We start from the raw sequence: 57671 nt of genomic DNA, 5'->3' as shown, positions 1-57671 counted from the left end.
CAGGTTGCAATAAGTGCCGCTTTAAATCGCTGGCAGCTGCTCCAGTGGCCAGCGTGGCGTGACACCAATCGATAAATCCTGTTGTTGCCCGGCTTTTAAACGCTGGTAGCCAGCAAAGGCAATCATGGCGCCGTTATCGGTGCAAAATTCCTTACGTGGATAAAACACCTCCCCTTTCAGGCTTTGCATTAATGCCGCCAGTTGCTGGCGTAATGATTCATTGGCACTAACACCTCCGGCAATCACCAGCCGCTTGTAGCCGGTTTGCTCGAGAGCACGGCGGCATTTAATCAGCAAGGTATCCACCACTGCCTGCTGAAAGGAGGCGGCGATATCAGCCTGCACCTGTGCCGAGTTGCCTTCTTTTTGAATCACCATCGAGGCCGCGGTTTTTAAGCCACTAAAGCTAAAATCCAGCCCGGGACGATCGGTCATCGGCCGCGGAAAGCTGTACTTTTTCGCATCGCCCTGCGTGGCAAGTTTCGCCAGTAAAGGCCCGCCTGGATAATCCAGCCCCATCAGCTTGGCCGTTTTATCAAAGGCTTCACCGGCGGCATCATCTATCGACTCCCCCAATAACTGATACTGACCGATACCTTTCACCGCCACCAGCTGGGTATGGCCGCCTGAGACCAGCAACGCCAGAAACGGAAACTGTGGCGATTTTTCTTCCAGCATCGGCGCCAACAAATGGCCTTCCATATGATGTACCGCCAGTGCCGGCTTTTGCCAGGCAAAGGCTAAACTACGACCTAAAGTTGCCCCGACCAGTAACGCACCCGCCAGGCCGGGGCCGGCAGTGTAGGCGACGCCATCGATATCGGCGGCGGTTAAACCGGCTTCGCTGAGCGCCTGCTTGATCAGTGGCAGGGTTTTACGGACATGATCGCGAGACGCCAGTTCAGGCACCACGCCACCATAATCGGCATGCAGCGGGATTTGGCTATACAATACATGGCTAAGCAGGCCGCGCTCACCATCGTAGATGGCAATGCCGGTTTCATCGCAGGACGTTTCTATTCCCAGTACTCGCATGTATTAAACCTCAATTTCGGGCGTTAAAGCGGGAAAAAGATCGCTAAGTGCAGCACACTTCGCTATACTCCTCGCCCTTAAAAACGTGCATTGTAGCGGCTTGGCGCCGTGGTCGCCAGAGGATCTGATTTAAGATCGCACAAGCGCTTTACTTTAGTGGTGCTTTTTGCGTAGAATACCGCACCATTTTTAATCGTATTGGTTAACGAAAACCAGTTTTGGCCTGAGGTGAGAATTTAATGCCTGTAGTTAAAGTAAAAGAGAACGAACCGTTTGACGTAGCCCTGCGTCGTTTCAAGCGCTCATGTGAAAAAGCCGGCGTTTTAGCTGACGTACGTGCAAAAGAGTTCTACGAAAAACCAACGTGGATCCGCAAGCGCAAGAAAGCTGCTGCTGTTAAGCGTCACGCGAAGAAAATGTCTCGCGAAAACGCACGTCGTATCCGCCTGTACTAAGTTACAGCTGCCGGATAACGGTGCAGGGCTCACCAGCCCTGGTTTAAATGCTTTATCTGCACACCGTGTTCTTCGAACACGGTTTGTCTTTTTCTAAGACCCGAATAAAAAGGACAACAGTGGCAGGACAAATTCCCCGTCAATTTATCGATGAGCTACTGGCCCGTACGGACATAGTAGAACTGATTGATAAGCGCGTACCGCTTAAAAAAGCCGGTAGCCGCAATTACACGGCCTGCTGCCCTTTTCATAACGAAAAATCTCCGTCTTTTACGGTCAGTCCGGATAAGCAGTTTTACCATTGCTTTGGCTGCGGCGCACATGGCAATGCCATCAGCTTTATGATGGAATTTGAGCAGCTGGAATTTGTTGAAGCCATCGAAGAGCTGGCCAAAGATCTGCATCTGGAAGTGCCACGCGAAAAAGGCCAATTTAATAACAGACCACAAGCTCAGGCTGATGACTACACGCTAATGCAACAAGCGGCCAGTTATTATCAGCAGCAGCTGCAACAACATCAGAAAGCCGCAGAGGTTCAGGCCTATCTGACCAGACGTGGCCTGAGTGCGCAGAGTATTGCCGACTACCAGCTGGGTTATGCGCCAGAGAGCTGGGATGGGCTGCTGAAGCATTTTAACGCCAACAGTAAAGCCAAACGCGACCAGCTCTACGATTTAAAACTGATTAGCCGCAACGATAACGGCCGCGAGTTTGATTTTTTCCGTGACCGCCTGATGTTCCCCATTCGCGATAAGCGCGGCCGGGTGATTGCTTTTGGTGGTCGGGTACTGGGTGATGGCCAGCCTAAATACCTGAACTCACCGGAAACCCGGCTATTTCACAAGGGTCGTGAGCTATATGGCCTGTATGAAGCGCGGCAGCAACCGGGGCATCTGGAACGGTTACTGGTGGTCGAAGGCTATATGGATGTAGTGGCACTAGCGGAACACGATATCCGCTTTGCGGTGGCCTGCTTGGGCACCGCCACGACCTCAGATCATTTCCATACGCTGTTTCGCTATACCAGCCAGGTGATTTGCTGCTATGACGGTGACCGCGCCGGCCGTGATGCCGCCTGGCGCGCGCTGCAAAATGCCCTGCCACAGCTAAAAGACGGTGTGGAGCTAAAATTTGTATTTTTACCCGATGGTGAAGACCCGGATTCGCTGGTGCAAAAAGAAGGCAAAGCCGCATTTTTAGAGCGACTGGGGCAAGCTAAACCACTGAGTCAATATTTATTTGAGCATTTACTGGCTGAGAGCGATCCCAGCTCCGATGCCGGTAAAACCGCGCTGGCGGCCAAGGCCACTGAGCTGATCCGGCTGGTACCGGGCACCTACTATCAGGAACAGCTGAGCAGCAAGCTGGATAATTTACTCGGCCGCCAAAGTGCCCGCACAGCCAAAGCTCCGGCCAAAGCCCGGCCAACAGCGCCATCGACCACGCTAAAAATTACGCCAATGCGCCGGGCTATTGCCCTGTTGCTGCAAAATCCGGGCTTAGTGCAGGTCATGCCGGATGCCCCCGAGCTGGCCGATGCAGCCTTGCCCGGCATCAATTTATTGTTGAGCCTGCAACAGCATATTCTGGCGAAACCCGGGGTTACCACAGCGCAATTACTGGAATACTGGAGAGATCTGCCAGAGCATACCATACTGTTAAAGTTAGCAAGTTGGGAACATCAAATCGCGCCCGAGCAGCTGACGCAGGACTTCCTCGATACCTTTCATTCGATTGAGGATTTATATCTGCAACAACGGCTGGAAGCGCTGGAACGAAAAGACAAGTTACAACAACTGACAAAAACCGAGTGGCAGGAATATCATTTGCTGCTGCAAGCGCTGAAAAGCAAAAAACCGCGTCCGGTGAGTTAACGGCGGCTGGCTAGAAAAGCCCCGCTTTGTTATAATCGCTAGTTCGCATTTTTAGATTAACAACTTTGGTGGAAGATAAGTCTCTATGGAGCAAAGTCCTCAGTCGCAGTTAAAACTCCTGATCCTGAAAGGTAAAGAGCAAGGGTATCTGACCTTTGCCGAAGTGAACGATCACCTTCCACAAGACATTATCGACTCTGATCAGATCGAAGATATTATTCGCATGATCAACGATATGGGCATTCAGGTATTTGAAAGTGCCCCAGACGCTGATGATCTGATTATGTCTGATGCCACCGCCGATGAAGACGCGGTAGAAGAAGCCGCTCAGGCCCTGGTTAGCGTAGACAAAGAGCTGGGTCGTACTACCGATCCGGTACGGATGTATATGCGGGAAATGGGTACCGTGGAACTGCTGACCCGCGAAGGCGAGATTGATATCGCCAAGCGGATCGAAGACGGTATCAACCAGGTGCAAACCTCAGTCGCCGAATATCCGGAAGCCATTACTTACCTGCTGGAACAGTGGGACAAGTACGAAGCAGAAGAAATCCGCTTAAGCGATATCGTGTCTGCTTTCGTTGATCCGAATGAAGTGGACGATGCCCCGGTCATGGGCAGCAATATCGGTTCGGATCTGCCGGAAGAGCATCAGGAAGATGCTGACATCAGTGACGATGACAGCGATGAAGAAAGCGACGGCGATAGCGATGACGGTGATAGCGGTCCGGATCCGGAGCTGGCAAAACAGAAGTTTGCCGAGCTGCGTGCCCAGTACGAAGTGACCCGTAACTCTATCGTGCAGAATGGCCGCGAGCACGCCACCACTAAAACCGAAATTGAAAAGCTGAGCGAAGTATTCCGCTGCTTCCGCCTGGTACCTAAACAATTCGACCGCCTGGTTAAAAACATGCGTGAGATGATGGACCGGGTGCGGGTGCAGGAACGGCTGGTAATGAAACACGCCGTTGAATACGCCAAGATGCCGAAGAAAAACTTCGTTAAAGCCTTTACCGGCCACGAAACTTCGACGGCCTGGGTTGATGCAGAAATCAGCGGTAATAAACCTTATTCAGCAAAACTGGCGGAAGCCAAAGACGAATTAATTCGCTGCATTGAAAAGCTGAAGAAGATCGAAGAAGAAACTGGCCTTAGTATCTTTAAAATTAAAGATATCAACCGCCGGATGTCGATTGGTGAAGCCAAAGCCCGCCGTGCGAAAAAAGAGATGGTTGAGGCGAACTTACGTCTGGTGATCTCGATTGCCAAGAAGTACACCAACCGCGGCTTGCAGTTCCTGGACTTAATTCAGGAAGGCAATATCGGCTTGATGAAAGCGGTAGATAAATTCGAATACCGCCGTGGCTATAAGTTCTCAACCTATGCAACCTGGTGGATCCGGCAGGCCATTACCCGCTCTATCGCTGATCAGGCGCGGACCATCCGTATCCCGGTGCATATGATTGAAACCATCAACAAGCTGAACCGTATTTCACGGCAAATGCTGCAGGAGATGGGTCGTGAGCCGTCACCAGAGGAATTATCAGAACGGATGCAAATGCCGGAAGATAAGATCCGCAAGGTGCTGAAGATCGCCAAAGAGCCGATTTCAATGGAAACGCCGATTGGTGATGATGAAGATTCGCATCTGGGCGACTTTATCGAAGATTCCAGCGGTGAATCACCACTGGACTCTGCGACCATGGAAAGCCTGAAAAACGCCACTAACGAAGTACTGGCAGGCTTAACCGCACGCGAGGCCAAGGTACTGCGGATGCGTTTTGGTATCGATATGAATACCGACCATACCCTGGAAGAAGTGGGCAAACAGTTTGACGTAACGCGTGAGCGGATCCGGCAAATTGAAGCCAAGGCCCTGCGTAAGCTGCGCCACCCTTCACGCTCTGAAGTACTAAAAAGCTTCCTGGACGAGTAATTACAATTACTGTTCGCTAGAAACCAAAGGCGCTATTTAGCGCCTTTGGTGTTTTAAGCGTTTTCAGCGTAAAAAAGCAGCAACCAACTGAAGTTAGTGTCAGAAGCCGGATGACAAAGTTAGTAAAAGTTTTTATACTTCCTCGCGTTTGCATGGCCCCATAGCTTAGGCGAAAGGCGGTCACCGTAGGTGATGAGAAGTGACTTAACGTCACTTCGAAAGACTTGAGCGTGAGGCCGTGGATGGCCGAGCTGAGTGCCGATCATCAGGGATGTGTTAGCACATAAGTCAAAAGTTTAGTTTGTACGGCCCCATAGCTCAGTTGGTTAGAGCACTCGACTCATAATCGATCGGTCGCTGGTTCGAGTCCAGCTGGGGCCACCATCTCTCCTGATTTACTCCATCAAAATCAATAGTGTAAAAGATTTATAAATTTGCTATCACGCCCTTTGTCATGGCTTTACAGGCTAACGTATACTCACATTGAGGTCTAGCAGTGCTTTTATTACCGTTATCACGTCGATGTGACCGCTAAATTCACCTTCATCAGGATTCTGGCAACAGGCAATTCGCTATCAGTTTTAGTCGACTTATCGAAGCAAATTAAAAATACAGATAGAAAAACGCAAAACTTATACATAACGCAATCTAAATGTATAAAAAATAGAAGAAGCTATACATAAATTTCGATAGCAACGGCTTCAAGCATATTGCTCCCTCACATAGCCTCGCTTAACTCCGAAAGCACCTGGTCCAGCGAGCTTACGCACAAAAAACCACTTGGCGAATCTCAAACCTAATTTTTACTCTACAACCGCTGCACACCAAACCGAACCTGCACCCCAACCTGGCGATATAAGCCTGTTAAATACTGCTGCAATGACTGGGCTAAATCGTCCTGTGGGCAATCGCACCATAACAAAAAGTGCGGCGGCATAACGCTGCGCTCTTGTTGTGTTGGCGGGTTACAATCACTGCGGATCACAAAGTTAGCTGGTCCGGGTATAGTCAGCCGGCTTGGGATTATGCCGCGGACGGTGATCTGCCGGCTCAGATATTGGATCTGGGTACTTTCATCGGCCTGCCCGCTAAACTGCTCGGTAAAGTCATCGATCTGCATTGGCAAGCGTTGCTGTGGCAAGCCCAGCTGCTGCAGTAAGGTCGGGCTGAGCCAAAGATCATTATTGCCTGTTGGCCCCAACCATTCAGGCTGGAAAATAAAACTTTGCTGCTCAAAACAGTACTGCATTACCAACACCGGCTGCATACCAGTACCCTGTAATTGCAACAGCTGACTATCAAAGCTGGTGACTGCCCGATTACGGATATCGAGGCTGAGAAAGGCCTGTAATTGCTGCGCTGACGGTAACGGTGACGCGCTATCTTTCCCGGCGGCTACCGCAGTAGCCGTTTGTGGTGTTACCAGCCAGAGTTGCCCGGCAGCCATAGCCTGCGCGCCGTACAGCAAGGCACTGAACAGTAAATAAGCGATAAGGTTACGCATCAGAACTCTCCCGCGTTGAGCTGGCAACAGGTCCGCAAATATCAGCGAAACCGCTGCTAATTTGTACAGACAAGCAAAGCCTAGTCAGACAAGGGTGCCTTTGCCAGCATCCAGATCAAAGTTTCAGCATTTTTCTATAAAGTATTGAAAAGCTAAAACTGTCGTCTTACTGTCAGCTGACAGTAGGCGGACTGGCAGGCTATTGTCGTCACGCTTGTCAGGTACGGCACGCTGTAATAGGGGTAGACCAACCGAGGAGAAAGATGATGACTAACCAAACCGACGCTACCCTGAGTTTTTTTGACTATGGCGACCACACCATTAAAGTCATGTGCTCAATGAGCAATGGCAAAGAACAGGTTTATGTCGATGAACAGCTGGTATCGGAAAAACGCAGTTTTCGCTATCACTCAACTCACCAGTTTGAACTTGATGGCAAGAAAGCCGAGATCCGGGTTAAAGTCGCCAGCATTTTTAAAGGGCCCTACTACATCGAGTTTTCGGTCGATGGCAAAGCCGTTGATAGTGACGAATGGGATCTGGCCAGGATGCTGGCACACCTGAAACAGCTACGGCAACAGCAGCCGTTGTGGCAGCGCCTTGGCGTATATTTTATGTTCGGTTTACTGGGCGGTGCCTGCGGTGCACTGATTGGCTACAGCCTAGCGATCTGGTTTAAGGGGTAAGCTATGCAACTGAATCCACAGCTTATCCGGCAGCTTAGAATAGAAAAAGGCTGGACCCAGCAACAACTGGCCGAAATCTGTGCCCTAAGCCTCAGAACCATTCAGCGGGTGGAGGTGCATGGCATTGCTTCACTGGAAACCAGTAAAGCCCTGGCCGCCGCCTTTGCGTTAGACCGACAACAATTAACGCTGCAAACCAGCGCCGAGCCGGCAGCAGATGCCCGCGGCGGCGTACCACTCTGGGTGCCTGCCGTGACCTTTCTGGCCGGTGTTTTGTGTGGTGGTGTATTACTGTTGCAGTTTACACCCTAAGCCACTGACCTAGCGCAGGGCGCCCGCCCTGCGATGGTCCTGAAATTTATGAGCTTTGCCGGATTTTTAGTGGCAGAGCGCGCCGGAACAGGTAAGGTACAGGCAACTATCATTGCTATTGAGGTTCTATGAAACTGTTCCCCCTGGCCAGTCTGGTGACGGCCCTTAGCATCATTCCTGCCCTGGCAGTTAGCCCAGCCGCCGCCAATACCAGTAACAATGCAGCGACTTCAGCGCTCACGCCACTGCAGGCCGAAGATATTTTCCGTCTGGCTGGTGCCAGCGATGTGCAGATTTCCGCCGATGGTAAACGGATTGTCTATGTGCGCCAGCAGAATAATATTATGACTGACCGCACTGAAAGCAGCTTATGGCTACTGGATCTGGCAACCGGTGCCCATTACCCGTTGTTTGCCGACAAGTTCAACTATAGCCAGCCACGCTGGGCACCGGATAATAACCGTATTGCCTTTGTGTCAGACCGTGATGGCAGCAGCCAGATCCAGGTACACTGGTTAAACGAACAAAAAACTGCGGCGATCAGCCAGCTACAAGTTCGGCCCAGTCAGCTCAGCTGGTCGCCGGACGGACAGCAACTGGCGTTTTTGGCTGAGGTGGCCGCACCGGCAACCGACTTTGCCAAAAGCGTCTATCAACCGCGCAAGCCGGCTAACGCAAACTGGTCAGCCAGCCCAATAGTGGTTGAACGTACCTACTATCAGGCCGATGGCCGCGGCGTAATGCGCTCAGCTTATGCACAAGTCTTTGTGGTTCCGGCGTCAGGCGGTGTCGAACAGCAACTGACCAGCGGCCCTTACCAGCATAATGGGCCACTGGCCTGGACGGCAGACAGCAAAGCGCTGATTTTCCCGGCCAACCGCCACCCGGATTGGGAGCTGCAAAGCCGGCAAGCCGATCTGTATCAGGTAGATGTGCAAAGCCGGCAGCTTAATCAGTTAACCCGTTTAGATGGGGAAGAAGCTGAGCCGAGCCTGTCACCCGATGGCAAAACGCTGGCCTTTACCTATACCCGTCCGGATGCGGTCTCTTATGTAAATAGCAAACTGAAGTTGCTGGATCTGCGCTCAGGCGAGATCCGGATGCTGGCAGCGGAACTGGATCGCAGCGTCGAAAGCCCAAGCTGGGTGAATAATTCGACGCTGACCTTTCAGTACACCGATCGTGGTCAAACCAAGGTTGCGCAAATTAGCACCCGCGATCGGATGACCGATCTGGTGGCCGATTTAGGCGGCACCAGTTGGGGCCGGCCTTATCTGAGCGGCATGTATAGTGTCGCCGCAAACGGCACTGTCGCCTATACCCAGGGTAGCAGCCAGCGCCCGGCAGAAGTCGCAGTTTTTAGCAATGGCCGCAGCCGCACGCTAACAGACCTAAATGGCGGTTTATTATCGCAGCGTAAGCTGGGCCAGGTACAAGAACTGCGTTATACCTCTGCTGCTGGCAATGAAGAAATTCAGGCCTGGTATATTACGCCGCCTGATTTCGATCCCAGCAAAAAATATCCGCTGATCCTGGAAATTCATGGTGGACCACATCTGGCCTATGGTCCGCAGTTTGCGGCTGAACTGCAACGCTATGCCGCAGCAGGCTATGTGGTGCTGTATAACAACTACCGTGGTAGCACCAGCTATGGTGAGCGTTTTGCCATGTTACTGCACTACAACTACGCGTCAGAGCATGATTTTCAGGATCATATGTCGGGGGTTGATGCCATGCTGGCCAAAGGCTTTATTGACGAAAATAACCTCTTTATTGCCGGTGGCTCTGCCGGAGGGATCGGCACCCTTTACGCGGTAGGCCTGACCAACCGCTTTAATGCCGCGGCAGCGACAAACCCGGTGGTGAACTGGACGTCGAAGGTGCTATCCGCCGACAGCTATGTCGGTCAGATCCGCAATCAGTTCCCCGGTATGCCCTGGGAGCAGCAGGCGCACTACTGGCAACGCTCGCCGTTATCGCTGGTTGCCAATGTCAGTACGCCGGTACTGCTCTTTACCGGTGAGCAAGACCGCCGTACGCCAATGGCCGATACCGAACAGTACTATCAGGCGTTACGGCTGCGACAAATCGATAGTGTGATGGTGCGGGTACCGGATGCCAGCCATGGCGTGACTAACCGGCCATCCTGGATGATTGCCAAAATTGAGCATGCACTGGCCTGGTTTAAGCGCTATCGCAAAGACTAGCCTAGCTTAACAGCTGCGGCGCTGGCATTGCCCGGCGCCGCTGCTTATCCTGATACATCGCCACATCGGCTAGACTAAGCAGCAAATCCAGATCCTGGCTATCACCACTATGCCAGCTTACCGCTCCCAGACTGGGGCCATGATACAGTAGCTTAAAGTCACCCAGCGAAAATACCCCACTGCAACATTGCCGGATCCGATTAATAATCAGCTCACTTTGCTCGGTTGAAATCTCCGGTGCCTGACACAGCAACACAAACTCATCGCCTCCCTGACGGGCGACAAAATCCCCTTTGCGCAGAACCTGCTCTAAACGCTGGGCAATTTGCCGTAAGAACTCATCCCCGGTTTCATGACCAAACTGGTCGTTAATCAGCTTAAATTTATCCAAATCGACGAAGATCAGATAAAAACCCAGTTGTTGCCGGACACCTCTGGCGATCAGCCGTTCCAACTCTTCCAGTAGATAGCGACGGTTCGGTAAACCCGTTAAGGCATCATGCCGGGCGTGGTAAGTAAGTTGCTGGTTTGCATCCAGTAACATGCTGTGCTCATCCAATCGGGCGGCCAGCAGGGATAAAGAATTACTGATGCCGGAAAGAATTAATAATTGCTCAGAGCAGCCACTATCCGCCAGTTGTAAGGCCAGCAAACCGGCAACCGGCTGTTGCCCAACAAAGATATTAATCAGATAAGCCGGTGCATCTAACAGTTCAGGCGGGCGAAACTCCGGGTTGAGGGGAACAACATTGCGGCAACGATCCTCTGCGCTCAGCGTAGCAAGCCACTGCGCCAGCGCTTGCTGCAGTGCTTGTTGTGCCGGATCTAACAGCACTAACTGTTGCTGAGGCGTTTCAAAGGGCAGCAATTGCTGCCACTCTCCACTTCGCTGCATCACCTGGGCAACTTGCATCACCGCCAGGCTAAGGGATTGTGCAGCAACGCAAATTTCGCTAACGGCAGCCAGCAGGCGTAATTTACCAAGCTCGCGCTCAGCAGCACTGGCCCGGGCCAAAGCGGCGTGCTGTAACTTATCGCGGGTCCATTGCACACTCACCAGTTCGGCACACAGTTGCAGCACCTGCAACACGTCATCCGGGTTGTCCAGCTGAACCTGCTTCGAACTGGCACCACATAGGGTTCCGCAAACCTCGCCGCGGGTATCCAGTACCGGCACGCTGAGGTAAGTTTGCAATCCTAATGCTTTGGCCGCAGCAGAGTCCGGCCAGGTGTTGGCGACATCACTGGTAAGAAAACGGCCACTTTGCAGCGCTCTTTTACAGAGTGTATCGTGCCAGGGCACCTCCAGACCTTCGGTCAGCTGTAGCTGACCCGCATTTAAAACATATTCAACACGCTGCATACCAGCATCAACATTAATACTGGTCAGGTAGGTCGACTCCAGGCCAGTTAACTGCTGAATAAGCCGTAATATCGGCCGGGTTAACTCTTCAACGGTATTAGCGCTGGCAACAAAGCCGGCTAACTGCTTTAACTGTGCGTCCATTGACACCCCATGTCGCTACTAATCGGGTTAGTTATTAGTGTAGTAGAGCGCCACGCCCTTGTAATAACTTAAATCAAACCGCCCAAATAGACATATTTTAACTGGGTATAGTCATCGAGCCCGTAACGCGAGCCCTCACGGCCATAACCCGATTGTTTGATACCGCCAAAAGGCGCGGCAGCATTAGAAATAATGCCTTCGTTCACACCCAGCATGCCAACTTGCAATGCCTGCGCCAGCCGGAATACCTGACCCAGCTGTTGGCTATAGATATAGCCGGCCAGACCATAATCGCTGGCATTAGCTAAGGCTAAGGCTTGCTGTTCAGTATTAAAGCTCGTGATGGCCAGCACCGGACCAAAAATCTCCTGCTGAAATAGCTGCATCTGCGGCGTAACGCCGGTTAGCAGTGTTGGTTCGAAAAACAAGGGGCCGGCCGGATGCGGCTTGCCACCATGCAGCAAGGTCGCGCCCTGGTCGAGGGCGTCATCCAGCAGCTGCTGTACCTTAGCCACGGCTTTGGCCTCGATTAAGGGTCCGATAGCGCTACCTGGCTCGGTACCCGCCGCCACTTTCAGGGTTTGCACCTTAGGTAACAGGATCTGCATAAACCGCTCGAGTACCGTCTCTTCAACCAATACCCTGTTGGCGCAAACACAGGTTTGGCCGGCATTACGAAACTTGGCGGCAATTAACCCCTCGGCGGCGGCTTCCAGATCGGCACTGGCAAACACGATAAACGGAGCATTACCACCCAGCTCCATACTGACCCGTTTTACGCCCTCTGCACATTGCTTTAACAAGGTTTTACCGACAGCAGTAGAGCCGGTAAAACTAAATTTATTAACCAGTGGGTGGGTGGTGAGCACCTCGCCCAGTTGCTGGGCGTTAGTGCCAACCAAGACATTAAAAATTCCGGCCGGTACGCCAGCCCGCTGCGCCAGCTCGGCGCAGGCTAATGCTGAGAGTGGCGTTTGTGCTGCTGGTTTTACCACAAAGCTGCAACCCGCAGCTAACGCCGCGGCCGCTTTGCGCATTAACATGGCATTGGGGAAATTCCAGGGGGTAATGGCCGTGACGACTCCCACGGCCTGCCGTAGCACCAGGATCTGTTTATCGGAGGCAGGCGCCGGAATAATATCGCCATAGAGCCGTTTCGCCTCTTCGGCAAACCAGCCCAGGTAAGAGGCGCCGTAACGAATTTCTGCCCGCGCCTCAGCCAGCGGTTTCCCCTGCTCTAACGTCAGCAATAATGCCAGATCGGCCTCATGCTGCAACAACAGTTGCTGCCATTCTATCAACACTGCGGCGCGTTCTGCCGCGGCCAGTGCGGCCCAGCCCGGTTGCGCAGCCGCCGCTGCCTCAACTGCCATAGTGGCATCAGCCAGGGTCGCTTCGTCAACCTGCGCCAACGTTTTACCATTTGCCGGGTTTACCACAGCAAAGCGATGGGGGCCTGCTGCTTGCCACTGGCCATTGATAAAAGAGCGGGTTTTAACTAACGCCGGATCGGTGAGAGCTAACATAGGCGGCACTCCTGCTTAGCAAGGGAATTGCCGCTATTAAAACATGCTCTTAAGACAGATAAAACCTAACTTTGTTATCAGGTTAGCGTTTATATTGGGTAGGACAATAAGCGCGGGTAATCTCCGGGCTGCGCAACTTCAGATGCTTGGTTTTGCGGCCACTGACTCTGGCGCGCCATAGCCGGAAACTACTCGCCTTTAACTCCGCACGCATAAAACGGATCAGCGCACTCTCATTCAGGCCATATAGGTTTTCAATCGCTTCAAAGGGGGTACGATCTTCCCACGCCATTTCGATAATGCGCGAGCGCTGCTCATCATTAAAGGTCATTGGCATCCTCCATTACCGCATAACGCTGATATAGCTCCAACGGTGCAAACTCCAGCGCCCGTTGATGACACGCAGACAATTTTAACAGTGGTGCCACCCCAGCCTGCTCGGCGGCTAACCAGCGCAGTGCGCACAAACACCAGAAGTCACCAGGTACTAACCCCGGAAAATCCCACTCTGGTCTGGGTGTGCTTAAATCATTGCCTTGGCTCAGCGTAAAAGCTAAAAATTCAGCGGTCACCTGAGCGCACAGCACATGGCTGCCCAAATCGGCCTGATTAGTACGGCAAAAGCCATCGCGAAAAAAACCGGTGCGCGGTGCAAAGCAGCACGCTGCAAGCTCTTGTCCAAAAATATTGAATGCCATCATCGTTAGTCAAAAAACCATAATGGTGATTAAACGTATAAACTGAGCTAACCGATTGCCTGGCAGGAAAATTTTTATGCGTTTTTATTGGCTGTTATTGTTATTACTCGCGGGCTGTACCAGTGTGCCGGAAAAGGTGACGCCGGTCAGCCCTTTTGAGTTGGAGCGCTATCTGGGTACCTGGCATGAAATCGCCCGCCTCGATCACCGTTTTGAACGCGGCCTAACTCAGGTAACGGCCGAATATAGCCTGCGCCAGGACGGCGGTGTGACAGTGCTAAACCGTGGCTTTGATGCCGCTAATCAACGTTGGAAAAGTGCAACCGGCAAAGCCTACTTTGTTGCTGACAGCAATACCGGTCGCTTAAAGGTATCATTCTTTGGGCCTTTTTACGGCGGCTATAATATTGCCAAGTTGGATCCAGATTACCAGATAGCCCTGGTGGTCGGTCCGAATCTCGATTACGCCTGGCTTTTGGCCCGCAAGCTGCAGTTATCCGCTGCAGAATGTGCGCCCTATCTGGCCGAAGCCGAACGCATTGGCATTGCCCTTGATCAGCTGATCTGGCTGGCGCCTTGTCGCTAGCGCAAAAAAACGCCGGCACTGCGCTTTGCATATGCCGGCGTATTGTTACTGTAAAAATGAAATTAAGCTTTCGCCGGGATCCGCTCTAAAACCGCCAGCAGCAACTGCCAGTACTGACCGACAGTTTCGATATTGACCATCTCATCCGGACCATGTGGGTAGCGGATAGTTGGACCAATCGACACCATATCCATCTCTGGGTACGGTTTTTTAAACAAACCGCATTCCAAACCGGCATGGATCACCATAATCACCGGCTCTTTGTTATAGATTGCCTGATAGGTATCTTTAACAATCGCCATCACCGGCGAAGCTGGATCGGGCTTCCAACCCGGATAAGCACCACTGAACTTCACCGCAACACCAGTCAGGGCCGCTAATGATGCCAGGGTGCTCTCAACCTGCTCGCGGCCGGAGTCAATCAGCGAACGGATTAAACAAACCACCTGGACGGTATCGCCGGTGGTGGTAACGACCCCCAGGTTTAATGACGTTTCTACCACACCGGCAATATCGTCGCTCATCCGCACAACGCCGTTCGGGCAGGCATTAAGCAGGTGTAAAACCTTATGCTGGCTGGCATTATTCATCACCTGGGCCGGTAAAATGGTCTCAGCGACCGCAAACTTAATCGCCGGCTCTACCGCTGATAGCTCCTGACGGATCAGGGTTTCAAAGGCTGCCACCGCATTTTCCAGTAAGACTTTTTTATCTGCTGCAACGGTAATGGTCACGCCGGCCTCGCGCGGAATCGCATTACGCAATGAACCACCGCTGATTTCACTGACTTTCAGATCCAGTGCTGCCGCCTGCTCAACCAGAAAACGCGCCAGTAATTTATTCGCATTGCCGCGGCCTAAATGAATATTCACCCCGGAGTGGCCTCCTTTTAAACCACTCAGATTTAAGCGATAAGCCTGATGCCCAGCCGGTACCGGTTGCCATTGCATGGGGATACTAAACTCGGCATCGACACCGCCGGCGCAGCCCATATAGATTTCGCCTTCCTGCTCCGAGTCGGTATTAATCAGGATCTCGGCGTCCAGCAGGCCGGCTTCAAGGCCAAAAGCACCGGTCATACCGGCTTCTTCGTCGATCGTTAACAGCACTTCCAACGGACCATGTTTAATGTCGTCACTACCTAAAATCGCCAGCGCCGACGCCATACCAATACCGTTATCTGCACCCAGCGTGGTACCCCGGGCAGTAACCCATTCGCCATCGACATAGGCATCAATAGGATCTTTAGTAAAGTCGTGTACCTTATCGGCATTTTTTTGCGGCACCATATCCAGATGCGCCTGGATCACCACGGTTTTACGGTTTTCCATCCCCGCTGTGGCCGGCTTTTTAATGATCAGGTTGCCAACCTTGTCTTCCACGACGGTTAAACCTTTATCGCGGGCCCAGGCCTGAATATGCCGGCTAAGCGCCTGCTCGTGTTTGGACGGATGTGGAATAGCACAGATTTGGGCGAACCATTGCCATAGCGGCTGCGGGTATAAACTGGAAATCGCGGTCACAACAACTCCTGATGTAGGGGCAGAGAAATTATCGTGATTTTATCACAACCTGTATCGCAGGCGCATAAGCCACCGGCTAATCGCCCGCGGGCTGCGATTAATAACGTAAAGCGGGATAGACAGTCGTCAGCTATTTCTTACAACTGACGGCTTTAACCCACTAGCATCCAGACAGCGACGCCAAACATCAGGCAGGCGCCAATGCGGTTTAAATACTGTAGCCGGTTGGTTTTCGTCAAAAACAGCGCCAGCGCCTTGCCGCCACTGGCATATAGCAGCATGGAGCCAAATTCCAGCAGCAAAATAATGGCCACCAACACCAGTAATTGCGGCCAAAACGCCAGCTTACTATCGATAAAGGGCGGTAATAACGCCATATGAAAGGCCCAGCCTTTGGGGTTAGACACGGCGGTAATAAAGCCCTGACTAAACAAGGTTCGCCGCGGTAGCAACACCGACGCTGTGCCCAGCTGCGGCACCGCCAGTTTGCCTTTGGCACGCCACATTTGGATGCCAACATAAGTTAGATAGGCGGCACCAAGCAGTTTAAACCACTGAAACAGGTCCGGAAACTTCAGCATCAGAGCGGCTACGCCCAATACCGCCGCCATGGCAACTAAACCCACGCCCAGCATCTCGCCCCACATCATCCAGAAGGTACGACGCACGCCCTGACTCATCCCCAAGGTCATGGCCAGCGTCATACACATGCCTGGCGTCACAGAAACAAATAAAAAGGTGGGAATAAAAGCGCCCAATAATGTCAGATTAACCATAAGTACCCCGGTAGACTCACCGCTTATTCTGGCGACTTCTACTTATTGCAGCAATAGCTAAACTAACTTTTAGATTATCCTGGTCAACCGCACGCCTCCTTTTGCAGTTAAAACAGCGCCAGAAAAGCAAAATCTAACCGGCAAGCGTCATCCAGCCCCAGACTGGCGCCCGCTTCCTGATCGCTGTTATGCTAGCGCTACTTTGACTGATGCAGATTGAAATCCCTGATGAAAATAGTGGTAAGAAGTTTATTAAAAGGCCTGGCGATTGTACTGCCGTTAATTATTACTATCGAGCTGCTGCGCTGGCTGCTGACCACGATCGAAAGTGCACTCGCTCCAGTGGTGCAACTGCTGATCCCGGCCACCTGGTATCTGCCTGGCACGGCAATACTGTGTTTTGTCATCGCCTGTGCGGTAATTGGTTTTAGCTCGCGCTGGGCAGGTGTGAACTGGCTCTGGCAGTTGCCGGGCAAAGTATTAATGAAACTGCCGGGCAGCAAACAAATTTACGGCATGCTGCAAGATTTAATTGATGTGATGGCCGGCAAAAACTTTAGTGATGGCTCGGTAGTGATGGTGAAACTGCCCTCATCTGAGATTGAACTGATTGGCATTGTTACCAAACAAGGCGGCCAGGCAGAAGACCGGATGTCGTCACTGATGCAGGAAGAACAACTGGCGGTGTTTATCCCGATGGCCTATAACGTCGGCGGCTACACCATTATAGTGCCACGCAGTTGCACCCGCAGCCTTGATATGAAGCCCGCCGAAGCCCTGCAACTGGTGCTTAGCGGTGGCTTGGGTAGCAGTAAAGCGCCGGGGAAATCATAAGCGCCGCTATCTAAGCCTGCCCCCGGCGTCGCTTGCTGTTATTCGAGATCCAGATTTAAAGTGCGCAGCTCTTTTAACGTCTGCGACTGCAACATCTCTAAGGTTTTATGGTGCGGCTCTGGCCGTTGCGTTTGCGCATCTACCCGCACAAAAACGATATCATCGGCAAAGCAGATGGTCTTTTTGGTGGCCTTGTTACGCACCAGACAGCTTACCGTAATAGAGGTTCGGCCCACCGCTTTGGTGGCCAAACCAAACTCGACCACATCACCCAGCTTGGCCGGGCTTTCAAAACTGATGGCGCCCATATGCTTGGTCACCAGGCTATTGGTTTCTAACTGACAAATGGCGTAAATCGCCGCTTCCTCGTCTATCCATTCTAATGCCCTGCCACCAAAGAGGGCATTGGCATAATTTAAATCACCTTGCATCACCAACCGACGGCTTAAAAAACGCATCTTCTCACCTGTAACATCATTGTTTGAACCTTAAGTATATCCCTGTTGGCGTATTGCACCAATCAGCCAATCCCCTGAAAATCAGATTAATAATTTTTCTTCGCTGACTACTGTTTTCAGTTTGCACAAGGCTTTATGATCGCAGCCCTATTATTGCCGTGCGCGATCACCTTCGATGCAAAATATCCTGCTGTATCTGATTACCGTCCTGATTTGGGGTTCGACCTGGTTTGCCATTGAGTTTCAGCTGGGCGAAGTGGCCATTGAAGTCTCGTTGTTGTATCGCTTTGCGCTGGCTGCGGCACTGATGTGGCTGTACTGCTGGTATCGCAAGCTGGATATGCGTTTTTCGCTGCGCCAGCATGGCTTTATTCTGCTGTTAGCCAGCCTGAATTTTGCGCTGAATTTCCTGTTTATCTATCAGGCGCAGCAGTATCTGACCTCTGCCATGACGGCGATTGCCTTTACAACGATGTTGCTGATGAACATTATTAACACCCGGCTGTTTTTCGGCAAACCGGTGGCCAAACGTATCTATTTTGGCGCTCTGCTCGGCATTGCCGGTATTGTCGTATTGTTCTGGCCGGATTTGGACGGTATCGATTTCACCAACACCAGTTTACTCGGCTTAATCCTGATCTTATCCGGCGCTCTGTCAGCGTCCTTTGGCAATATGGTCAGTGTGCGCAATTCGCGGGAGCAAATGCCGATTATGCAGGTCAATGCCTGGGGTATGCTGTATGGCAGCCTGGTGCTGCTGGCCGCCGCACTAATCAAGGGCCACAGCTTTACTTTTAGTACTGAGCCGGCCTATCTGCTGTCGCTGGTCTACCTGGCGGTATTTGGTTCGGTGATTGCTTTTGCCAGTTACTTTGCGCTACTAAAACAAATTGGTCCGGAAAAAGCCAGCTACACCATAGTACTGTTCCCGTTAGTAGCAGTGGTGCTAAGTACCCTGTTTGAAGATTTTCACTGGACCAGTTACACCTTTAGCGGCTTTGCGCTGGTGCTGCTGGGGAATGCCATAGTACTAACGCCTTTTGATCGCATTCGGGCCCTGCTTAACCGTGAGCAGCCAAAGCTAGCCAACTGAGGTGCGTAGCAGAGTTAAGTCGCTATGAAACCTATCGAGGTACCAGCGTAAAAACGATAGCAGCGTGGCTAGAACGCCTGTCGCTCCCGTAAAAATCGGGCAAAGCGCGGTATACCATTGCTGGTGTAACCATTATAACGATAAGTAATTTCGCTACCGATGGCCGGCGGTGTTTGCCGCAAGGCATCGGTTAAGCCGCTGCCAATAGCAAACTCCAGCCCTTCAGGTGTTCTGACAATAAGCGCCCCTACCATGCCCTGATATTTCCCCCTACCAGGCCGATAGCCAATCACTGTCGCTTCGGCATCCTGATAGGTTTTAAGTTTAAGCAAATCTGCGCTGCGGCCGGTTTTATAGTGCGCATCCTGATGATGCAGCATTAAACCCTCAGCGCCAGCCTGCTCCAGCTGTGCCAACGTTGCCAGTAAGGTTGCTCTGTCCGCAACGCGAAACTGCGGTACTAGCTGCAGATAAGGGCTATTTTGCTGCTGTACCAGCAGCTGCATCATCCTGATCCGTTCAGTGAAAGTCCCCTCTGCCTGCGGCAGTTCAAAAATATAATAGGCTAACTGCTGCCACTCACTATTTACTGGCTGCTGCTTGCTCACCGTACTTAAGATTTGTGCAAACTGCTGCCTGGCGAGCCACAGCTCACCATCGAGCGGCCGTGGTGGAAAGTCTGCGGTAAACCAGGCTGGCGCCTGAATAATATTGCCACCACGGGAAATCAGCTGTTTGCCATCCCAGTAAGCCCGCACACCATCCAGCTTTTCACTGACCCAATACTGCCTGACATCAATATTATCCTGATAATCCTGTGCCAACAGCAGATCAGGCTTTGTCACAGCCAAGAGTGGAAAACTACCGAGCACCAGCAAAAAAATTAACATTTTAAACATTATTTTGCTTCCTTTATGCAAAATAATGAGTGTAGCCGCTGAGCGCCTGAGCGCAACTTAGCTGGATACTGGCTAGACTGAAAACGGTGACAAAAGGCTAACGCGGGTTAATCCAGTACCGGTTTTAGATAGCCTGCGCCCAGTTGCCGCATCTGTTGTTCAACCCAACTGACGCGTTGCTGTAGGTAGGGTGTTAACTGATTCGGATCGCGCCGACGCGGGCTTGGCAACAGCACTGCTAATCTGGCAGCCTGATTGCGGCTTAATTGGCTGGCTGATTTACCAAAGTAATACTGACTGGCCGCTTCCACACCATAAATACCGGGTCCGAATTCGGCGATATTCAGGTATACCTCCAGAATACGCTTTTTGCCCCAAAGCCCTTCCAGACTTAGCGCTAAAGCTGCCTCCAACCCTTTTCGCAGCAAACTGCGGCCAGGCCATAACAACAGGTTTTTTGCGGTTTGCTGGGTGATGGTACTGGCGCCACGCAAACCGCCGCCATCGTCAAAGCGCTCCAACGCATTACGGATTTCATTGATATCGACACCAAAGTGCTGCGGGAAGCGCTGATCTTCTGACGCCACCAGCGCCAGCGGTACATGTGGCGGCAATTGTGCTATGTTGATCCACTGCTGCTGCACCGGATACGGGCTTTGCAGCATAAAGGCTGTGGTAGGCGGCGGCACAAAACGTAAGATCAGAAGTAAAATTAAGACCAACGCTAACAATAGCAGTGCCAGCTGCAAGGTACGCCAACATAGCAACCCCAGCCAACCGAATACACCGCGCTTCTGCTCTGTCATCTTGCCTCTTTAGTCACTTGCAACCGTCAATTGTTAGTACCCGTTTGCTCATTCGGCGGCGAGTCGATGATAAGCTCCCGATGCACACATACCGCAACATTTTTCGGCCGGATAGGCTTACCTCGCCCTTCCAGATGGGCACGGGTAAAGGCCGCGCCAAACAACAAAATCATCGAAGAATAATTCACCCATAGCAGTAATAATGCCAAAGAACCGGCAGCGCCGTAAGCCGAGGCTGTCGCGGTATAGGCCAGATAAACAGAGATAAAAGAACGACCGATAGTAAATAACAAGGCGGTAATAAAGGCCCCTAATAGCACGTCACGCCAGGCCAGCAGTACGTCGGGCAAAATTTTAAACATGGCGGCAAATAGCAAGGTGATCACCAGTAAGGATAGGCCCCATTCCATACCCACCATCGCCCAGCCTGGCACGGGCAACCATTCCTCCGCAAACGCCATTACACTGCGTAGTGCCACCGACAGCAGTAATGACACCATCATAATAAAACCAATTGCCAGAATAATGGTTAACGATAACAAGCGGCTTTTCAGCAGCGCCCAAAGATTGTTACGCTTTGGCCGCGGTGCTACACCCCAGATCTGATTCAGAGATTGCTGCATCTGTGCAAACACTGTGGTAGCACCAATAATGGTGGCAACAATACCGACTAACGCCGGGATAAAGCCACTTTGATCAATTTGCGAATTAACCACGGCAGTCTGTATCACTCCAGCCGCTTCTGACCCTAAAGTTTCTTCGAGCTGGGTAAATAACTCCCCTTGCACCGCCCGCTCACCAATAACCAGCCCGACCAGTGCCACCACGACCACTAAAATAGGCGCAATCGAAAACACCGTAAAAAATGCCAGCGCGGCAGCATAAATAAAGGCCTGGCTATCAAGCCAATGCCGAAAGGCTGCCGCCAGAATACTCAGCCAGTGCCGCACTGTGTTGGGAAGTTTATTGAAGATATTACTCAGCATGCCCGATATTACCTTTGCCGCGACGCGCGCTTTATTTCTGTTTGTATCAGTGGTCTATGATAGCAAGAAAGTGTCAGCACAAAAGTCAGTTTAGCCATTACCATGGAGGTTATCGCTAAGCTTGCCTGTTAAGACACTAAATCACAATCACTTACGTCAAGCCTAGTGCCCCAGAGCTGACCATTTGCCCTACTCTAGAGCAAGGGTTACACTGCGTTTATCAGCTAACCATCTGCAACGCGGGGCCCGGTTTGAATTTCTTACCAATACTGCAGTTACTACAACAACGGTTGCCAAATTTAATGGCAGTTTACGCCTTTGGCAGCCAGGTAACAGGCACCGCCGATAAAAACAGTGACTTAGATTTAGCTGTGCTGGTAGCAGGCTATGCTGATGTGATTGAACTGTGGGATATTAGCAGTGACCTGGCTGAGCTGGCGAACTGCGAAGTCGATCTACTCGACTTTCGCGCCGCCACTACCGTTATGCAGTATCAAATCCTCACCACCGGTAAATGCCTGTACGCTATCGACAGCAGCGTCGGTATATACGAAGCCATGGTGTTATCACAAATGACGGCACTAAACGAGGCCCGCGCTGGTTTATTGCAGGATATCAGAGAACAGGGAGCAGTGTATGGCCGTAACTAAGCTACCGGATGATGTATTACTGAATAAAGCTGCGACTATCGAGCGCTGTGTTAAGCGAGCACGGGATGAATATCAGCAAGATCCGGTTGCTCAGCAAAGATGAGGCTTTTACATCCTCACCATAAGACCTGTTGACCTAAACCAACTGGCGACGGGCATTAATCAGCTTTAGCAGCTCCGCCGTGGCCGTGGCATCTGCCAGGGCGCGGTGGTGGTTATTAAGTTTAATCTCAAACTCCTCGCATAACTTACCCAGGCTATAGGATTGCAGTCCCGGGTAATAGCGGCGCATATTCACTACCGTGCAGAGCTGCGGCATATCGAATGTGATATCACAGCGGGCAAACTCGCTACGGATAAAGCCGTAATCGAACTTAGCGTTATGGGCAACAAAGACTGCGCCTCGTAAAAACTCGGCAAGCTTGTCGGCAATATCAGCAAAGGTAGGCGCATCGGCCACCATGGCGTTGCTGATACCGGTTAAACGGCTGATAAAAGACGGGATAGTGCGGCCAGGATTAAGCAGGGTGCTAAAGGTGTCTAACACCTCGCCAGCCTGGACTTTTACCGCGCCAATTTCAATCACCCTGTCGGTGCCAGCTTTGCCGCCGGTAGTTTCGACATCCAGCACCACATAGAGCCGATTGGGGTCGACTATCCACTGCAGTTTTTCAATCCGGGCGTTAAAACCGGCGTTATTCAGGGCTAGCAGCCGGGCGAGCTGATGGCGCTGAATTTTATCGCCGGGCGCTTTAACTTCGATAAACTGCAGCTGCTGATCTTTAATCAGCAATAAATCCGGGTAGCCACTGCTATGGCGGTTAAAGTCCTGCGCCATGGCACGGAGTATTGGCGCAAGAGCACTCTCAGCCGGTTCGCCGCTTTTGTCATTTTCACCATTTTTCTGATGGCTGCGCGGCGCGTATTGCAGCAAAGGTAATAGCTGTTCAGCGAGATCGCTATGCCAGTAAAAAAGGCTATTGGCTTTGCCATAATGCGCGGTTAACGCGCTTAGCAGGATGGTTGCGGCATTAGGCGCGGCTAGCAGTGTTAATTTATGCTCGATGGTTGTTTGAAATTGCTCATAAAAGCCACCCGCACTTAAATTACGTGGCCGCCGCTCGAACGGGTTATGCAGCGCACTGTCCTGATGTTCGAATAACTCATGCCAGAACCAGAGGCCAAACAACGCCAGCCACAGGTTATTTTCACTATGAAACGCCCGATAACCGAGCGCCTGATAATGCGCAATCAGCCCGGCTTCTGCTTTCCCCAGATAGAGCTCGTCTACGCCAATTTGCGGGGCGGCGTGCAGCAGCTGCGTCAGCTGCGAGCGGCGCTGACTCTGGCTACCGGCAGTAAACTTACGCTGATAAAAATCTTCAGCAAATAGCCATTCTTCATCACAGCTGGGATCTTCTAACAGTTGTTGCAGGTGCTGTTGGCACTGAATAGTATCACCTTGCTGCCAGTACAGCCGCACCAGACGCTCGCTGGCCGGAAAGCCATTGCTTTGATGGTAAAAGGCCTGCGCCAATGGTAGCAGTTTCTGCTGCTCAGCCAATTTGCCAAGCTGATAGCAGCGTTCGCTGCGTTTGGTCACGAGCTCCGGAGTAGTGCCAGACGGCCACTGCTGTACTTGCTCCAGCCATGGACTTAACAGCGATTCGGCATCAGCCGGCTGTTGTTTTAGCTGTTTACTTAAATCGGCCAGTGCCCGTTTGGCTTGCGCTAATTGAAAGGCCAGCTCAGCGGTCGCCAGCTCGGTAAAGCGCGGGCTAAATTGCTGCTTAAACTGACCGGTTTGCCGGATCCCGAGATCGCGCAGGGTAAACAGTGAAAGGTTAGGCTCGACCCGTCCAAAATAAAGAAAATACAGATAATTAAGCGCATCCAACCGTTGCAATGCCACATACTGTTGCGGCAACTGTGCGATCAAACCCAGCCAATCGACCGGCAACGTCAAGGCCGCGCGCAGCAGCTCGGGCTTGCTGTGGCTTTTTTTTGCATTTAAGGGGGATGTCAACTGCGGCGCGGCCAGTTGTAACAACTGCCACAGCGTCGCTTTAGTGAGCCGCAGCCAAAAATCAGGGAGTTCGGCTGCACTAAGCATTGCGATAAAACCAGCCTGTTGTAGCTCTGCTAATAGCGGCGCTACCGGGCCAATTTCGGCATAGTACAGCTCACTGTCGGCAAACACCCGGCCTTTGCGGTTAAGCATCCGCACCAGCAGCTGTTGCGCTGGCATGCTGAGTTGTTCGAAATCGGCAAGCCAGGTGCTGGCAGAGGGGGTTAGACAAGGGCCATAATGCGTTTTTACAAACTGCAGCAACTCCTGAAAGTGCTGCAGATAGTAACGGGCATCTAGCTCTGGTCTAACCGTCATAGGCTTAGCTAATCACCGTACTAATCAGATAACCGGTATAACCGATAAAGACCAGCAGCAACAGCGCGCCTTCCAGCCGGTTGATCCGCCCTTGCTTTTTATAGCCATAGCCCATCACAAACAGCGCTGCGGTTAGCACGGCCATTAGCGTCCAATCACGGGTCAGGACTACCGCTTCCACCGCCATAGGCTCAATCGCCGCCGCGATACCGACCACGGCCAGCGTATTAAACAGGTTGGAGCCAATTACGTTACCCAGCGCAATATCATGCTCGCCCTTTTTAATCGCAATCAGCGACGAGGCCAGTTCTGGTAAAGACGTACCAACTGCGACCACTGTTAAGCCGATTATCAGATCACTGACGCCCAGGCTTTGTGCGATAAACACCGCGCCGTACACCAGTAACCGCGAGGCCAGGATCAGTAACGTCAGGCCAACCAGCAGCCAGATAATGGCCTGCTTTAGCGTCATTTGCTCGGCACTGGCCAGCTCGTCGCCCATTTCCACTGCCATCGCATCCTGGGGATTACGCATGCCCTGCCATACCGACCAGCCCATTAACACAAAAAATACCGCCAGCAAGCACCAGGCATCAAAGCTGCTAAGTTGATGATCGAACAACTGCCAACCGGCGAACAGGGTAATTAACATTAAAATGGGCAGTTCTTTACGCAGCACCTGAGAATGCACAGCGATAGGACTTAACAGCGCTACCAAACCGAGGATCAGCGCAATATTGGTAATATTGGAGCCGTAGGCATTACCCAGTGCCAGTGCCGGATTACCATCAGCCGCAGCCATGGCAGAGACCACCATTTCCGGTGCTGAGGTACCAAAACCGACAATCAACATACCGATTAACAGCGGCGGCATACCGGCATACTTTGCTGTCGCCGCAGCACCATCGACAAATTTATCTGCGCTCCAGACTAACAGCGCCAAACCCGAAATCAGAGCTAACACGGCCCACAACATAGCTTACTTCTCCTGAAGGTGAACTGCGTTTAGTGTAGCATGGCGCCAAAATGGCTAATAGCTGGCCAGCACAGCTTTTTTTGCAGCCCTAACCGCGAGCTGCTAAGCTGCTTAAAAAGCCCGAAGGAGCTGAGGTATCCCCAGAAATTTTGTAGTTATAATAAAAATTTAGGTGATTAGGGAACATTCATGGCGGTTCCCGATCTGATCATTCGCCAAAAATCCCACACCGCGGATGCTCGCCATGAATGTTAAAACTATGCTCGCTGATTTCCTCCGATTTGTCACCCCAAAAACCATGCATAAAGCCAGATTTTCTGTCTTGTTAGATGCGGTTACTGCTCTTGCTAAAGACGCTCGTTGCACCGTTACAGCAATTGGTCGCGCTATGCCAGGGCCCTCAGACAAAATCAGCATCAAGCGAGCCGACAGATTACTCAATAATGCCAATCTGCAACGAGAGCTACCATTGATTTATGCCGCGTTGACTGCTTCTGTTGTAACCCCCCATTCCCATCCAACGATTTTAGTCGATTGGAGTAATGCGGATACCGCCAAGCGTCACTTTATTTTACGAGCGAGTATTGCTGCGGACGGCAGAGCATTAACGTTGTTGCAAAAAATCGCTGCTGAAGAAGAGTACACCAGCCCCCGTTTGCATCAGGCATTCTTAGAACAACTTAAAGCTATGTTACCAGAAGGCTGCAAGCCAATTATCGTGACAGACGCCGGATTTAAAGTGCCTTGGTTAAAACAAGTACGCGAATTCGGCTGGCATTATGTCGCCAGAGTCAGAGGGAATGTGAAGCTGAAAGTGGCAGAGCAGGAAGAGTTTATCACTGTTAACCAATTTTATCGTAAGGCCAAAGCCAAGCCCAAGCATGTCGGCAACATCTTACTCACCCAATCTCAGAGCTATGAAACACAAGCTGTTTTGGTTGGAAAAGGTTACAAGTTATTGAAAAGAGATAAAAACAGGCAATACAAAGAGCCTTGGCTATTAGTTTCCTCTTTACCAGAAAGTCATGGATATGCCGAGAAAATTGCCAAATGCTATAGCTGCCGAATGCAGATAGAAGAAAGCTTCCGGGATCAAAAAAGTCACCGTTACGGGTTAGGTAGCGATCTACATGGTACTCGCAAGAAATCACGCTTGGAGATCTTACTGCTCTTGGCAGCCCTGGCTAACTGGTTTCATTACCTGCTTGGCAGTGCGGGTGAGAAGGCTGGCTTACAACGACGTTATCAGGCTAATACCGTTAAGCATAGACGAGTGCTCGCTCTTTGTTCCCTTGGGATACTGCTCTGTAAAGAGCAAAAGCTTAATATAAGTAGGCGATATTATCAGCAAGGGCTAAAGCAAATTTTGCAGTGGATAGCTCAGTGGTGCTGGACACCGGACGATCTGATAGAGTGTGGATAATATGGGGGAGCAATTTGTGGGGATCCCTCAGCCGAAGGAGAGGTTGATGGCGTTAATTGGTATCTTAGCAGTGTTATTTTTGGTGCTGTTTTTACTACTGCCCTTACTGGAAAAATATGGTAGCAAGGGTGAGCAAGCCGAACAGGACTATCGTAAATATGGCCGCTGGATCTTGCCACTGGTCGCTATTTTGTTACTGGCGCAATTAATTAAGATGCTGCTTGGTTAGGGCACTAAATAATTTAAAAAATAATAGTTTAAAAATTCAACACCAGCATACTTTTAGACTATTTGATGCTGTAGTGCTAATTATTGCCAGCTCAGTGGATTTAAGCGATAAAATCGGCTAAGTAACTGATATAAAGCCGGATGTTCGGTATTAAGCTCAGCCGGCTTTTCAAAGAATACTTCAGTCAAGACCGCAAAAAACTCCGCCGGGTTGGTGGCACCATAGGGATCAAGCAATACAGGTAACCCCAGCGCCAGCCGCTGCTGCAAGTCGTCATACGCTTGCTGCATTACGCTTGACCACTGCTGATAATCACTACTACGACTTAGCACCGGCGCGCCCTGGGTCGGCCCCTGCTCCTGATCCAGTTGATGGGCAAACTCATGGATCACCACATTATGGCCATCGTGCGGATCGGCAGCACCCGAGAGCGTGTCCTGCCAACTTAGAATGACCTTGCCCTGGCCCCAGGACTCACCGCTGAGCACCCGTTGTTCCTGCCGCACCAAGCCCGCAGCATCGGTTTGTGCTGTGTCAACAATAAAAGCAGAGGGGTAGATCAGAATACTGCGTAATGCCGGGTAATAGTGATTTGGGCGGTTAAGTAATAGCAGGCAGGCCTGAGCGGCGATGGTCACCCGCATTTCATCGGTTACCGTCAGGCCATCGCAACCAATAAAGGCTTTTTCGGCGATAAAAATCTGCATATGCTTTTTTAACTGCAATTGCAGATCGGCTGGTAAGGCGCGGAAATAAGGCATCCGCTGTTTCAGAATTTTACGCCAGGCTTCAGGAAAGGGCCTGGCAGCAATGCGCTGGCGCTGCCAACGCCGGTAATAAGGTTGCCCCAGCACTAAACCAATAATCAACAGCGTCAGTACAGCTAAAATAAGTAGCGGCAAAAGGGTGCTCCGGCACGATCAGTCGAACTCTTTCAGTGGGGTAAAGTCTGATAAAATTCAAGCTGTGTCAGGTTGTGTGCACGCCCTATGCAGAGGAGTTTCGCCTTGTTTAATTTTCTGAAAAACCTGCTGGAAAAAGCCGCTGAAGGCTTACCCGGTGCAGCCGCCAGCCATCAACCCTGGCAGGCAGCCGGCCTCAGTGAGCCACAATTTATGGCAGTGGTGCTGTTGCTGCAGCTAAGCCATGCCGATTTCGACAGTACCGAGCAGGAACAACAACTGGTCCTGCATTATATTGAACGGGAATATGCGCTGGCCAGGCCACAAGCACAGCAGGTATTGGCGCAGGCCAATCAGCTGGCCGCTGATGCCACCTGTTTGCATGCCTATACGTCGAAGTTGAAAGTATTAACAGAGCCAGAGCGGCTGGCGTTATTGAACCAGCTATGGCAACTGGCCTGGGCCGATGGCAGTGTCGACCCGAATGAAGAAATGATGCTGCGCAAGGTAGCGGATTTACTCTTTATCCGACACAGCGACTTTATCAAAGCCAAACTGGCCAACCAACCAGCTGAAGGCTAACGCGGCTCAGATTCGTCTTTACGCAGCACCTCACCTTCGATCACTGTGCCTTGTTGCTGCCGCTGCCCGGCGTAAGGATTGGCGCCATCTTGCTGGGCTTGCTGATAACGAGCCGCCTGCTCACGGAATTGCCGCATCCGTTGCCGGTGCCGGAATAGCAAAATCGGGATCAGGATCCAACTGAGCAGCAATGCAAACAGCAGAAAGACCGCACCCACCAGCAACATCACGCCCAATACCAGCCATGCCAGTAGGCGCTGCAAAAAACTGCCCTGGCTACGTAGCTGAAACTGCCGTTGCCACGCCGAAGCTTGTTGGCGAAAAGAAGGATCGATCATAGGTTTCCTTTAAAGTTGCCGCCGGTAGCAACCTCAGCTACCGGCAGGCATTATAGCCATTTTGGCTGAGTTTAGGCTGAATAGTTCATCAATCAGCCTTGTTACTGAGCGCCCAGCGCATAATATCTCCCCAGCTTGGCTCCTTGCCATACATCTGCATGCCACGTAAAAATATCCGGCCTGCTACCCGGCGCAGCCAGTACAGGGTGGCAAGCAACAGCATTAACGACAGCAACGGCTGCCACCAGGGCAATTCAACCAGCGCCATCCTGACCGGCATCGCCGCAAAGGAGGTGAGCGGCAGCCAACTTAATAACGTCATGGCCCAGCCGGTGGGGCTATCGATCACCAAATAAGTAAATAACAGCGGTAGCCAGGTGATCATCATCACCGCGCCCTTACCACTGGTATTGGGATCGTCAATCGAGGCAGCAATAGCGGCCATAAAGGTCGCACACAACACTACGCCAAGCAGGGCAAAGGGCAGTAACCAGGCTAAGACCCCAAGATTCAGCCAGTCCAGCTGCAGCGGTTTATTGGCAAACACCAGTACCGCCACCAGAAAACCCAGTAACATCATCAGCGTGGTGGTAAACATGGCTTTTAACGCACTCAGGCTATGACCCAGTACCTTGCCATCGATCCATTGCTGCGGTGTTACTATGGCAAATAACTGCTCTGTTACCCGATGCTGCTTTTCGCCGGTAATGCTCATTAACAGTTGACCAAAGGCAGTGGTAAGCCCCATCAACAGCATAAACAGCACCGCCAGGGCGATCAGTTTTTCCGGCCGATCTTTTCCCTTATAGTTGTCATCGAGGTAACGCATTTCAAGGCTGACAGGCTGCTGTAATGCCGCCAACTGCTCTGCCGACCAACCCTGCGCGGCGGCATACTGCTGCCGGTAGTGCTCCAGCAGCACGCTTTGTAACTGCTGTTGCCACTTTTTACCGGCCTTGGTATGGATCAGCACCTGCTCATCGCCTGGCTCCAGCACCGCATGCCAGGTTTCGTCCTGCTGCAGCTGTCGCAACTGCTCTTCCAGGCTGACCGTCGGCTGCTGAAACTGAAACTGGGCGCTACTTTCCAGACTAAAGCCGGCCGGTACTGCGATCCGATATTGCTGGCGGCCTTCATCCACAAAGTAACTCCAGGCAAAAATCGCTCCCATTACCCCCAACATCAGCAAATACGAGATCAGCTGTTGCTTCCATTTAAAAAACCGTAAAAATTCCCATTTGGCGACGACCAGACTTTGCCGCGAAATCATACTGCTTGCTCCTGTTGCTGATGTTGGGTCATCGCATTCAGATATAACTGATGCAAGTCCGGATTTTGCATTGAGATATTTTTCAACGCACAGTAAGGCAGCAGCTGCTGTAAACAGGCCGACAGCTGTTGGGTTTCATTAAGTCGCACCAACAGCCGCTGCGGTGTCTGTAGCAGCCAGCTGTATCCGGCTAGCCAGCGGTCGAGCTGCTCACTGCTAATCGGCTGCTCGGTTTCAATCACGACTTCCGGTTGTGGCTGAGCCTGGCTGCGGATCTGCGCCAGAGTACCGGCCAGTACTGCCTGCCCTTTCGCCATCAACAGCATATGATCTGCCAGTTTTTCCACCATCGCCATCTGATGGGCGCTTAAAATCACTGTCATGCCATCGGCACGCAGTTGTTGTAAAAACTGCACCACTTTTTCCTGATTCAGCGGATCCAGACCAGAAAAAGGCTCATCCAGAATCACCAGTGCCGGACGGTGGATCACCGCAGCAATCAGCTGAACTTTTTGCTGATTGCCCTTGGACAACTGCTTTAAATCCTCTTTCCGCCGATCCGTTAATTCAAAAACATTGAGCCAATGTGTCAGTTGCTGCTCGGTTTCTGCGGCAGATAAACCATGCAACTGCGCCAGAAAGCGCAGATTTTTTTCGACACTCTTGTCAGCATAAAGTCCACGGTCTTCCGGCAAGTAGCCGAGATAACGGCGGGGCACATGGTCAAATTCGCCCCCATCATGCTGTACCAGAATATGGCCGGCATCGGGACGGGTCATACCGACCAGCATCCGGATAATCGATGACTTACCGGCGCCATTGGGTCCGAGCAGCGCAAAAATCTCGCCTGGCTGGATCTGGAAACTAACACCGCGCACTGCCTGTACTGTGGCATAGTGTTTTTCAATCTGTGTCACTGTAATTTGCATTGTTACTTAATCCTTTGCTGCACTCGCCCCACTTTACCATTATGGCCTGTTGAACTTAACCGCTTTTCTTAGCATAAATGTAACAAAAAGTATGTTTATGCAGCAGTTAAACCGGCTGTTCGACGATAGTCTTAGTAATATCAGCTGCATTAGCCCCTTAGCTATGCTAAAACAGCTTTTTCTGAAACGGCGCCAGGAACTCTAAAGCCTATGCGTTACCAAATCGTATTTGCCGATGCCGCTACTCTGGGCGATGCCGATTTATCGGCTTTGCACCTTGCTAACTGTCAGCTTCAGGTCTATGCCCACAGCAGTGCCGACGAACTGCCGGCACGGCTGCAAGATGCCGACATTGCTATCGTCAATAAATGCAGCCTAGATGCGGCGCTGCTTGCCAAACTGCCACGCCTGAAAGCCATCATGGTAGCGGCAACAGGTATGGATAATATTGATCTACAGGCGACCAGAGCAGCAGGAATTCAGGTGTTTAATGTTACCGATTATGCCGGCACGGCCGTGCCGCAACATGTCTTTGCCTTGCTGCTGGCACTGAGTAATCAGCTTTTCAGTTACAGCGCAGCGGTACAACGTGGCGACTGGAGTCGTAGCCAGAGTTTCTGTTTGCTGGATTATCCCATCTTTGAACTGGCCGGCAAAACCATGGTGATTGTCGGCTATGGTGTCTTGGGTCAGGCAACGGCTGCCTTAGCCAGGGCCTTTGGTATGAAGGTATTGATCGCCGAGCGGCCCGATGCGACTCTTATCCGTGACGGGCGAACTGCCTTTAATGCGGCGCTGGCACAGGCCGATGTGGTGTCCTTACACTGTCCGCTAACTGAACAAACCCGGCATCTGCTTAATCAGCAAAGTCTAGCATTATTAAAAACCGGCGCTATTATCATTAACACCGCACGGGGAGGCCTGATTGAACCAGAAGCCTTATTGCACGCGCTGCATTCCGGACAGGTAAGCGCTGCCGCGCTGGACGTGTTGAGTATTGAACCTCCGCCCGCATCAGATTTGCTGGTAAACAGTAAGTTGCCTAACCTGTTGCTTACGCCGCATATCGGCTGGGCGAGTCGGGAAGCAAGAGCACGCATGGTAGAGAAGCTGGTTTATAATATCCATACTTTTATTAGCAGCAAAACGGACCGCTGACAGCATAAGTCGGTAATTCAGGAAAGATTACCGCAATACAATAAGAGCAAATTATGCGTTTTGTGATCGTATTTCTTTTAGTTGGTTCTTTTAGTCAGCTGCTATTTGCAGCAAGTTTAACAGAACGTTTGCGTGAAGCCGCCAGCAGTGAGGCGCAAGCAGAACAACTTATCAACACCCTTCAGGCCAGAAGTAATCCTCCGCTAAGTAGCGAGGATTACCTGGTACTGTCTGAAAGCTATCAAACGTTAAACAATCGAGATGCGGCCCTGGATGCTGCTAACAAGGCAGAACGCTTTGCCGAAACGCCTTATCTCAAGGCGCTAAGTTTGTTTCACAAAGCGCAAATCCATGGCATCTACTTTCAAAATGCAGAAATGGCATTACAGCAGCTGGAAGCCGCAGAGCAGCTGTTGACCGGCACAGAAGAAGCTGCGTCGTTGTTGCTGTTAAGTGATGTGTTGAGCAGCTTTGCTTCAGCCTATAATTTGCTGGGTCAGCTGTCTCAGGCGCTGTTTCATGCCGACCGCAGCTTACAACTCGCAAAACGGCTGAATCATCCGGCTCGCGAGTTAAATGCATTAATTATTAGTGGTCGCCTGGCACTACAAAATAACCAATATCAGCAAGCTTTTCATTATTTACAACAAGGTCTGGCCGTGGCAACGACCTTGCAAGACACCGAGAATCTGGCTTCAATCCATTTCCGGCTTGGTATGGCCTATCGGAAATTGGATTTACATCCGGAAGCAATGGAGCATTTTCAACAGGCCGCGGAGCGTTATCGAGAGCTCAACAGGCATTCAAATTATGCGTACGCACTGATTTATCTGGCGGAAACCTATTTAGAACAGCCAGAGCAAATTGATAAAGCGGAAAGCTTATTGCAGGAAGCGAAAAGGATTGCCGAGCAACAACAACACGTATTGCGCACTGCTATGGTCAATTATAGCTTAGGGCGAGTTGCACTGTTACGTAACGAACTGGCTCAGGCAGAGGATAACTACAAATTAGCCTTACAGCAATTTAGACAAATTAACTCCGCCACCTATATTCAGGAAAGTATGCTGGCGCTGGTTCGTTTGTACTTCCAGCAACAGCGATATCAGGACGCAGCTCAGTTTTTGAATGAGGTTGCGCCAACCATTGATGATGCAGCAACCTATCTGCAATTACGCTATCATACCAGCGCAGCCTTGCTTGCCGCGGCAACTGGCGATTGGCAAGCGGCCTATCATTTTCAACAACGTGTTACTGACTTGAATCAGCAGGAATTGAGCAGTCAACTCCAGGAGCACATGTCTCAGCTTAAGTCCGGGTTACAGGAAAGCGCTGAAGAGAAGCAATTACAACGTTATAGCGCCGAATTGCAGCAGCAGTTAGCACAAGCGCAATCCCGGCAACTGATGTTGCAGCTACTACTGGTTGGTCTGATCTTTACTGCCTTTGTCATTTGGCAGCTGTACCGCCGCCAACTGCCGGTCGCCGCGGTGCAAACTGTAGACATTGTACCGCGCCATTGGAGCCAATTTCAGGATAAGGTCAAACATCATTCACAACGTAAGCCCATTACCATGCTGATCCTGGTACCGCGTTTCCGGGCGCAATTACAGCGCCAGTTTGGGAAAAAGGTGGTAGCAGAGCTGCTACAGCAGGTGTTAGCAGAAATGCAACTTCCTGAACTGGTTGCCGGTTACAATGGTAGTGAAATGCTTTGGCTTGCCACAGACGACAAGGCTCAGGCGGCCACGCTATTGCAACAAGCGAGTCAGTTACTGCAACAAAAGCTGTCTGCACTGGGGGCAGAACCTGCCGTGCTTGGCGTTGAGTTGGCGGTAGAAGAGCTGCTAGGCGAGAATTGGTCAAAAGAAGAGTTAGCCGCCCTGGCTGAGCTGGTTTGGTTCGGTTGGCACCTTGCAGAACGTGACGCCCCTTCGGTTAATCAATGGCATTTAGCGGTGCATGCCACTCATCCCAGACCCGTTGAGTGGCAAATTGACGATCTGCGCAGCGATTTATTGAATGCCTGCAAACTCGGGGAGTTACAGTTTGTGCTCAATGCGCGCGAGCTGACTATAACTCTGACTTGATACCGTAACGTAAAGCGTCGGGTAATTGATAAGCTTGCTCCCGACGTTTTACTGGACAGAAAAAGCGTAACGAAATAGCTTGCAAGGCAAGACCGGCAGCAGTTTTATTGCCCTTGCCGTACTGAGGGTCTCCCATTACTGGATGACCAACCCCGGCAAAATGACGGCGAATTTGATGTTTACGCCCGGTAATTAACTCAACATCCAGTTCAGTTGTATCCGTAGTCGGGTCATAGCTGAGTAACCGGAATCGACTCTCACACGCCTTGCCATCCAGTGCTTGCCTGATGCTACCCTGGCGCTGCAGCTCTTCGCTAAGTTGCCCTTTCACCCGAATCCAATAGTGTTTGGTAATTCGGCGTTCAACCATCAATTTACTTAAGGCTGCGGTAGCTTTCTTGGTATGTCCAAGCATCACTAAACCGCTAGCTTCACGATCCAAGCGGTGTAACAGAAACACCTGTCGTGGTGGTTGACTATGCTGCTCTGCATAGCGCAGTAAGCTTAGATGGTCACCCCACTCATTCCCCTGAGCTAACATCCCCGCCGGTTTAAACCAAATACTATAATCCATCTCATCAAATAGCAGTTCAGCAGCCGGGCACGAGCGTTGCAATAACTCGTCATCATAGCTAATTGACAATTGGTCACCGGACTTAAGCATATATTGCGCGCGACGCAAACGCTTTACAGGCTTAGTGAGTAGCTGCACAGCGCCCTTGTTCATCGCGTCTTTTAAGCGCGCCTTAGGTAAGTCGGGTAGTTGCATTGACAACAAGTCGATTGCACTTACCGGACCGGCTGCAGTGAGATGACGGCTGATTTTCATGTTACTCCAACAGCAGCCAGGTTGCTGCTCAGACTCAGGGTTTCAAGCGCGTGATCTTATCAAACATTTCCTCCCAACCACTAGGAATATGCCTTACGCCTCCCTGATTCCGCGTTAAGCGTTCAATGTGCATGCTTAATCGCTTTAACGGCTGCAGTATTTTTTGTCTTAAACGGTAGAAAAATACCATTACCATTAGAGACAGCACCAACAGGTAACCAAACCAATAATGAAAAAAACTCTGCACCCCCAGGCTCAATATGCCCCGACGCTGTTCAAGCATAACTAACGACAGTGAATGTCGGCCAACACGTTGTAACTGTAATAATTGCTCATCCAGTTGTGGCGTTATGGCTAAGGTTGAGCCGAGCAATTTGCCTTCGTCATCTAATAAAATAAACTCGGCCTCAGGTATCATTTTCTGGAGGGGCTGAAATAGCAAATTCATATCAATAACGAACAGCAGACGGGCTTTTTGCGTGGTATTGAGCGACAGCCAACGACTAAACAACAGTTTATTATTCTCGGCTTTACTGAACTGCAATGGTTCCTTTAGCTGGTTCCAATTAGCTTCAAGCGCACTATGATAAGCATGTAACTGTGATAATCCCTGCTGTGGTAATAAATAGATAAAATCCTGCTCAGACACATAGAACAAGCTTTCAATCCAGGGATATAACAAGCGCATCGCCATTAGACTACTCTGCTGCGCCTGCAAGAAGCGCAACTCTGCGGCTGTTTGCGGTTTGTCTTGCAACAAGGCCGCAGGAGAAAGTAACTGACCATCCACTTTATACAGATTAAAACTCAAATCAGTTTGATTACTCAAATTTACTCTGGCTTGCTGCTGCCACCAGTCAGCGATGGTATTCAACACACTTAGCTGCTGATCAAGCTGGATTGCACTTTGCTCTAATTGCCGACTCTGTCTTGCCAGGCGTTGGTCGATAGTCAGTAAAAAATGGCTAAACGCCGCCGTAAAAGATAAAGCGACGGTTAAAGCCATTGCCAGTCGTAAGCTACGGCGGAATTCGCCTAATGCAGGGTTAAGCATGGGCAATCCTTGCAGCAAGATAAGATTATGACAATCTAGTATTTTTTGGAGAATAGTCAAATGGCCGCTGCTGAAATGCATTGGCCAGCTCAGACATTGTTACAAATTGGCCTCTGCGAATGAAGCTAATCGGCTTCTAACAACTCCGTTCAGATTAATGGTGGTACTGCCCTCAAAGTTCTTAAAGCGCTCGACAATATAGGTTAGTCCTGAGGTCACTGCTGTCAGGTAGTTGCTATCAATTTGCGACAGGTTACCGGAACAGATTAACTTGGTACCCTCGCCGCAACGGGTAATAATAGTTTTTAACTGCGCTGCACTGAGATTCTGGCATTCGTCGAGGATCACTATCGCATTTTGAATGCTGCGGCCGCGCATAAAGTTAACCGACTTAAACTGGATATTGGCTTTCTCCATAATGTAATTCACACTGGCGTGCGGATGCTCATCGGTTTTATGCAGCACTTCCAGCGAATCGGTGATGGCCGCCAGCCAGGGCGCCATTTTTTCCTCTTCTGAGCCGGGTAAAAACCCGATCGACTCAGCAATTTCCGGAGTATTTCGGGTGACGATGACCTTATCGTACATGCCTTTCTCAATCACCAGCTCCAGCGCCGCGGCAAGGGCAATCAGGGTTTTACCGCAACCGGCGGGGCCAGTCAGGATCACCAGATCCATCTGTGGATCCAACAGCGCCTGTAACGCCATTGCCTGATAGATATTTTTCGGATGAATACCCCAGGCATGGCGGTGCATCATACGTTCCACACCATAATCCGCAATCTTCAGCTCTGTCTCAGTGATCGCCAGCACCTTGCCGGCAAAGGTTTCTGCCTCATCAATCAGATATTCATTTACGTAAGCATTAGGTAGTACCTTGCGGCTGATATAGTGCACGACCTCGCGGCCCTCATTGACGGTACGACATTCGCCAACCTGTGACCAGAACTCGCCGCCAAACTTGTAATAGCCTTTGTATAGAAATCTGACATCGTCAATTAGCTGGTCTGTGCGGTAATCTTCGACCAGCTTCAACCCGGCGCCCTTGGCCTTAAGCCGCATATTGATATCTTTCGTCACTAATATGACTTTGACCGGACTCTTTTCACGCTGTAAATAAAGGGCAGTATTAATAATCAGATGATCGTTTTCACCACCGGGTAAGCCAGGGATTTCATCTTTTAAATGGTGGTCGTTAATAATAAAGATATGTCCGCTGGGTCTTTCATCACTGCGGGCCGGTAAGGCCACACCATGCAACATCTGTTCGGGTGATGCATCTTTCAGTACATCCTCCAGCGCCCGGATCGCCACCCTGGCGTCACGGCTAACATCCTTATGCCGGTCTTTAATATGATCCAGCTCCTCCAGTACGGTCATCGGGATTACAACGTCATGTTCTTCGAAGTTTAGGAAAGCGAAAGGTTCGTGCAGCAGAATATTGGTATCAAGGACGTAGATCTTTTTCTCTTTCGATTTTTTCCGCGCCATAGGCACTGCTCCTTTTTGTTTTCACCCACAGATTTTTGCATCCTGTTAGTTCAGCATAGTGCATCCGTCTCAGACTGCTATACTGAGTGACAGTTTTTTTAAACTACCCTGTGACTACCTTGCGACATTCAGATGACAGAAAAATGACCGCAGCCGCTTGTTTTGCTGATGCATCTGAGCGTTTTTCGCTGTACCATGGCGCCCCATTTTTAGACTGCCAGGATTACGTATGAGATTTGCACTGGGCCAACGCTGGATTAGCGACGCGGAATCAGATTTAGGGTTAGGAACCGTTATCGCAATTGAAGGGCGGATGCTAACGTTATTGTTTCCGGCCAGTGGCGAAACCCGGCTCTATGCTCAGCAAGAAGCTCCGCTAACCCGCGTTACCTTTAATGTTGGCGACCAGATTAAAAGTGCAGAAGGCTTCAGTATCCTGGTGCAGGAGTTAAGCGAGCAACAGCAGCTGCTGAGCTATCATGGTGTGCGCACCGATAATGGCGAGCCCGTGGTGCTGCGCGAGACCTTTCTCGATCATTTCCTCAGCTTCAATAAGCCGCAGGACCGCTTGTTCGCGGGTCAGATCGACCGTTTTGAGTACTTTCCACTGCGTTTCCAAAGCTGGCAGATGCAACAACAACTGCAACAAAGCCCACTACGCGGTTTGGTCGGTGGACGGGTGAGCTTAATTCCGCATCAGCTGTATATCGCTCATGAGGTAGCCAAACGGCATGCTCCCAGAGTATTGCTAGCCGATGAGGTCGGCCTGGGTAAAACTATTGAAGCCGGTCTTATCCTGCACCAACAGCTATTAACTGGATTAGCCAGTCGGATCTTAGTGGTTGTACCAGAATCCTTACAACATCAATGGCTGGTTGAGATGCTACGCCGTTTTAACCTGCGATTTGCCATTTTTGACGAGGAACGCTGTCAGCAAGCCCAACTCGATGCAGAGAATCCGTTTGACACCGAGCAACTTGTGCTCTGTAGTCTGGAGTTTCTGACCAAGAAAAAAAGCTGGCACGAACAAGCCGTTAGCAGTCACTGGGACATATTGGTTGTGGATGAAGCCCACCATTTGCACTGGTCACCTGAGACGGCTAGCACAGAGTATCAAAGGATCGAGAGCCTGGCTCAAGATACTGCCGGCTTAATCTTACTTACAGCGACCCCTGATCAGTTAGGTCATCAGAGCCACTTTGCCCGCTTGAGATTATTAGATCCAGACCGTTTTTACGACTATCAGGCTTTCTTAGCGCAAGAACAAGATTTCCAACATATTGCCAGCCTGGCAAAGCAACTGTTGCAACATACTCCCCCCAGTGCACCATTACTGGATGACTTACGGCAGCTATTGACTGATGAGCAAAGTCAGCAGTTAATCGGGCAGTTGCGCGAACCCAATGCTGATCTAGTCGAGCTTAAACAAGCGCTACTACAACAACTCTTGGATCGGCATGGCACCGGGCGTATTTTATTTAGGAATAGTCGCGCAGCCATCACGGGGTTTCCGCAACGCTTGCCACAACCTGCGGCGCTCTCCTTACCAGAACAATATAAAAATGCACTAAAGGTGTACCAAAATCTAAATCTGGACGCGCCACTGTCCGCCCGTATTAATGCGAATTTATTCCCGGAAATGATTTTTCAGGAATTCGAAGGCAGCACCAGTCAATGGTGGCAATTTGACCCCAGAGTCACCTACTTATTGCAACTACTAAAAGACAATAAGCCCGCAAAGTTCTTGGTGATTTGCAGCAAAGCCGCAACAGCTATTGCGCTGGAGGAAGCATTACGGGTACTCGAGGGTGTGCGAGCTGCTGTGTTTCATGAAGGTATGAGCATTGTCGAACGCGACAAAGCTGCGGCCTACTTTGCCCAAGAAGAATATAGCGCGCAAATTCTATTATGCTCCGAAATTGGCAGTGAGGGGCGCAACTTTCAATTCGCCCATCACTTGGTGTTATTTGACCTGCCACTCAATCCAGACTTACTGGAGCAACGGATCGGTCGCCTGGACCGTATTGGTCAGCAAAGTGATATACAAATTCACATCCCGTACTTTACCGACACGGCGCAACAAGTTCTGTACCGCTGGTATCAGGACGGTTTAAATGCTTTTGCGCATACCTGCCAAAGTGGTCGTCTGATCTTAGAGCAACAACGGGGCGCTCTGGAGCAACTGCTGGCTGCGAATCAATACAATAATGCAGAGATAACACCATTAGTAGAACAGGCACATTCGTTAGCGCAAGAACTGCAACAACAACTAGAGCAAGGGCGCGATCAGCTACTTGAGTTAAACTCCGCCGGTGGTGAGCGGGCAAGCCTGCTATGCCAGCAGGTTGCGCAACTCGATCAGGATGTAAAGTTGCCAATGCTGATGTTTAAAGCCTGGGATCTGCTTGGTGTCGCTCAGGAAGATCGCTCTGATACCAGTATTATCTTGCGTCCATCTGAGCAACTTCAGATGAACTACCCCGGACTAGACGATGAAGGTACCAGCGTCACCTTCGATAGAGCCTGTGCACTGGCAGAAGAAGACATTCAATTTTTGAGCTGGGATCATCCTATGGTCACAGGCACTCTGGATATTCTTACGAATGAGCAGTTCGGTAATAGCTCAGTAGCATTACTTGCCAATAAAACCCTGCCGGTCGGAACCTTTTTTGTCGAGTTGATTTACATTGCTGAAGCCAGTGCCCCACCTGCCCTGCAGCTTGGACGCTACCTACCACCGACACCCATTCGGATCTTGGTGGACAAGAGCGGTAAAGATTTAGCTGCAAAAGTCGCCTTTGAACATTTCAACCGGCAATTAAAACCCGTTGGTCGGCAAACCGGAACTAAACTGGTCAGTGCTTTACAAAGTATGATCCACCCTCTGCTGGCTAAAGCAGAGATGCAGGCTATGACCCAGTTAGCGGCGATACGACACAAAGCGGAAGTCAGCTTGCAACAGCACCTTACGGCGACTATTGAACGTCTGCAGGCATTACAGGCCGTTAACCCGCTGGTTCGACAAGATGAAATTGACCACCTACAGCAGCAACGTTACGAAAGCATAAAATATTTGGAAAAGGCCCGCTTAAAACTCGATGCCATTCGCCTGATTGTGGTAAGTCACGACTAAGATGCTGTTGCATTATAACCCACCGATGTCGCCCTATTTGGATGTCCTCTATCAGGATGACCATTTAGTGGCGCTGAATAAGCCGAGTGGCTTACTGTCTGTGCCTGGTAAGGCGGCGGAGCATTTCGATAGCCTGCAATACCGGGTACAACGGGTTTGGCCAACAGCCTCAATAGTGCATCGTTTAGATATGGCAACATCAGGTGTGCTGGTTATGGCCCTGACAAAAGACGCTCAACGTGAGTTGAATCGCCAATTTCAACAACGGCTCACCACAAAACGTTATTTCGCCAGAGTTGCCGGCCAGATCCAAGCGGATAAAGGCAGTATTGACCTACCGTTAATCTGCGACTGGCCTAACCGACCTAAGCAAAAGGTCTGTTATCTGCATGGCAAGGCATCACTTACCCATTTTCATGTGTTATCGCGCCAGTCAACTTCTAGCCTTGTTGCACTTGAACCCGTGACCGGCCGCTCACACCAGTTAAGAGTCCATCTGCAGATGCTTGGGCACCCTATTTTGGGCGACAAGTTTTACGCCGGTCAGTTTGCAACCGCAGCAGAGCGTTTGTTACTGCATGCTGCTGAACTTACTATTCTGCACCCGATATCGGGTGAAAGAGTGAAGTTTTATGCAGAATGTCCATTTTAGTGAAAAAAACGAACCTTTATTAACGCAACATTCAGTTAACCAAGCTATTATTGGACTGGCGTTAAAATAATCAGCTAATTTTGAACTAAACTAATAATACTGCGAAAACAATATGGTAAACTTACCACAGTTTGCTAGGTTGGATGAATCTAAGGAGAAACGGATGAAACTGAAAGCAACCGCTATTGCAGTTCTTGCTGCATTACCGCTATTTAGCGCACAAGCCTTCGCTAATACACCTTCTGCACAAGATCTCGAAAAGAAAGTTTTCGGTTCATTATTTGGCGAAGGGTACTGGACTGATGTTCGTAAAGGTCAGTCAGCATTGTGGAACAATGTTGATGACGGCTGGGGCGTTGGTTTGGAGATCGGCTATCGTCTGAACGAAACCTGGGCTGTACGTGCAGAATATGCCCGTCAAAGCATGGACTCATTAACTCAAAGCTCTCGGGTCACCGGTGATCGTTTTGGTTTAGACGCAATGTATCACCTGGCCAATTCAAACGTTTATCTGGTCGGTGGTTGGAAGCATTTTGAGCATAACATCGCGTTCGATGCGCTGAATATTGGTGTTGGTTACCGCCATTTTGTCAACGAAAGCGTGGCATTGTTTGTTGAAGGTAACCGCTTCCGCGGTATCTCTAAGAGCCAATGGAATGACGCATCAATCAAAGTTGGTGCCAGCTGGATTTTCGGCGCTACGCCGGCTCCTGCACCAACTCCGGCACCACAGCCTGAACCAGCTCCAGCACCGGTAGTCGTAGATTCGGATGGTGACGGCGTACCAGATAGCCGTGATAAGTGTCCAAACACACCAGCAGGCCATAAAGTGGATGCTGACGGCTGTACTATCTACACCGAGAAAATGGACCGGGTAGGTGATGTTGATATCGAGGTGTTGTTTGCGTTTGACTCAGCGACCGTATCACCCGAAGGTCGTACTGAAGTCAATAATCTGGCTGCCTTTATGAAACGCTTCCCTGAAGCGGTAGTATTTATTGAAGGTCACGCTTCTAACATCGGTAAACCAGATTACAACCTGCGTTTATCAGAGCGTCGCGCCAAAGCTATCGCAGACCTGTTAGTTGCGCAAGGCATTGATAGTTCACGCATTACCTACAAAGGTTTTGGTGTAACTCAGCCACGTGTACAAGGCAATACGCGTGAAGCTCATGCTGCTAACCAGCGTATTGAGGCTAAGGTTACCGCTAAAATCAAACAACCTGTAATGCGTTAATTCGCGAATTGTGATGAAAAAAGCCGCTGCTCGCAGCGGCTTTTTTATTTTTAAAAACTTTGGTATTGCCCAGACGGAGGAAGGCTGCTAATTTTTAGTTCGCTATTATAAACTCTGGGAATGAGTAATGAAGTCGTGCTTTTTAAGATTGGGGGCTCTGATCGGTCTCGGTCTGTTTTGCTCTCATGTTATGGCAGAAACCACTGCTGACGCTTTGATTCAGTTAGAGCAGGCTGCTCACGTATGTAATGATGAAGACGAAACAAAACGCCTGGCTGCAAATGATCATCTACGTGAAATGGCTAAAGCTTTGGTTGAGTTTAAAGCCACGAAATACTGCTTTATTATGCAACCTTCTGTCTTGGTCAGATTATTAGAAAATCACGGTAACTACGTTAAGTTTAGCCATGACAACAAAGTGCTTTTTACCTTTGCTGAGCACCTGCTAAGTGCAAATAATTAAATTTCATGTCACAGAGCCTGGTCAAGTATCAGTTGATTAAAGCTTTAGCAGCAACGACCGATAAGCTGTTATCACTCTCAATTAGCCGGTGCTTATGGCAAAGTTGCTATTACAAGTCTTGGCCGTCGCCATCTGTTGCTGGCCTCTTCCCCATTTGGCGGCCAACTGGCAAGATTTATATCGGCAGTATCCTGAAGCACAGCTGCAGTCAATTCAAACCGCGACGCTTCCATTTAGCGTTTTAATGCGGGAGGCCAGTGCCCCCCGGAAAGGTACTGTCGTTTTGATGCCCGCGGCGAATTTACCCGTCGCTCCCGAACTATTTTTTAATTTGCACCACCAGCTGCCAGACCAGGGCTGGACACTAATTATGCTGCCGGCTCCCGACTATCACCAACAAAGCGGGAGCTTCGCCGACTTTCAGCAGCAATTACTCTCGCGCTGGCAGCCGCTGCAGTCATTGATAGCGCAAGGGCCTATTATTCTAATCGCCGAGGGCAACACTGCGGGGTTGTTACAAGGATTATTATCCGAGCGAGCCATTGCAAATATCAGCGCTCTGGTCAGTATCGGAGCCTATTGGCCCGAGCCAGCATATAATAATTTGATACAGCAACAGCTGATTAATCATAATCTTCCGGTGTTAGATATTGTTAGCCCCAGCTTTCATCCGGCAACTCAGGCCACAGCATTACAACGTCAGGTTCAGGCTCGAATGACCAACCCACTTTATCGTCAGTACCCGCTGTTGGGTGTAGATCAGCATCCAGCGCTGTTGACCACTCAAGTAAAGACCTTGCTCGGCTGGCTGCAAACTAGCGGTTTTTAGCGCGCTGCTGCTTTATCGTTTCGTACGCAGCCTGAATATCCTGCGAGCGTTTCTTTGCGACATCAAGCATCGCTTCAGGCACACCTTGCGAAATCAATTTATCAGGATGATGTTGCGCCATCAGCTTCCGATAAGACCGTTTTAATTCGTAATCGGAAACATCCGCTTTGCATCCCAGTACCTGATAGGCTGCAGCCAGTGTCTGACTATTGCTTGCGGCTGATCTGTCGTTGCCTTGCCTTGCCTGATAGGCTTGCAATAATTGTTCTAAGGTACTGCGGGAGATACGCAGAATATCTGCCATTTGCCAGAGCAAATCCTGCTGCTCTGGCGTAATGCGGCCGCCGGTACAAACGGTGCTAAGCTGAATTTCTAAAAACAATTGCAGTACGTCAGGCCTTTTCCGATAGCATTGATAGAACTCGGCAATTTGAGCGCGAAATGGGAAGTTAACGGCCTTACCGTCACGGAACGCGTCCTGAGCCTCTTTTTGTTGCCGGCCGGTCAACCTCAGCTGTTGCATAAAGTGGTTAGCTTGCTCAATATGGGCCTTAGTCACTACGCCTGTTGCTTTTGCCAGGTGTCCCATAATCGCGAAACTACTGTACATAAAGAGAGCTTGTTCATCCTCTGAACCCTGAGATGCAGAAAAATCTGACCATACTATCGCCCGACGAGCAAACCACTGATCGACAAGGTGCCCGAGCAATACACCTAAAAACAAACCGGGAACCTTCAACAAAGCTAACCCGAATAAGGCACCAAGCACTTTACCCCACACCTGCACTTCTCCGAATATAGGCCCATAACGCCGGTGACGGCCTTTTATAACAGTAACAACATTAAGCGGCACTATATCGGATTAGCAGGAATTCTAAAATTGATTTATCATAGCCAACCCGCGCTTAGCGGCGTAACACAATGGTATAGACGAGATAAGAGCATGAAGCACGGTTTAAGTTTAGCAGGACTCATCTGGCTAGCACTGCATCCGCTACCGGCAAAAGCTGACCCTAATTCTGTTGCAACTTGCTACCTTCCAATGACGATACCAGAGGTATTACGTCAGGCAGATCCACAAGATGGCCGAATTCAGATTTTCTCCGAACAAGTTCAGTTAATAGAAAACCAACAAGCAGACTTCTCTGGCTCAGTCCAAATCTTACAGCGTGATACCTTGCTGCAGGCGCCACGGGCCCGCTATCGCGCTGCACAACAACAGTTAGTAGCAGAAGGCGGCATTGAATACTACAATAGTGACCTTTATGTCAGTGGTCGGGTATTTGCTGCGGATCTGGCCAATAACTCTGCACGACTTGGCGATGCCCGTTATCAGTTTATTAGTCAGGCCGGCCGTGGTGAGGCGAGAGCGCTAACTGCTTCGGCAGAGCAACTTAGCCTGGAACAAGCGCTGTTTACGACCTGCCCGCAACAGGATAATAGTTGGGGTCTGTTCGCTGAAGAAATTAGTATTCAATCAGACTCAGGATGGGGTGAAGCCCGCCACGCGGTGTTTAAAATTAAAGATATACCCGTGTTTTACTTACCCTATCTGACATTTCCAGTTGATGATCAGCGAAAAAGCGGTGTACTACTTCCTAAGGTTGGCAGCTCACAGCGGGTTGGTTTAGACCTGGAGCTACCGTATTACTTCAATCTGGCCGAGAACTACGATTTAACGCTGAGTCCGCGTTATATGAGTAAAAGAGGGACTCAGCTAAAATCAGAGTTTCGTTATTTAACGCCGCAGCACCAAGGTCAGCTCCAGCTGGAATACTTGCACCGGGATAATGACAAGGCTGCTGACTTCGGCCAGCGCTATCTGGGACACCTTAGCCATCGCTCAGACTTTACCAGCCGCTGGCGTGGTTACATTGATTTTACCGATGTGAGTGACGACACTTATCTCACCGAATTGGGTTCTGATTATAATAATCAGAGTGATACCCAGTTATATCGTGAAGCCAGTCTCAGCTATTTTGGTGAACGCGTTCACTCTCATTTAAAAGTGCAAGGGTTTGAAATTCTTGGTAATTACAACACTGCTTATCAAGCTCTTCCGCAACTCAGCCTAAGTTCAGCCAGACCACTGCATCTGACAGAAAATATTCAGGCGTTGTGGCGTGGGCAATACGCCCACTTTAGAAATGCGGATGCTTTCTTTACTGCAGCAGATCGTATCCATGTGGAGCCGACGATACGGCTACCCTTAATTACGCCAGCCTTTGAACTTACAGCAGAGACCAGTCTCCTTTACACTTATTACCAGCAACAGAGCGAGCAGCAACTTAACGCTGAGCAGCAGGAAATTAGTCGTACCATCCCCAAAGTCCGGCTGCATGCCAGGGTTAACTTTGAGCGCGAATATGATTGGTTTGGCGAGCCAGCATTACAGACTTTTGAACCTCAGGTTCAATATTTATATATCCCATATCGTGACCAGAGCTTAATTGGACTATACGATACCACGCGCTTACAGGACGACTATTACGGTCTGTTCCGGCAGAATCGCTTTTCTGGTTTGGACCGCATAAATGAGGCGAATCAGCTCACTTTGGGCTGGACGACGCGCTTCTATGACAACATTGACAACGAATTATTTCGTTTCAGTTTGGGTCAAATCTTTTTCCTGAAAGAACCAGAACTGACTAATGACCCATTAACGCAAGACTTAGTATCAACCGAATCAATGCTGGCGTCAGAAATGATTTGGCATTGGTATCGGCGTTGGTACGTGAGCAGCGCCCTACAGTACGATATAGACAGCAAAAAGTTAATTAAGAGTAATGCCAGCCTCGATTACCGAGGCAGCGAGAATACCTTATTTCAATTGAACCATCGCTATAGCCGTGCAGTCTCAGGGGTGGAAATCCAACAACTTGGATTATTTGGCGCGGTTCCGCTGCAGCAAAACTGGCAACTGATTGCGAGTTACTACCGGGACGTGACAAATCATCGTATGATAGACGCCAATTTTGGCATCCAGTATGAGTCATGCTGCTGGGCAGTGCGCTTGGTGGCAAAACGTCAACTCCGAGCTAACCTGGAAGCTAACATCAGTAATTTGAATCAGCTAAGCCGGCTTGATACAGGTTTTAGCTTGCAGTTTGTGTTAAAAGGTTTTGGTGACAAAGCAGGTTTTGGTGTTTCCGATATGTTGTCGAATGGTATCTTCAACTACCGTCGGCCGTATTTACTAACAAATTAATGTAGGAATTTATGAAGTTACAACAACTTATCTGTGCTTTTATGCTTGGTGCTGCCAGTTTGGCGCTCTGTGCTGCCGAACGGGAAGTCGACCGGGTAGCAGCTATTGTCGATAATGGCGTAATTTTAAAAACCGACATTGATGAGATTGTTGAGCGAGTAAAACGCAATGCACGAGCACAAGGTCAAACCTTGCCCTCAGATCAGGCATTACGTACTCAAGCTACTGAACGTCTGATTATGAACAGTTTGCAACTGCAAATGGCACAGCGCATGGGGTTGCAGATTTCTGACGCCCAGTTGGACGACACTATTCGCAATATCGCCCAAGACGAAAATATGACTTTGGAGCAATTTCGCCAACGTGTAACGGCAGAGGAAGGTAACTATGAACGCTTCCGGGAAAAGGTACGCGAAGAAATTATTACCAACGAGGTACTGCGGGCTAACGTACAACGCCGGATCTATATCAGCCCGCAAGAAGTCGATAACCTGCTGAAACTGATGGAAGAACAGGGTGCCATTAATGAACAGTACAAACTGGGCCATATCCTGATTGCCATCCCGAGCCAGGCAACGACCGAGCAAACCAATGAAGCACGCGAGCGTGCCGAGCAAATTGTTAAATTATTACGTGACGGTAGTGATTTCCGCCGGATTGCCATTGCCTCATCCAGTGCCGCTAACGCTCTTGAAGGCGGCGAGTTAGATTGGATGGGCGTCAATGAAATGCCAACCCTATTTTCTGAAGCGATCCGTGGTCGTAAAAGAGGTGATTTGGTTGGTCCGCTGCGCTCCGGCGCGGGTTTTCATATCCTGACGATTTTTGATATCCGCGGTGAAAACGTAACTGAACTACTGGAAGTTAAAGCCCGGCATATCCTGGTGAAGCCTTCGATTATTGTCAGTGAAGAACGAGCCCGTAACCTGCTGCTCGATATTTTACAAAAGGTGCAGGCTGGTGAAGCAGACTTTGCCGAGATGGCGAAACAACATTCTGAAGACCCAGGCTCGAAACTAAACGGTGGCGAACTCGGTTGGAGTGAACCTGATGTTTACGTACCCGCGTTCCGCGATACCCTGAACCGGTTGCAATTAAATGAAATCAGTGAACCCTTCCGTACCGAACACGGTTGGCATATTGCGCAACTGTTGGATCGTCGTACTGTGGATGCCACTGCCGATCGTAAGAGAGAGCAGGTATACCGGATGATCTTCAACCGCCGTTTCAACGAGGAGTCCACCAGCTTCCTGCGCGAACTGCGTGATGAAGCCTATATTGAAGTTCTGGCTGACAACTGATGACCTTGCGCCTGGCAATAACCCCCGGTGAACCCGCCGGTATAGGTCCAGATCTGGTACTGGCGTTGGCACAACAGGCCTGGCCGGTTGAGTTGGTTGTTTGCGCTAACCTGCAGCTGCTGCGCGACCGCGCACAGCAACTGGGTTTGCAGGTACAGTTTTTACCCTTTGATGCGGCTGTAGCTGCGAAACCACAGGCAGCAGGCACGCTGACAGTTCGGGATTTTCCGCTGGCCGCTGCCGTCGTTCCTGGCGAGCTCAATGCTGCCAATGGCAACTATGTTGTCGAGACCTTAACAGCAGCCGGCGCAATGGTGATCGCGGGAGAGGTCGCTGCCATCGTCACCGGACCAGTGCACAAAGGTATTATCAATCAAGCGGGTATTGCTTTTAGCGGCCATACCGAGTTCTTTGCCCAGCAATCCAACACCCCTTATGTGGTGATGATGCTGGCCACTGAAGGTTTAAGAGTGGCACTGGCTACCACCCATATTCCACTGGCCTATGTTGCCAAAGCCATTACCCGTGAACGTTTATTAAAAGTGCTGACCATTTTGCATCAGGATCTGCAGCAGAAATTTGGCATCCCTGAACCGAAAATTTATGTGTGCGGCTTAAATCCACACGCCGGTGAAGGTGGTCATCTGGGCCGCGAAGAAATTGATGTGATTATCCCGGCATTAAATGAGCTGCGCTCGACCGGGATGCAACTGTTCGGCCCGCTACCCGCCGATACCCTGTTTCAACCCAAATATCTGAACGATGCCGATGCCGTGTTGGCCATGTATCACGATCAGGGGTTACCGGTTCTGAAATACAAAGGCTTTGGCCGCTCAGTAAATATCAGCCTGGGCTTACCCCTGATCCGGACCTCTGTCGATCATGGTACCGCCCTGGATCTGGCTGGCAGCGGCAAAGCCGATCCTGGCAGCTTGTTTCATGCTGTCAGAGAAGCCATCCAACTGGCACAACGCACCCTGGATAATCATGACTGACAATATTCATCAGGGCCACCGCGCCCGCAAACGCTTTGGCCAAAACTTTTTACATGACCCTCAGGTCATTGGCAGAATCGTCAAAGCGATAGCACCGAAAAGCACAGATCTGCTGGTCGAAATTGGGCCAGGTCTGGGTGCGCTGACGGAACCGGTTGCTGAGGCGGCAGGAAAACTTACAGTGGTAGAGCTGGATCGCGATCTGGCTGAGCGTCTGCGCCAACACCCTACCCTTGCTGACAAACTGCAAATCTTTCAGGCTGATGCCATGAAGTTTGATTTTCGCCAGTTAATTCAGCCCGGACAAAAACTCAAAGTCTTTGGTAACCTGCCATACAATATTTCAACTCCTTTACTGTTTCATCTGTTTGAATTCGCGGATGAAATTGAAAACATGCACTTTATGCTACAAAAGGAAGTGGTAGATCGGATGACGGCCAGCCATGGGGGTAAGGACTATGGTCGCCTCAGTGTGATGACACAGTACTATTGCAAGGCACTGCCGGTCGTGCAGGTGGGGCCAGGCGCCTTTAAGCCGGCGCCGAAAGTCGATTCTGCAGTGGTACGCCTGATCCCTTTCCCCAAAGCTGAGCGGGCCGCCGTTGACCCGGCCATCCTAAACCGGGTTTGTCTGGAAGCCTTTAATCAGCGCCGTAAAACACTGCGCAATGGCTTCAGTAATTTCGCCACTGCTGAACAAATTGAAGCCCTGGGCATCAACCCGGGGTTAAGACCCGAGCAACTTCCAGTTACTGACTTTATCCGCGTTGCGCAGTGGCTGGCGACACAGGAAAAGACGGATGCAAGCTGAACATCAGGTCAAGGTTTCGGTAGACAGTTTTTATCTTGGCGCTCAGTCTGATCCCGCCGAACAACGTTATGTGTTTGCTTACTGTGTCAATATTACCAATCACAGCAGCCTGCCAGTGCAGCTGCTGCGACGCTACTGGCTGATCACCGATGGCAACGGTAAACAAACTGAGGTCGCCGGTGACGGGGTGATCGGGGTACAGCCGGAGCTGCAACCGGGTGAAACCTACAGCTATACCAGTGGTGCAGTATTAGAAACCCCTGTCGGCACTATGCAGGGTTACTACGAAGTGATTGATGCTGCCAAACACCCCTTTCAAACCCCTATCCCGCTGTTCCGACTGGCCATGCCGCACGCGCTGAACTGATGGCTACCTACGTTATCGGCGATTTACAAGGTTGCTTTGAACCGCTGCAGCGCCTGCTGGCAGCGCTGAATTATCAACCGGCGCAGGACAGCTTATGGTTCTGTGGTGACCTGATCGCCCGCGGTCCTGATTCCTTAGCCTGCCTGCGCTTTGTTAAGCAACTGGGCAGTGGCGCCCGGGTCGTACTGGGTAACCATGACCTGAACTTTATTGCCCACTATTATGGCTATGGCAAAATTAAAGCCGCCGATAAGCTGGAGGCGCTGCTGGCAGCGCCGGACTTAGCAGAACTGGTGCGTTGGCTATGTCAACAACCCTTATTACAACGCGGGCCAGAGGATACCTATTGGATGTTACATGCCGGCCTGGCCCCGGACTGGGACCTACCGACGGCAATTAGCGCCTGCGCCGACGTTTCCCGGCAGTTACAGCAAGATCCCGTGCCACTACTCGCAGCCATGTACGGTAACTTACCGGCACGCTGGGCAGATGCCCAAACTGAAGAGCAACGCTGGCGCTATACCATTAACGCCTGCACCCGGATGCGCTTTTGCCATCCCGACGGCGCACTAGAGCTATCCAGCAAGGCTGCGCCAGAAAATCAACCGGATTTGGTACCCTGGTACGAATTCTGGCGCAATAAACCTCATCCTGAGTTATTATTCGGCCACTGGGCCGCGCTCAACGGTCAAAGTCCGATAGCCGATATTCAGGCGCTGGACACAGGTTGTGTATGGGGAAATCTACTGACCGCCTATTGCGTTGAAAGCAGACAACGTTATAGTGTCAGAGCAGAACAACAATAATAGGTTAGGCTTGGCCACTCGGCCCCGTCTTTGCTGCATAAGACAGTACAGTCCGACCACATAATTCGATCAAACTGGAGTTGTTATGAAGTTGACCGTAAAACTAAGGGTAGTTGGCGGTTTCAGTGTGATAACCTTGCTGTTGCTGATTATTGGCTTTACCGCCTACTCGCAACTGAGCAGCATTAGTTCCTCTACCGCCGAAGTAAACAATGTTTCAATCCCGGCTTTAGAAAACAGTGCGTTAATGAAGAGCGAGTTTGTGCTGATGAGTAAAATCAGTCTGCAAGCCTTTAATGCACCGACCAACGAACAGATTAGCAGCCTGCGCGAGCAATTTGCTGCTGAACAACGCGCTTATTCGACCGCTGCCGCAGAGCTTAACAAAGCAGTACAGCAACAACAACGCCTGCGGGAAGCGACACAACCTGTTGCGGCAGCCTTTGACGCCTTTATCCCACTTTCGAATCAGTTATTTGATCAACTGGCACAAAACCTTCAGTTACAAAGCAGCATCGACAGCAAAATGGCCGAGCTGGAAGGGCATGCTGATGATATGGCGTCCTTACTGCTCGATTTTACTGACTTAAGCAATGTGCGCAACCGCTTTCCACGTGCTTATCAGGCTGCGACACAAATGGAGACCGGGATTAATAGTCTGATCAGCGTGGTAGTGGATTTGAACCGCACCAGCAATGACAATACCGCCAGTACTATCAATAATGATATTGCATTCCGGTTACAGGACTTAGAAACCCAGCTGCAAGTTATGCTGAGCGAGGCGTCACAGGTTGCCATGCCACAAGAGCTGGCCGATAAACTACAAGACGTAGTCCAGTTATTAGATGCCAGCCAAGGCATACCCGCCCTGAAAATGCAGTTTTTGCAGGGCAAAACCCGAGCGTCACAGCTGCTGCAACAAGCGGACGAACAAACCAGCATGGCGATCACCCGTCTGAATGCTTTATTGAACCAAAGCACCCGGGTAGCGGCAGAAATTCAGGAGCAAAGCCGTAGCAGTGTTAGCAATGCCGTCACCGCTATCTTTATCGTCATGCTGTTTTCTGTGCTGATCGCGGTCTTTATTGCCTACCGTACCGTGTTTGCGATTGTTAAGCCGCTGGAAAAAGTCAACGCCATGCTAAGTGTAGTTGCCTCAGGTGACCTGACACAGAAGCTGGACGATCGCAGCCAGGATGAGTTTGGTGATCTGGCTCGCAATATCAATAAGGTTAACCAGAGTCTGCAGCAACTAATTCAGGGTATTATCTCGCGTTCAACCCAGCTGGCCGCGGCCTCAGAAGAAACCTCAGCTATTACGATGCAAACGACACAGGCAATTCGCGAGCAAAAATCTCAGGTCACTCAGGCCGCAACAGCTACGACTGAGATGAGTAGTACGTCGCAAGGTGTATTACAAAGCTCGCATGATGCGCTGAAAGAGATCAAGAATGCCGATAAAGAAGCTGAACGGGTGAAAGGTATTTCTTTGGAAAACAAAGCTATCATTACTCAGCTGTCGCGCGAAGTGGAACAAGCATCGCAGGTGATCAACAAGCTGCATAAAGACAGCGCCTCTATTGGTAGCATCCTCGATGTGATCCGCGGCATTGCTGAGCAAACCAACCTGCTGGCATTAAACGCCGCCATTGAGGCCGCCCGGGCCGGTGAACAAGGCCGCGGCTTTGCCGTTGTGGCCGATGAAGTACGCTCACTGGCCAGCAAGACACAGGCTTCGACCCAGGAAATTCAGGCGATGATCCAGGCGCTGCAAAGCGGTGCTCATGCTGCGGTAGAAGCGATGAACAAAGGTAAGAAACAAGCCGAGGATTGTGTTGCCAAGACGGAAGTCGCCACCTCAGCACTGGATTCGATTACCCATGCTGTACATCTGGCTCACGACATGAGCGAACAGATTTCCAGTGCCGCCAAAGAGCAGCATCAGGTATCAGCTGAGATCAGCGGTTTGCTGGAGTCTATTGTGGCAATCGCCGAACAAACTGCTTCAGGTGCCGAACAAACCTCAGCCTCCAGCCATGAAGTGGCGAAGCTGGCGGAAGAGCTACGCCGTTCAGTCGATCAGTTTAAAGTGTAACCTGACTCAGACGCCAAAAAGGCCAGCGTGATGCTGGCCTTTTTTAATTTGCTGTTTTGCTATTTGACGGCTTGCTTGTTGCCTTAAACGTAGCTCAGTCACTACGCTGTAATGCCTACTGCCGTTCCAGGGTAATAAAACGATAACCCAGCGGATTCTCTGCGCTCTGTGGATGTTCCTCGCGCGCGATCTCCTGCCAGTTGCCCGCAGCACGGTAATCTGGGAAAAAGGCGTCTCCGGCGGTTTCAAGCGCGATTTCAGTCAGGTATAAGCGCTGGGCCAGCGGCAGACACTGCCGGTAAATCTCGGCACCGCCAATAATCATCACTTCCGGCTGTTCCGCCAATAAGGCTAACGCCTGCTCGATGCTACTGACCCACTCGACCGGGCTATCGGCAGGTGGCGTTTGCCGGCTGATAACGATATTACGCCGTCCTGGTAAGGGCCGGCCAATCGACTCAAAGGTCTTACGCCCCATTACCACCGGCTTACCGAGCGTGACTTTTTTAAAGTGTTGTAAATCAGCGGGTAAATGCCAGGGCATTTGGTTATTTAAACCAATCACCCGCTGCTGCGCCATCGCGGCTATCATCGAAATCCGCATCGTCTGACCTAGCGCTGGTAAATCACTTCAACGTCGTAATCGTCGTCGTCGAAATCATCATCGTCATCCAGATCATCTTCCAGCGAGTTGACTTCCTCATGGTAGTCATCCCACTTAAAGGTTACCGGATCAGCCGCTTGCTCGCTGGCTTTTTCTTCCGGTAGCTGCTCGATATAGTTCAGGATCTCGCGTGATAGCTGCTGGGTATTTTCGCGCGAGGCAGCAGATATCTTAAATACCGGTCCCTGCCAGTCCAGTGCTGTCGTCACCTGCTGCACAATCTCTTCCAGTTCGTCTTCAAGTACCAGATCCAGCTTGTTAAATACCAGCCAGCGTGGCTTGGCAGCAAGCTTGGCACTGTACTTGTGCAGCTCCTGAATGATGGTTTGCGCATTTTCTGCCGGATCGGAACCGTCAGCAGGCAGTACATCAATCACATGCAATAATAGACGGCAGCGCTCCAGGTGTTTCAGGAACTGAATACCCAGACCAGCACCTTCAGCGGCGCCTTCAATCAGACCCGGGATATCGGCAATCACAAAGGAGCGGTGCGACTCAACGCGGACCACACCCAGATTTGGTACCAGGGTGGTAAAAGGATAATCGGCTACTTTCGGCTTGGCAGCAGATACCGCGCGGATCAACGTCGATTTACCGGCATTAGGCAGACCTAACAGACCGACATCGGCCAACAGTAGCAGCTCAAGACGTAAATTACGGATCTCGCCCGGCGTACCATTGGTTTTCTTACGTGGTGTACGGTTGGTACTGCTGGCAAAACGGGCATTACCTAAACCATGCCAGCCGCCTTTGGCGACCATTAACTTCTGGCCATTGGTAGTCAGATCGCCAATCACTTCATCGGTATCAACATCCACCGCCCGGGTACCCACCGGCACTTTTAATACCAGATCGGCACCGCGCTTACCGGTACAGTTGACGCTGCCACCATTCTCACCGCGTTCAGCGCTGTGATATTTTTCAAACTGATAATCGACCAGCGTATTCAGGTTCTCATCCGCTTGCAGATAGACGTCGCCGCCATCCCCACCGTCACCGCCATTTGGCCCGCCTTTGGAGATAAACTTTTCCCGTAAAAAACTGATAATGCCGTTGCCGCCGTCGCCGGCCTCGACGCGAATTATCGCTTCATCTACAAACTTCATCGGTGCTGTCCTGCTTAACTGTGCTTAGGAACCTGACTTATGCAGCCAAGTATAACCTATGTCGGGGGGTGCGGAAAATTTATAAAAAAACCCCGCACCAGGCGGGGTTCTTTCGAAGATCTGCAGCTTATTCGCTGACGATGCTAACGAACTTACGGTTGTGTTCGCCTTTCACTTCGAATTTCACTTTACCGTCGGTTAAGGCGAATAAAGTGTGGTCTTTACCGATACCAACGTTGCTGCCGGCATGGAACTTAGTACCACGCTGACGCACAATGATGTTACCTGCTAATACAGACTCACCACCGAAACGCTTAACACCTAAGCGTTTAGCTTCTGAATCGCGACCGTTACGAGTGCTACCTACACCTTTCTTACTTGCCATGTGTCGATACTCCTGTTACGCGCTGATGCTGGTGATTTTCACTTCAGTGAACCACTGACGGTGGCCCATCTGCTTGCGTGAATGCTTACGACGACGGAACTTGACGATCTTGATCTTATCGCCACGGCCATGGCTGACCACTTCCGCTACTACTTTACCACCTTCAACTAAAGGGGCACCGATGTTGATAACTTCGCCGTTAGCGATCATCAACGGGGTAAATTCGATTGTTGCGCCTGTTTCCAGGTCTAACTTCTCCAGACGAAGAGTCTGACCTTCCGTCACACGGTGCTGTTTGCCACCACTTTGGAAAACCGCGTACATAGTTAACTCCGTACAAAGCACGCCATCGCTTGTTAAAATAAAGGGGCGTGTTAATTCAATTCACAGGGCGCGAATTGTACGCAATTTCCCCCACAGCCGCAAGCACAATTATGAAAAAGATCTGCTGACGCAGAAAAGGATCCAGATTTCATTTTAGCCAAGCCTGCTATTAGTGTAGAATTGCCGCCATTCAGAGACTTAACGCAGTTGTTGGCAAATGACGCTCGACGAAATTCAACGCCTCGCGGCCGCCGATATGACGGCAGTAAACCAGCAGATCTTCTCTCAACTCAGCTCCGACGTGGCGCTGATTAACCAACTTGGTATCTATATCGTCAATAGCGGCGGTAAAAGGTTACGCCCTTTACTGGCGGTATTAGCTGCCCGGGCGCTGGGTTATCAGGGGCAGCAACATATTAGTGTTGCGGCTATCGTCGAGTTTATTCACACCTCGACCCTGCTGCACGATGACGTGGTGGATGAGTCAACCATGCGCCGTGGTAAAGAAACTGCTAACGCGCTGTTCGGCAATCAGGCCAGTGTATTAGTTGGTGATTTCCTGTATAGCCGCTCGTTTCAGATGATGGTGTCATTAAACAGTATGCGGGTAATGCAGGTACTGGCCGATGCCACTAACATTATCGCTGAAGGCGAAGTGCTGCAGCTGATGAATGTCAATGATCCGGATACTACCGAGCAAAGCTATATGCAGGTCATTTACTGCAAAACGGCCAAATTATTTGAAGCGGCAACCCAGTTAGCCGCCGTCATTTCCGACCAACCCGCTGCGATCGAGCAAGCGATGCAGGCCTACGGTATGCATCTGGGTACCGCCTTTCAGCTAATTGATGATGTGCTGGACTACCAGGCTGATGCTGCAGAGCTGGGCAAAAATATCGGTGATGATCTGGCTGAAGGCAAACCCACCCTACCGCTGCTACATGCGTTGAAAATGGGTAACGAAAGGCAGCAACAATTAATTCGCGAGGCCATTACCGAGGGCAATGGTATGCAGCACTTTAGCGAAATTATGACAGCCTTAGAGCAAACCGGCGCCTTTGACTACACCCGTGACAAAGCAGTACAAGAAGCGAAAGCCGCGCAATTAGCGTTGCAACCACTGCCGGATAGCCCCTATAAGCAGGCGCTGTTAGCATTGGCCGATATCGCTGTATCACGCAGTCACTAAAGGGTGCTGTCACTTGAGGGTGATAGTACAAACCGAATCCGCAAAAACATAAAGGCGCCAACGGCGCCTTTCAGATTAATGACAACCCCCGGTTTTTT

54 protein-coding genes and 1 tRNA gene are annotated in these 57671 nt (G+C 50.6%); 29 read left to right on the top strand and 26 right to left on the bottom strand.

Features of this window, described 5'->3' with window-relative positions; genetic code table 11:
• Positions 1–21: 21 nt before the first annotated feature.
• Positions 22–1035: a tRNA (adenosine(37)-N6)-threonylcarbamoyltransferase complex transferase subunit TsaD gene (gene tsaD / locus AJE_RS11860; RefSeq protein WP_008951051.1), complete on the bottom strand. Its 1014-nt coding sequence runs from the start codon at positions 1033–1035 to the stop codon at positions 22–24.
• A gap of 239 nt (positions 1036–1274) precedes the next feature.
• Between tsaD and rpsU the strand changes: the two genes are divergently transcribed.
• The 4 genes from rpsU to AJE_RS11840 all read left to right on the top strand — a co-directional run bounded on the left by rpsU (position 1275) and on the right by AJE_RS11840 (position 5684).
• Positions 1275–1490 (top strand): 30S ribosomal protein S21, encoded by a 216-nt coding sequence (gene rpsU, locus AJE_RS11855; RefSeq protein ID WP_008951050.1) that lies wholly within the window; start codon positions 1275–1277, stop codon positions 1488–1490.
• Positions 1491–1609: 119 nt separating this feature from the next.
• A complete protein-coding gene (dnaG, locus tag AJE_RS11850; RefSeq protein WP_008951049.1) occupies positions 1610–3364 on the top strand; it encodes a DNA primase in 1755 nt (584 codons plus the stop codon).
• Between the two features lie 85 nt (positions 3365–3449).
• On the top strand, positions 3450–5300 hold the full coding sequence (rpoD, locus tag AJE_RS11845) for an RNA polymerase sigma factor RpoD (RefSeq protein WP_008951048.1): 1851 nt from the start codon (positions 3450–3452) through the stop codon (positions 5298–5300).
• A gap of 307 nt (positions 5301–5607) precedes the next feature.
• Positions 5608–5684 (top strand) — tRNA-Ile (locus AJE_RS11840).
• 424 nt (positions 5685–6108) lie between these two features.
• Here the strand turns inward: AJE_RS11840 and AJE_RS11835 are convergent.
• On the bottom strand, positions 6109–6804 hold the full coding sequence (locus AJE_RS11835; RefSeq protein WP_008951047.1) for a hypothetical protein: 696 nt from the start codon (positions 6802–6804) through the stop codon (positions 6109–6111).
• A 263-nt stretch (positions 6805–7067) separates the two neighbouring features.
• Here AJE_RS11835 and AJE_RS17995 point away from each other — a divergent pair, with 263 nt between their 5' ends.
• From AJE_RS17995 to AJE_RS11820, 3 genes are all read left to right on the top strand, one after another.
• Positions 7068–7490, top strand: coding sequence for a hypothetical protein (locus AJE_RS17995; protein ID WP_138984233.1), 423 nt, complete (start codon positions 7068–7070; stop codon positions 7488–7490).
• Positions 7491–7493: 3 nt separating this feature from the next.
• Positions 7494–7802: a helix-turn-helix domain-containing protein gene (locus AJE_RS11825; RefSeq protein WP_008951045.1), complete on the top strand. Its 309-nt coding sequence runs from the start codon at positions 7494–7496 to the stop codon at positions 7800–7802.
• Positions 7803–7930: 128 nt separating this feature from the next.
• A complete protein-coding gene (locus tag AJE_RS11820) occupies positions 7931–10009 on the top strand; it encodes a S9 family peptidase (protein WP_008951044.1) in 2079 nt (692 codons plus the stop codon).
• Position 10010: 1 nt separating this feature from the next.
• Here the strand turns inward: AJE_RS11820 and AJE_RS11815 are convergent, their stop codons facing one another.
• The 4 genes from AJE_RS11815 to AJE_RS11800 form a co-directional block, all read right to left on the bottom strand.
• Positions 10011–11516, bottom strand: coding sequence for a sensor domain-containing diguanylate cyclase (locus AJE_RS11815; RefSeq protein WP_008951043.1), 1506 nt, complete (start codon positions 11514–11516; stop codon positions 10011–10013).
• A gap of 68 nt (positions 11517–11584) precedes the next feature.
• Positions 11585–13042, bottom strand: coding sequence for an NAD-dependent succinate-semialdehyde dehydrogenase (locus AJE_RS11810; protein ID WP_008951042.1), 1458 nt, complete (start codon positions 13040–13042; stop codon positions 11585–11587).
• An 82-nt stretch (positions 13043–13124) separates the two neighbouring features.
• The gene (locus AJE_RS11805; RefSeq protein WP_008951041.1) at positions 13125–13373 is read right to left on the bottom strand and encodes a TIGR03643 family protein; all 249 of its coding nucleotides are present in this window, start codon (positions 13371–13373) and stop codon (positions 13125–13127) included.
• Positions 13363–13743 carry a DUF2237 family protein gene (locus AJE_RS11800; protein ID WP_008951040.1) on the bottom strand — a complete coding sequence of 127 codons (381 nt, stop codon included), beginning with the start codon at positions 13741–13743 and terminating at the stop codon, positions 13363–13365. Before AJE_RS11800 ends, AJE_RS11805 begins: the two co-directional genes overlap by 11 nt.
• 73 nt (positions 13744–13816) lie before the next feature.
• Here AJE_RS11800 and AJE_RS11795 point away from each other — a divergent pair, with 73 nt between their 5' ends.
• Complete coding sequence (locus tag AJE_RS11795) at positions 13817–14326, top strand: lipocalin family protein (RefSeq protein ID WP_008951039.1); 510 nt, start codon at positions 13817–13819, stop codon at positions 14324–14326.
• A gap of 62 nt (positions 14327–14388) precedes the next feature.
• Here the strand turns inward: AJE_RS11795 and AJE_RS11790 are convergent, their stop codons facing one another.
• Positions 14389–15849, bottom strand: a complete 1461-nt coding sequence (locus AJE_RS11790) for an aminoacyl-histidine dipeptidase (protein ID WP_008951038.1) — start codon at positions 15847–15849, stop codon at positions 14389–14391.
• Positions 15850–16001: 152 nt separating this feature from the next.
• A complete protein-coding gene (locus tag AJE_RS11785) occupies positions 16002–16625 on the bottom strand; it encodes a LysE family translocator (RefSeq protein WP_008951037.1) in 624 nt (207 codons plus the stop codon).
• Positions 16626–16853: 228 nt separating this feature from the next.
• On the opposite strand from AJE_RS11785, the gene AJE_RS11780 reads away from it, so the two are divergent.
• Positions 16854–17459: a DUF502 domain-containing protein gene (locus tag AJE_RS11780; RefSeq protein ID WP_008951036.1), complete on the top strand. Its 606-nt coding sequence runs from the start codon at positions 16854–16856 to the stop codon at positions 17457–17459.
• Positions 17460–17497: 38 nt separating this feature from the next.
• Here the strand turns inward: AJE_RS11780 and AJE_RS11775 are convergent, their stop codons facing one another.
• Positions 17498–17917 carry an acyl-CoA thioesterase gene (locus AJE_RS11775; protein WP_008609222.1) on the bottom strand — a complete coding sequence of 140 codons (420 nt, stop codon included), beginning with the start codon at positions 17915–17917 and terminating at the stop codon, positions 17498–17500.
• Positions 17918–18092: 175 nt separating this feature from the next.
• Between AJE_RS11775 and AJE_RS11770 the strand changes: the two genes are divergently transcribed.
• Entirely contained in the window at positions 18093–19010 is a 918-nt protein-coding gene (locus tag AJE_RS11770) for a DMT family transporter (protein WP_008609228.1), read from the top strand.
• Between the two features lie 68 nt (positions 19011–19078).
• Here the strand turns inward: AJE_RS11770 and AJE_RS11765 are convergent, their stop codons facing one another.
• The 3 genes from AJE_RS11765 to AJE_RS11755 all read right to left on the bottom strand — a co-directional run bounded on the left by AJE_RS11765 (position 19079) and on the right by AJE_RS11755 (position 21701).
• Positions 19079–19909, bottom strand: coding sequence for a DNA ligase (locus AJE_RS11765; protein WP_008951035.1), 831 nt, complete (start codon positions 19907–19909; stop codon positions 19079–19081).
• A 107-nt stretch (positions 19910–20016) separates the two neighbouring features.
• Entirely contained in the window at positions 20017–20715 is a 699-nt protein-coding gene (gene mtgA, locus AJE_RS11760; protein WP_008951034.1) for a monofunctional biosynthetic peptidoglycan transglycosylase, read from the bottom strand.
• Positions 20716–20741: 26 nt separating this feature from the next.
• Positions 20742–21701 carry a YihY/virulence factor BrkB family protein gene (locus AJE_RS11755; RefSeq protein WP_008951033.1) on the bottom strand — a complete coding sequence of 320 codons (960 nt, stop codon included), beginning with the start codon at positions 21699–21701 and terminating at the stop codon, positions 20742–20744.
• Positions 21702–21952: 251 nt separating this feature from the next.
• Here AJE_RS11755 and mntA point away from each other — a divergent pair, with 251 nt between their 5' ends.
• On the top strand, positions 21953–22351 hold the full coding sequence (mntA, locus tag AJE_RS11750) for a type VII toxin-antitoxin system MntA family adenylyltransferase antitoxin (RefSeq protein WP_008951032.1): 399 nt from the start codon (positions 21953–21955) through the stop codon (positions 22349–22351).
• Positions 22352–22487: 136 nt separating this feature from the next.
• Here mntA and AJE_RS11745 read toward each other — a convergent pair whose 3' ends face one another.
• Positions 22488–24737 carry an exonuclease domain-containing protein gene (locus AJE_RS11745; protein WP_008951030.1) on the bottom strand — a complete coding sequence of 750 codons (2250 nt, stop codon included), beginning with the start codon at positions 24735–24737 and terminating at the stop codon, positions 22488–22490.
• A gap of 4 nt (positions 24738–24741) precedes the next feature.
• A complete protein-coding gene (locus AJE_RS11740; protein WP_008609236.1) occupies positions 24742–25713 on the bottom strand; it encodes a calcium/sodium antiporter in 972 nt (323 codons plus the stop codon).
• A gap of 235 nt (positions 25714–25948) precedes the next feature.
• On the opposite strand from AJE_RS11740, the gene AJE_RS11735 reads away from it, so the two are divergent.
• Entirely contained in the window at positions 25949–27136 is a 1188-nt protein-coding gene (locus AJE_RS11735) for an IS4 family transposase (protein WP_083216315.1), read from the top strand.
• A 46-nt stretch (positions 27137–27182) separates the two neighbouring features.
• Complete coding sequence (locus AJE_RS11730) at positions 27183–27365, top strand: hypothetical protein (protein WP_008609237.1); 183 nt, start codon at positions 27183–27185, stop codon at positions 27363–27365.
• A gap of 80 nt (positions 27366–27445) precedes the next feature.
• Here AJE_RS11730 and AJE_RS11725 read toward each other — a convergent pair whose 3' ends face one another.
• Positions 27446–28267: a M90 family metallopeptidase gene (locus AJE_RS11725; protein WP_008609239.1), complete on the bottom strand. Its 822-nt coding sequence runs from the start codon at positions 28265–28267 to the stop codon at positions 27446–27448.
• A 105-nt stretch (positions 28268–28372) separates the two neighbouring features.
• On the opposite strand from AJE_RS11725, the gene AJE_RS11720 reads away from it, so the two are divergent.
• A complete protein-coding gene (locus AJE_RS11720) occupies positions 28373–28849 on the top strand; it encodes a tellurite resistance TerB family protein (RefSeq protein ID WP_008609240.1) in 477 nt (158 codons plus the stop codon).
• Here AJE_RS11720 and AJE_RS11715 read toward each other — a convergent pair.
• The 3 genes from AJE_RS11715 to AJE_RS11705 all read right to left on the bottom strand — a co-directional run bounded on the left by AJE_RS11715 (position 28846) and on the right by AJE_RS11705 (position 31386).
• Positions 28846–29187, bottom strand: a complete 342-nt coding sequence (locus AJE_RS11715; protein WP_008609241.1) for a hypothetical protein — start codon at positions 29185–29187, stop codon at positions 28846–28848. The two genes, AJE_RS11720 and AJE_RS11715, sit on opposite strands and share 4 nt — an antisense overlap.
• A gap of 88 nt (positions 29188–29275) precedes the next feature.
• Positions 29276–30457, bottom strand: coding sequence for an ABC transporter permease (locus tag AJE_RS11710; RefSeq protein ID WP_008609242.1), 1182 nt, complete (start codon positions 30455–30457; stop codon positions 29276–29278).
• Positions 30454–31386 carry an ABC transporter ATP-binding protein gene (locus AJE_RS11705; protein ID WP_008609243.1) on the bottom strand — a complete coding sequence of 311 codons (933 nt, stop codon included), beginning with the start codon at positions 31384–31386 and terminating at the stop codon, positions 30454–30456. The genes AJE_RS11710 and AJE_RS11705 overlap by 4 nt, the downstream gene beginning before the upstream one ends.
• Before the next feature lie 210 nt (positions 31387–31596).
• Here AJE_RS11705 and AJE_RS11700 point away from each other — a divergent pair, with 210 nt between their 5' ends.
• The gene (locus AJE_RS11700) at positions 31597–32544 is read left to right on the top strand and encodes a D-2-hydroxyacid dehydrogenase (RefSeq protein ID WP_008951029.1); all 948 of its coding nucleotides are present in this window, start codon (positions 31597–31599) and stop codon (positions 32542–32544) included.
• A 53-nt stretch (positions 32545–32597) separates the two neighbouring features.
• Entirely contained in the window at positions 32598–34634 is a 2037-nt protein-coding gene (locus AJE_RS11695) for a tetratricopeptide repeat protein (RefSeq protein WP_008951028.1), read from the top strand.
• Here the strand turns inward: AJE_RS11695 and AJE_RS11690 are convergent.
• The 3 genes from AJE_RS11690 to AJE_RS11680 all read right to left on the bottom strand — a co-directional run bounded on the left by AJE_RS11690 (position 34618) and on the right by AJE_RS11680 (position 38008).
• A complete protein-coding gene (locus tag AJE_RS11690; RefSeq protein ID WP_008951027.1) occupies positions 34618–35463 on the bottom strand; it encodes an RluA family pseudouridine synthase in 846 nt (281 codons plus the stop codon). The genes AJE_RS11695 and AJE_RS11690 overlap by 17 nt on opposite strands.
• Positions 35464–35497: 34 nt before the next feature.
• Positions 35498–36517 (bottom strand): hypothetical protein, encoded by a 1020-nt coding sequence (locus tag AJE_RS11685; protein ID WP_008951026.1) that lies wholly within the window; start codon positions 36515–36517, stop codon positions 35498–35500.
• A gap of 99 nt (positions 36518–36616) precedes the next feature.
• On the bottom strand, positions 36617–38008 hold the full coding sequence (locus AJE_RS11680) for a PhoH family protein (protein WP_008951025.1): 1392 nt from the start codon (positions 38006–38008) through the stop codon (positions 36617–36619).
• A gap of 229 nt (positions 38009–38237) precedes the next feature.
• On the opposite strand from AJE_RS11680, the gene rapA reads away from it, so the two are divergent.
• From rapA to AJE_RS18565, 5 genes are all read left to right on the top strand, one after another.
• Positions 38238–41141 (top strand): RNA polymerase-associated protein RapA, encoded by a 2904-nt coding sequence (gene rapA, locus AJE_RS11675; protein ID WP_008951024.1) that lies wholly within the window; start codon positions 38238–38240, stop codon positions 41139–41141.
• A 1-nt stretch (position 41142) separates the two neighbouring features.
• Positions 41143–41793, top strand: coding sequence for a bifunctional tRNA pseudouridine(32) synthase/23S rRNA pseudouridine(746) synthase RluA (rluA, locus tag AJE_RS11670; RefSeq protein WP_008951023.1), 651 nt, complete (start codon positions 41143–41145; stop codon positions 41791–41793).
• A gap of 163 nt (positions 41794–41956) precedes the next feature.
• Positions 41957–43030, top strand: a complete 1074-nt coding sequence (locus AJE_RS11665; RefSeq protein ID WP_008951022.1) for an OmpA family protein — start codon at positions 41957–41959, stop codon at positions 43028–43030.
• A 190-nt stretch (positions 43031–43220) separates the two neighbouring features.
• Entirely contained in the window at positions 43221–43493 is a 273-nt protein-coding gene (locus tag AJE_RS11660) for a hypothetical protein (RefSeq protein WP_008951021.1), read from the top strand.
• 370 nt (positions 43494–43863) lie between these two features.
• Positions 43864–44322 carry a DUF3530 family protein gene (locus AJE_RS18565; RefSeq protein ID WP_157999936.1) on the top strand — a complete coding sequence of 153 codons (459 nt, stop codon included), beginning with the start codon at positions 43864–43866 and terminating at the stop codon, positions 44320–44322.
• Here the strand turns inward: AJE_RS18565 and djlA are convergent.
• Positions 44309–45103: a co-chaperone DjlA gene (djlA, locus tag AJE_RS11650; RefSeq protein WP_050858395.1), complete on the bottom strand. Its 795-nt coding sequence runs from the start codon at positions 45101–45103 to the stop codon at positions 44309–44311. The genes AJE_RS18565 and djlA overlap by 14 nt on opposite strands.
• A gap of 162 nt (positions 45104–45265) precedes the next feature.
• Here djlA and AJE_RS11645 point away from each other — a divergent pair, with 162 nt between their 5' ends.
• The 7 genes from AJE_RS11645 (at position 45266) to AJE_RS11615 (ending at position 53905) form a co-directional block, all read left to right on the top strand.
• Positions 45266–47530 carry an LPS-assembly protein LptD gene (locus AJE_RS11645; protein WP_008951018.1) on the top strand — a complete coding sequence of 755 codons (2265 nt, stop codon included), beginning with the start codon at positions 45266–45268 and terminating at the stop codon, positions 47528–47530.
• A gap of 11 nt (positions 47531–47541) precedes the next feature.
• Positions 47542–48831, top strand: coding sequence for a peptidylprolyl isomerase SurA (gene surA / locus AJE_RS11640; protein ID WP_008951017.1), 1290 nt, complete (start codon positions 47542–47544; stop codon positions 48829–48831).
• Complete coding sequence (gene pdxA / locus AJE_RS11635) at positions 48828–49826, top strand: 4-hydroxythreonine-4-phosphate dehydrogenase PdxA (protein WP_202799383.1); 999 nt, start codon at positions 48828–48830, stop codon at positions 49824–49826. Before surA ends, pdxA begins: the two co-directional genes overlap by 4 nt.
• The gene (gene rsmA, locus AJE_RS11630) at positions 49819–50637 is read left to right on the top strand and encodes a 16S rRNA (adenine(1518)-N(6)/adenine(1519)-N(6))-dimethyltransferase RsmA (protein WP_008951015.1); all 819 of its coding nucleotides are present in this window, start codon (positions 49819–49821) and stop codon (positions 50635–50637) included. Before pdxA ends, rsmA begins: the two co-directional genes overlap by 8 nt.
• Positions 50627–51004: a Co2+/Mg2+ efflux protein ApaG gene (gene apaG / locus AJE_RS11625; RefSeq protein WP_008951014.1), complete on the top strand. Its 378-nt coding sequence runs from the start codon at positions 50627–50629 to the stop codon at positions 51002–51004. Before rsmA ends, apaG begins: the two co-directional genes overlap by 11 nt.
• Positions 51004–51810 (top strand): symmetrical bis(5'-nucleosyl)-tetraphosphatase, encoded by an 807-nt coding sequence (locus AJE_RS11620; protein ID WP_008609262.1) that lies wholly within the window; start codon positions 51004–51006, stop codon positions 51808–51810. Before apaG ends, AJE_RS11620 begins: the two co-directional genes overlap by 1 nt.
• A gap of 85 nt (positions 51811–51895) precedes the next feature.
• Complete coding sequence (locus tag AJE_RS11615; protein WP_008951013.1) at positions 51896–53905, top strand: methyl-accepting chemotaxis protein; 2010 nt, start codon at positions 51896–51898, stop codon at positions 53903–53905.
• Positions 53906–54020: 115 nt separating this feature from the next.
• Here the strand turns inward: AJE_RS11615 and folA are convergent, their stop codons facing one another.
• The 4 genes from folA to rplU all read right to left on the bottom strand — a co-directional run bounded on the left by folA (position 54021) and on the right by rplU (position 56384).
• Entirely contained in the window at positions 54021–54509 is a 489-nt protein-coding gene (gene folA / locus AJE_RS11610; RefSeq protein ID WP_169313978.1) for a type 3 dihydrofolate reductase, read from the bottom strand.
• A gap of 8 nt (positions 54510–54517) precedes the next feature.
• Positions 54518–55675: an Obg family GTPase CgtA gene (gene cgtA / locus AJE_RS11605; protein WP_008609265.1), complete on the bottom strand. Its 1158-nt coding sequence runs from the start codon at positions 55673–55675 to the stop codon at positions 54518–54520.
• Between the two features lie 127 nt (positions 55676–55802).
• A complete protein-coding gene (rpmA, locus tag AJE_RS11600) occupies positions 55803–56060 on the bottom strand; it encodes a 50S ribosomal protein L27 (protein ID WP_008609266.1) in 258 nt (85 codons plus the stop codon).
• 15 nt (positions 56061–56075) lie between these two features.
• Positions 56076–56384 (bottom strand): 50S ribosomal protein L21, encoded by a 309-nt coding sequence (rplU, locus tag AJE_RS11595; RefSeq protein ID WP_008951011.1) that lies wholly within the window; start codon positions 56382–56384, stop codon positions 56076–56078.
• Between the two features lie 217 nt (positions 56385–56601).
• Here rplU and ispB point away from each other — a divergent pair, with 217 nt between their 5' ends.
• The gene (gene ispB / locus AJE_RS11590; protein ID WP_008951010.1) at positions 56602–57573 is read left to right on the top strand and encodes an octaprenyl diphosphate synthase; all 972 of its coding nucleotides are present in this window, start codon (positions 56602–56604) and stop codon (positions 57571–57573) included.
• Positions 57574–57671: the final 98 nt, after the last annotated feature.

It is taken from the genome of Alishewanella jeotgali KCTC 22429, from assembly GCF_000245735.1.
GTDB lineage: Bacteria > Pseudomonadota > Gammaproteobacteria > Enterobacterales > Alteromonadaceae > Alishewanella > Alishewanella jeotgali.
This window is presented reverse-complemented; position numbering and strand designations above follow the sequence as displayed.

What these genes read in the sequence shown, in the direction of transcription:
- AJE_RS11770 (WP_008609228.1), top strand. Translation starts at nt 18,093, where the DNA reads ATGCAAAATATCCTGCTGTATCTGATTACCGTCCTGATTTGGGGTTCG.
- AJE_RS11660 (WP_008951021.1), top strand. Translation starts at nt 43,221, where the DNA reads ATGGCAGAAACCACTGCTGACGCTTTGATTCAGTTAGAGCAGGCTGCT.
- AJE_RS18565 (WP_157999936.1), top strand. Translation starts at nt 43,864, where the DNA reads ATGCTGCCGGCTCCCGACTATCACCAACAAAGCGGGAGCTTCGCCGAC.
- AJE_RS11695 (WP_008951028.1), top strand. Translation starts at nt 32,598, where the DNA reads ATGCGTTTTGTGATCGTATTTCTTTTAGTTGGTTCTTTTAGTCAGCTG.
- AJE_RS11620 (WP_008609262.1), top strand. Translation starts at nt 51,004, where the DNA reads ATGGCTACCTACGTTATCGGCGATTTACAAGGTTGCTTTGAACCGCTG.
- AJE_RS11700 (WP_008951029.1), top strand. Translation starts at nt 31,597, where the DNA reads ATGCGTTACCAAATCGTATTTGCCGATGCCGCTACTCTGGGCGATGCC.
- AJE_RS11665 (WP_008951022.1), top strand. Translation starts at nt 41,957, where the DNA reads ATGAAACTGAAAGCAACCGCTATTGCAGTTCTTGCTGCATTACCGCTA.
- AJE_RS11715 (WP_008609241.1), bottom strand. Translation starts at nt 29,187, where the DNA reads ATGATCGATCCTTCTTTTCGCCAACAAGCTTCGGCGTGGCAACGGCAG.
- tsaD (WP_008951051.1), bottom strand. Translation starts at nt 1,035, where the DNA reads ATGCGAGTACTGGGAATAGAAACGTCCTGCGATGAAACCGGCATTGCC.
- AJE_RS11815 (WP_008951043.1), bottom strand. Translation starts at nt 11,516, where the DNA reads ATGGACGCACAGTTAAAGCAGTTAGCCGGCTTTGTTGCCAGCGCTAAT.
- AJE_RS11730 (WP_008609237.1), top strand. Translation starts at nt 27,183, where the DNA reads ATGGCGTTAATTGGTATCTTAGCAGTGTTATTTTTGGTGCTGTTTTTA.
- AJE_RS11690 (WP_008951027.1), bottom strand. Translation starts at nt 35,463, where the DNA reads ATGAAAATCAGCCGTCATCTCACTGCAGCCGGTCCGGTAAGTGCAATC.
- mtgA (WP_008951034.1), bottom strand. Translation starts at nt 20,715, where the DNA reads ATGACAGAGCAGAAGCGCGGTGTATTCGGTTGGCTGGGGTTGCTATGT.
- AJE_RS11765 (WP_008951035.1), bottom strand. Translation starts at nt 19,909, where the DNA reads ATGTTTAAAATGTTAATTTTTTTGCTGGTGCTCGGTAGTTTTCCACTC.
- AJE_RS11705 (WP_008609243.1), bottom strand. Translation starts at nt 31,386, where the DNA reads ATGCAAATTACAGTGACACAGATTGAAAAACACTATGCCACAGTACAG.
- rpmA (WP_008609266.1), bottom strand. Translation starts at nt 56,060, where the DNA reads ATGGCAAGTAAGAAAGGTGTAGGTAGCACTCGTAACGGTCGCGATTCA.
- AJE_RS11810 (WP_008951042.1), bottom strand. Translation starts at nt 13,042, where the DNA reads ATGTTAGCTCTCACCGATCCGGCGTTAGTTAAAACCCGCTCTTTTATC.
- folA (WP_169313978.1), bottom strand. Translation starts at nt 54,509, where the DNA reads ATGCGGATTTCGATGATAGCCGCGATGGCGCAGCAGCGGGTGATTGGT.
- AJE_RS11795 (WP_008951039.1), top strand. Translation starts at nt 13,817, where the DNA reads ATGCGTTTTTATTGGCTGTTATTGTTATTACTCGCGGGCTGTACCAGT.
- AJE_RS11835 (WP_008951047.1), bottom strand. Translation starts at nt 6,804, where the DNA reads ATGCGTAACCTTATCGCTTATTTACTGTTCAGTGCCTTGCTGTACGGC.
- AJE_RS11755 (WP_008951033.1), bottom strand. Translation starts at nt 21,701, where the DNA reads ATGCTGAGTAATATCTTCAATAAACTTCCCAACACAGTGCGGCACTGG.
- AJE_RS11825 (WP_008951045.1), top strand. Translation starts at nt 7,494, where the DNA reads ATGCAACTGAATCCACAGCTTATCCGGCAGCTTAGAATAGAAAAAGGC.
- AJE_RS11805 (WP_008951041.1), bottom strand. Translation starts at nt 13,373, where the DNA reads ATGACCTTTAATGATGAGCAGCGCTCGCGCATTATCGAAATGGCGTGG.
- ispB (WP_008951010.1), top strand. Translation starts at nt 56,602, where the DNA reads ATGACGCTCGACGAAATTCAACGCCTCGCGGCCGCCGATATGACGGCA.
- cgtA (WP_008609265.1), bottom strand. Translation starts at nt 55,675, where the DNA reads ATGAAGTTTGTAGATGAAGCGATAATTCGCGTCGAGGCCGGCGACGGC.
- AJE_RS11785 (WP_008951037.1), bottom strand. Translation starts at nt 16,625, where the DNA reads ATGGTTAATCTGACATTATTGGGCGCTTTTATTCCCACCTTTTTATTT.
- AJE_RS11735 (WP_083216315.1), top strand. Translation starts at nt 25,949, where the DNA reads ATGCTCGCCATGAATGTTAAAACTATGCTCGCTGATTTCCTCCGATTT.
- rapA (WP_008951024.1), top strand. Translation starts at nt 38,238, where the DNA reads ATGAGATTTGCACTGGGCCAACGCTGGATTAGCGACGCGGAATCAGAT.
- AJE_RS11800 (WP_008951040.1), bottom strand. Translation starts at nt 13,743, where the DNA reads ATGATGGCATTCAATATTTTTGGACAAGAGCTTGCAGCGTGCTGCTTT.
- AJE_RS11740 (WP_008609236.1), bottom strand. Translation starts at nt 25,713, where the DNA reads ATGTTGTGGGCCGTGTTAGCTCTGATTTCGGGTTTGGCGCTGTTAGTC.
- rpoD (WP_008951048.1), top strand. Translation starts at nt 3,450, where the DNA reads ATGGAGCAAAGTCCTCAGTCGCAGTTAAAACTCCTGATCCTGAAAGGT.
- AJE_RS11685 (WP_008951026.1), bottom strand. Translation starts at nt 36,517, where the DNA reads ATGCTTAACCCTGCATTAGGCGAATTCCGCCGTAGCTTACGACTGGCA.
- AJE_RS11680 (WP_008951025.1), bottom strand. Translation starts at nt 38,008, where the DNA reads ATGGCGCGGAAAAAATCGAAAGAGAAAAAGATCTACGTCCTTGATACC.
- AJE_RS11615 (WP_008951013.1), top strand. Translation starts at nt 51,896, where the DNA reads ATGAAGTTGACCGTAAAACTAAGGGTAGTTGGCGGTTTCAGTGTGATA.
- AJE_RS17995 (WP_138984233.1), top strand. Translation starts at nt 7,068, where the DNA reads ATGATGACTAACCAAACCGACGCTACCCTGAGTTTTTTTGACTATGGC.
- surA (WP_008951017.1), top strand. Translation starts at nt 47,542, where the DNA reads ATGAAGTTACAACAACTTATCTGTGCTTTTATGCTTGGTGCTGCCAGT.
- rsmA (WP_008951015.1), top strand. Translation starts at nt 49,819, where the DNA reads ATGACTGACAATATTCATCAGGGCCACCGCGCCCGCAAACGCTTTGGC.
- AJE_RS11775 (WP_008609222.1), bottom strand. Translation starts at nt 17,917, where the DNA reads ATGCGTTTTTTAAGCCGTCGGTTGGTGATGCAAGGTGATTTAAATTAT.
- AJE_RS11645 (WP_008951018.1), top strand. Translation starts at nt 45,266, where the DNA reads ATGAAGCACGGTTTAAGTTTAGCAGGACTCATCTGGCTAGCACTGCAT.
- rplU (WP_008951011.1), bottom strand. Translation starts at nt 56,384, where the DNA reads ATGTACGCGGTTTTCCAAAGTGGTGGCAAACAGCACCGTGTGACGGAA.
- rpsU (WP_008951050.1), top strand. Translation starts at nt 1,275, where the DNA reads ATGCCTGTAGTTAAAGTAAAAGAGAACGAACCGTTTGACGTAGCCCTG.
- AJE_RS11780 (WP_008951036.1), top strand. Translation starts at nt 16,854, where the DNA reads ATGAAAATAGTGGTAAGAAGTTTATTAAAAGGCCTGGCGATTGTACTG.
- apaG (WP_008951014.1), top strand. Translation starts at nt 50,627, where the DNA reads ATGCAAGCTGAACATCAGGTCAAGGTTTCGGTAGACAGTTTTTATCTT.
- AJE_RS11745 (WP_008951030.1), bottom strand. Translation starts at nt 24,737, where the DNA reads ATGACGGTTAGACCAGAGCTAGATGCCCGTTACTATCTGCAGCACTTT.
- AJE_RS11710 (WP_008609242.1), bottom strand. Translation starts at nt 30,457, where the DNA reads ATGATTTCGCGGCAAAGTCTGGTCGTCGCCAAATGGGAATTTTTACGG.
- rluA (WP_008951023.1), top strand. Translation starts at nt 41,143, where the DNA reads ATGCTGTTGCATTATAACCCACCGATGTCGCCCTATTTGGATGTCCTC.
- AJE_RS11820 (WP_008951044.1), top strand. Translation starts at nt 7,931, where the DNA reads ATGAAACTGTTCCCCCTGGCCAGTCTGGTGACGGCCCTTAGCATCATT.